This is a genomic window from Paraburkholderia caribensis (assembly GCF_002902945.1).
In the GTDB taxonomy this organism is placed as follows: Bacteria; Pseudomonadota; Gammaproteobacteria; order Burkholderiales; family Burkholderiaceae; genus Paraburkholderia; species Paraburkholderia caribensis.
Window position 1 is genome coordinate 172,487 of record NZ_CP026104.1, and the last position, 57,671, is coordinate 230,157.

The window sequence follows — 57,671 nt, forward strand, 5'->3', positions numbered from 1 at the left end:
GATCAATTTCGCGGATGCAGCGCCAGCAGGGACGGTCCCGTCATGCTCTGGCGCGTCGTGCGGGCTTGTATGTGGCTCGGCATCCCCTACATCGCCGGTTTCGCTGTCGGCGGCCGCCGATACCAGACGCCGGCCGCCGGTGAGCGGCTGGCGGGCTACTATGCCTGGCCGCGTCTCGGTTTCGATGCGCCGATTACCCCGGATGATGCGCAGTTTTTTGGTCACTTGCCGTATCACCCGGAGGGGCTGGCCACCGTCCAGCAGCTCAGCGGGCTGCTCGACAAGGAAGGCGGTCCCGCATTCTGGAAAATGAATGGCACACATCGTGATGTCGGATTTGAGGTTGCAGCCGGTTCGAAAAACGTGCAAATTTTGAGAAAGTATCTGATCGATAAGGGATTTTTAAGGCCGTGACGTCGAATCAGCCCAACGTGAAGATGTTTTGTGGGGACGCGGGGCGCGTTCGGGAAAGCGCTCGACCGGGCGACAGTCAGCCTTGGGGCTGAGCGCGCCACAGATGCCTGAACTCCAGCACGTGATTGACGTGCGGGTCGACGAACGGGTCAAGGGGCTCGAAAGGGCGCGGCATGAAGGTTCGCCCTACTCTTCCGTCAAGTTAATAACCGACTCTTGTCTGAAGAATACCCTGATTAACAAACATCCGATTGCGAAGGTCTTGCGGGCAGGTAGTGGAAGTCTAAGCAACAGAGATCATTTTCGTGTTTCTTATCAGATGCGTAGCCCGGACGGGCAGGTCGTCACAAAGCAGCTCGATCTTCCAGTTTCTGCGCTAACGGGTGCTGCGCTATCATCGCCGCCGGAACTTGACGGTCCGGCTAGCGTTGCCGCAAGCACCCTCGGGGAATCGACCGTCGACGACATGCGGGCAAGAGCGCGGCGCATTGCCGAGTGGGCATTCGGTATTCCTGAGGCGGCGCCGGATAGTAAGCAACATTGATACGCGAAGATGGACGGGGACTTGTCCGTCGAAACAGAACGCCACCACCCGGTGGCGTTTTTCTTTTGTGTAGCGACGACGGAACCGGGCGCCGGCATCGCCGAAACGTAGGCCGTATTAATTCTGTCAACACCTTGGCGCAGCAGCGGCGCGGCCAAGCGCGAGCGCATTGACACTTTTATGTTCCATCGGAACGCAATGAAAGCGTCAACTCGCCTATGTCAGTATTAAATCTGTCAATTTGCATCGCGAAGATCACCTTGCGCGCCACGCTATTGATGCGGCAGGAAAAATCGCCCGTCAGGGGCCGAGCGGTCAGGGAAGGGGAGGCGCGAATCATCTGAAGTCGGTTGCGGCTAAAAAAGCTACTGTCGCGACAATACAGTTATCTTGTCGGCCGTGTTTTCGCGCAACATCTGCGGCGGCCGCGACGCTGAAATGGCCGGTGTCGATGGCTTCGAAAGGCCCAATACGGTAGAGTCGAGATGTGGCGCGGTAGCGGTAGGTTCGGTTTGTCGGGCCTATCCGTCATTTTGTGGGCGAGGCATATCATGAGAGGTAAAAGTCATGGATATGCCAATGAAGAAGAAACGCACGGTGGCGTCTCAGGCAGCGGCCCGAGGGCCGCTGCCTGAACTGCCCAAAGCGCTGCTGGACGAGCTGGTCAAGGGGCCGATGACGCCGACCGAGGTGCAGGATCTGATGCTGGCGTTTAACAAGGCGATTATCGAACGCGCGATGGGTGCGGAGATGAATCTGCATCTGGGGTATCCGCCGGGCGAATCCAAACCCGCTGGCCAGGCCAACGAGCGCAACGGCGCCAGCCGCAAGACGGTCATCACCGATCGTGGCGTCGTCCGGGTCGAGTTGCCGCGCGACCGCGACGGCAGCTTCGAGCCGATCCTGATCCCCAAACACGAACGCCGCTTCACCGGCTTTGACGAGCGCATCATCGCGATGTACGCGCGTGGCATGAGCGTGCGTGAGATCCAGGCCTTTCTGGCCGAGAGCTACGGCACCGAGGTGTCGCCCGATTTCATCAGTTCGGTCACCGACGAGGTGATGGCCGAAACGCTGGCCTGGCAGAACCGTCCGCTCGAGACGATGTATCCGGTGGTCTTCTTCGACGCGTTGCGGGTCAAGATCCGCGATGACGGTGTGGTCAGCAACAAGGCGGTGTATCTGGCTCTGGGCATTCAGGCGGACGGCCAGCGCGATGTGCTGGGCCTGTGGATTGAGCAGACCGAGGGCGCGAAGTTCTGGCTCAAGGTGTTCAACGAACTCAAGAACCGCGGCTGCCAGGACATCCTGATTGCGGTCGTTGACGGCCTGAAGGGGCTGACCGACGCGATCGGCGCAGCTTACCCGAAGACGGCGGTGCAGACCTGCATCGTGCATCTGATCCGCAACAGCCTGGAATACGCTGGCTGGAAGGACCGCAAGGCTGTCGCCCAGGCGCTGCGTCCGATCTACGCAGCTGCCAGCGAAGAGGCAGCGAAGCAGGCTCTGCAGGCCTTTGCTGATGGGCCATGGGGCGCGAAATACCCGACTATCGTGCAGTCCTGGCAGCGCGCCTGGGAGCACGTCACGCCGTTCTTCGTGTTTCCACCCGAGATCCGGCGGGTCGTGTACACCACGAACGCCATTGAGAGTCTGAACATGCAGTTGCGCAAGATCATCAAGACCCGCGGTCACTTCCCCAATGACGAGGCTGCAATCAAGCTACTCTGGCTGGCATTGCGCAACGTCCTGGCCAAAAACGTGCGCTCAGCCTTCGACTGGAAGTCAGCCATGAACCAGTTTGCTATTCTGTTTGGCGATCGATTTACGCAGGCGCGCGGCTAACGATTCCTTTAACCGCCTCGCCCACAAAAATGCGGACAGGCTCGGTTTGTCTGTTGCCGCCCCTTTCGTCTGGCGGTGCCCGAGTAACCTCGCCTTAACCCCGTTTCCACATCCCGCTCATCGAACCGGACATGCAGATCTCCCGCATCCGGCTCTCGGACAAGACATCACGCCTTCGTACACGGCACGTTACACCCAAGGCCCCGTCAGACGCACAAGACCGAAGTGCTTGTAGAGGTGCGGGCGTGGATAGCTCCCGCGCCTGCTTCGCCTGGCTTTGTACTTGTTGCGTAACCACCGACGCAACCGCACAGCGGTGTAGTTGTCGAGCGCCCGATATGCGCGTCTGTCCGTGCCTACATTGAAGTAGTTCGCCCAGCCGCGCAGCGTGCGGTTCAACTTGCCCACCAGCTCCGTGGTCTCCTGCCATACCGTCTTGAGGGCGGTCATCGCATGAATCTTCTCGACCATGCGACGGATACTCTTCTTCGACGGACGCATGCCCATACGGGCCTGGCCAGTCGTTGCCGAGTACAGCCGCCCAAACGTGTACCCCAGGAAGTCGAACTCGCCTTCTGGCACCGTGCAGATTCGTGTCTTCTCCTCGTTGACCGTCAGCTTCAGCTTGCTCATGATCTCGTGCAGTTTCAGCAACGCCTCTTCGGCCTTGCCTCGCTTGCACAGGATCACCAGGTCATCTGCGTAGGTCACAATCCGACTGCCAAGACTGCGCTGAAGTCCGAGCTTCTTCCATGCCAGCACAAACCGGCGCATGTAGATATTCGCCAGTAGTGGTGAGATGGGAGACCCTTGCGGAATGCCACGTCCGCTATCTCTGGCCTCCGTCGTACGTTTCTTCCAGCCTCGGTTATCGGTTTCTTCTGCGGGGCATTCCAGCCACATCCGGATCAGATGCAGCACACGCCGATCAACGATGCGTCGCGCGAGCGACAGCATCAGGTCAGCGTGCGGAATACTCCCCGAAGTAGTCCGCGAGGTCGGCGTCAACCACGTCCGTTTGCCCTCGGTGCAGCCGCTCTTCCACCTCGATCACCGCTTGCTGGGCATTTCGCCCCGGGCGGTAGGCGTACTGCTCTGGCGGAAGATCCGCTTCGAAGATCGGTTCGAGCACGAGCATCGCTGCTGTCATGCACACCCGATCTCGCAAGGTCGAGATGCCCAGTGGCCTCAGCTTGCCATTGGCCTTCGGGATAAACACTCTTCTGATAGGGTCCGGCCGGTAAGTCTCCTGCCTGAGCGCAAGCGCCAGTTCGCCGAGCCACTTCTGCACCCCGTACGCTTCGACCTCCGTGAAGTCCTGCCGATCGACACCCGGTGCGCCCTTGTTCGAGCGACACTGGGCGTACGCATGCGCCAGCACATCCTCGCGATAGATCTTGTCGTACAGAGCGTAGAAGCGGTACCCGGCTTCTGCCTTCGCTTTCGCGTGTAACGCCATCTGCAGCTTCTGAACACGAATCGGAGTTGATAGGTTGCCCAATCTCCACGTCCTCACTACGTATTGCGTCTGTCTTGAACTGAGGCCCCTTCCCTCCACCAGCATTACCCGGCTTCACCGGTACTACGGACCTCTCCGTCATCCCAAGGCGCCCGGCCTGTCCCTCGCGGGCATCCGGTTGGTCATCCCTGACCACGCCAAGGGATTTCCCGTGTTGCGTACGCTTTCCTTGTGTACATGCTGTCGCCACTACCCCGGCGCAGCGACTGGGCGTCCAGCCTGCTCATTCACCCAGCCGTATCAGCCTTCCCCGATAGGGTTGTCGGGTCGGCCTGCGCATCGACCTTTTCGAGGTTTGCTCGACGTTCACTCGCGTTACGGCCTGCACACTCGCGCTGTCACCAATTTGTGACACGCATCACCGAAGGCTTCAGCCATTTCGTTGCCTCCATAGCTGCTCCGGTTGCTTCCGGCTGGAGCGGTTGCCGGGCGGGACTTACACCCGCTGGAAAGCGCCACCTTTTCACGGCGCACACCCGTCACGGTCAGTCGAGGTTCGGCAATCCCGTCGTCCGACTTTCGAAGTGAAGCTGCCACTCAAAGATCTTTCCGACGAACACACTAGTGGGAGCGTGAGGCCGAACGGAGAAAAACTGCTGGGTTGGCGCGTTCTTGTTCGTCTGGGCGAGCCCCCCCACATTGAGTGACGAATGCGGCCGCTCTTTTATAGTCTTGCGTTCCGATCCCAAGGCGGTTCATCGCCAAACGTCCCGGCAAGGTAATCGACGAACCGGCGTACTTTGAGTGGGATGCGCTGCGCGCTCGGATAAACCGCTTGAATCGCCAGATCAGCCACGCGGTAAGCCGGCAGCAGTGCCACAAGTTCGCCCCGCCGTAGATGCTCGCCGAACACGAAGGTCGGACCGTACGTAATACCGGCGCCCGCGAGCGCGGCGGCAAGAAGCATCTGCGTATTGTTGGCTGTCATCCGGCATGGTCCGTCGATCACATGCGCGCGGTTTCTCGCATCGAGCAATGTCCAGTCGCCAGCCGACACGGCTTCGCTGAAGGCAAGCCGCTGCGCGAGTCGTAAGTCTTCGGGTTTGCGCGGCGCTCCATGGCGCTCGAGGTACGCCGGAGACGCACATACGACCATTCGGCAGGGCGCAAGCCGGCGCGTCACCAGTCGTGGGTCCGTCAACCGTCCTATCCGGATTGCCACGTCAACGCCCGCATCCATGAGATCAACATAGCGGTCCCCGAGCAGCACTTCCACGTTGACGTGCGGATGGTCCTCCAGGTAGCGGGCAACAACGTCGCCCAGGTGCATGGCGCCGAACGTGACCGGCGCTGCGACGCGCAGTACGCCATGTGCCGTGCCTTGCGAATCGCTCGCCTCCCGATTCGCCTCGTCGAACGCTTCAAGGATCCGCTTGCAGCGCTCATAGTAAGTCTGGCCGGCATCGGTCAGACTCAACCGCCGCGTCGTGCGCTGAAGCAGTCGCGCATTCAGCTCAGCTTCGATTGCGCTTACATGCTTGCCGGCCATCGCTGCCGATAGCCCGAATCGGCGCGCCGCAGCGGCAAAGCTGCCTTCCTCGACAGCCGCGACGAATACGCCAAGGCTCGTCAGTCGGTCCATTTTTATACACTCCAATTCGATAATCTCATTATCGACTGAATACACCAATCCGGCAATTATCAAACTGGTGACATGAATCTACCATTCAGACATTAACTAATCGGGAGGTGGCACTGAAATGGACATCGACTCAAACGGTACGCGGATTCATGTCACGCAGCGAGGCAGCGGCGAGTTGGCGCTGGTGTTCCTGCACTATTACGGGGGCTCGTCGCGTACGTGGGACGGGGTAGCAAGCGAATTGTCCGACCGGTATCGAATCGTTGCCACCGATCACCGCGGCTGGGGCAATTCCGAGGCGCCCGCCGACGGCTACCGCATTGCCGATCTTGCGGCCGATGCCGAAGGCGTCATCGAGGCGCTGGGCCTGCACCGCTATGTTTTGGTCGGTCATTCGATGGGCGGCAAGGTCGCTCAACTCATCGCATCGCGTCGGCCACGCGGGCTCGAAGGCCTTGTGCTCGTCGCGCCGTCGCCTCCGTCGCCGATGCTCCTCCCGGACGAGCAACGTGCGACGTTGACCGGCGCGTATCAATCGCGTGAATCGGTCGAATTCGTGATCGATCACGTCCTGACCGCAAAATCGCTTGATGCCGCTCGCCGCGAGCAGGTCATCGAAGACAGCCTGAAGGCCGCACCGCAGGCCAAGGCGGCCTGGCCAAACGTTGCCATGCGAGAAGACATTAGTGCGGCGGTGGCATCAATCGATGCGCCGACCATCGTCATCTCGGGTGAGCTCGACCAGGTGGATCGCGTCGCAACGCTGCAGGCGGAACTGATGCCTCGTATTCCGCATGCGGCGATGCATATCCTGCCCGGAATTGGACACCTGTCGCCGCTTGAGGCTCCGATCGAGGTGGCGCGGGTTATTGCACGGTTCGTCGCTGCGATCGAAAACAAGTCCGCCGTGTGCGGCACGCCCGAGCAGGTCCCCATCGCTTTCGACGCGGCGCTAAACGCCTGCGATCTTGATTCCCTGCTCGGTGTGTTTAGCAATAAAGCCACGATGCGGATGACGGACGGCGAGGTGGTGCAAGAAAGCCCCACCGAATTGCGCAACGGCCTGGCTCGGTTGCTGACACTGCGCCCGCGCATCCACAACAAGGTACGTCGAGTGTTGACAAGCAGCGATATAGCGCTCGTCCTGCTCGACTGGACCCTGAACGTGATGCTACCGGACGGCCAGGAGCACGAGGAACGCGGCACCGCTACGCAGGTTATGGAAAAGGGCCGCGACGGTGGGTGGAGGCTGCTGATCTCTAATCCGCTTGGGTTGAACTGAAGGGTACAGGGGGGACGACGCCATGAACAACCGACAGGAAGCACATCATGAATAAACCTACCATCATTACGGTTCCAATCCTGCCGTTCGGCATGGTCCACTCCCACCTCGTCATCGGTGCAACGGGCTGTGTTCTCGTGGACACGGGCACGCCGGGCTCAGAAGACAAGATTGAGCGCGTCCTGAAGAAGCACGGACGAAGCTTTCGCGATGTCACCTTGATCGTGGTCACTCATGCGCACACGGACCATGCCGGTTCGGCTGCGCGGCTGCGCGAACTGACGGGCGCGCCAATCCTTGCTCATGCAGGAGATCTGGACTACTACGTGCGGCGCAAGGAAATGACGTATTGCGTGACGCATTGGTGGGGGCCTCTCTTTTTGCGCTCCGGCGTGCCCGGCGAGCCGTACTTGCCCTTCACACCGGACATCCTGCTTCAGGACGACGCCACCATCGATCTAAGCGGTTATGGAATCGAAGGCGTGGCAAGGCACACGCCAGGCCACACGGCCGGCTCCGTGTCAGTTGAACTGGGCAGTGGAGACGCGTTGGTAGGCGACCTCATCGCCTCGGGTGTCTTTCTAGGCGGATTGATCCGTAAGGGGCGCGCCATGCGCCCGCCGTTCGAGGATGACCCGCAAGCCGTCAGTGTTGAATTGATGGGCATGGTGGAGGCCGGCATGCAACGCTTTCACATGGGTCACGGCGGTCCGCTAGCCGCCAAAGAAGTGCGCCGGCACGCTCTCTCACTGCGGAACCTGAAGCCTGGGCGCAAATATGGGTCGCAGGCCATGGGGTGTGCCTGCTCTGAGCCCAAGTTAGCTGAGCCGGTTAAATAAAGCGTGGCGCGCGGTTCAGGCGTGTTCTTCCCCACGAATCAATTGAAGTCGGCTCGGCTTCGCCAACTTCCAGGAATGGATTGCCATGCCTCTCGTTCATCCGAAATATAAAGTCGCTGTTGTTCAGGCCACTCCAGTCTGGCTCGATCTTGACGCCGGCATCGACAAGACCATTGAGCTGATCAACGAGGCCGCCGGCAACGGCGCCAGCCTGATCTCCTTCCCGGAGACCTGGTTACCCGGCTATCCATGGCATATCTGGATGGGCGCGCACGCGTGGCAGGTAAGCCAGGGCTTCGTACAGAGGTACTTCGACAACTCGCTGGACTACGACGGGCCGGAGGCTTCCCGGCTCAGCACCGCAGTCCGGCAGGCCGGGATCACCGCGGTCGTCGGCGTTTCTGAGCGAAGCGGCAGTAGCCTTTATATGGGGCAGTGGATTATTGGCGCGGACGGCAGGACCATCGCTGCGCGCCGCAAGCTGCGCCCCACTCACGTCGAGCGCGCCGTATTCGGCGAGGGCGATGGTTCGGATCTGGCAGTGCATCAGGTTGAGGGTCTGGGAAGGATAGGGGCGTTGTGCTGCTGGGAGCATCTGCAGCCACTGTCAAAATACGCAATGTATGCGCAGAATGAACAGGTGCACGTCGCATCGTGGCCAAGCTTTTCTAACTATGAGCCTTTTGCCCCGGCGCTCGGAAGCGAAGTCAACAATGCCGCAAGCAGAATTTATGCGGTGGAAGGGTCGTGCTTTGTGCTGGCACCTTGCGCAGTCGTGTCCAAAGCGATGATCGACGAGTTGTGCGACACCCCCGAAAAGCGTGACTTAAACCACGTTGGTGGTGGTCATGCTGTCATCTACGGGCCTGACGGAAGCGCGCTGGTTACGAAGCTGCCGGAGGATAGTGAAGGTATCCTGTACGCGGATATTGATCTTGCCACCATTGTCGTGGCCAAGAACGCCGCCGATCCTGCCGGCCACTACTCCCGCCCCGATGTCACCCGGCTTTTGATCAATAAGACCCGTATGCGACGAGTAGACGCTTTCGCGCTGCCTATCGACAGATCAGAGAATGACGATGTGGCGTACATGGAAGATGTGTAGGCACACAGACGTACCTTCGCCGCGCGAAACGCAACGACCTGCGGCCACTGACGACAACGAAAGTGGAGCGAGCGACTCCTACGTGAGAGAAGCCGGACATTCAAATGTCTGAGCGAATCGCTCGCCGAACGGCGGTTCCTGGCCGACTGTACGCATTCGTCGCCTTCGCCGATCGCGCGCCGACGGCGAACGCAGCAAATCGACCCTGAGCGGTCTTACACACCCCAAAATGTCCGGATGGCCGCTTTCAGAGGTGCAGCGGTCATCCTTACTACCGGGTCGACTCATTACTCGAAGCCACTGCGGACGTAGTCCGCCGATCTTGTTCCACACTTGACGAGCGGTCCGTCCCTGAAGAGCGCCACCGGGAAGAATGGAGGCGGCGGGAATCATCGCCAGTCTCAACTGCCTGTGTCAGCCGAAGCGCCGGACTCCAATCCAAACGCAGTTTTTTAGGCGCGTTTCCTGTTGATATAAAACCCTACGACGGGAGCACGAGCTGGATCAAGACATGTCCTTGAGGACGGCAGTCGTCGTCATCTAGAGTTCGTCTGGTTCGGCCTGCTGGAGCCTTCGATCTAAGGCGGCGAGGTGCATCTCCCAGACATCGCCGTACACTCGGCAGAACAATTCCATCGATTCTAGAACTGCGCCCACCCAGGCGGTGTCCTTGCCTTCGCGGGTAAGGCGTTTAAAGAGTGCGCGTTGCTTTTGTAACGTGGCAACGCTCCGGGCGGCAGCCGACCGGGCGTGTTGTTCCGCCTTCCATGCGTCGAGCAGAGCAGGAAGATGGCGCGTGTGCTCATATAGCCAGTAGTGGCACGTAGAATAATGCGACGCAAACGCCTCTCCACGTTCGCGCAGCGTTCTGACCCATCCCAGAACAACGAGCGGCGGCAACGTATCTCCGCACGGCCCCCACAACGTCGAAACCAGAAACTGGTCGACGTCGTATGGCGATCCGCTTGCGATGACGCTCGGGACATCGACGTCAACACGATGTGGGGTTGCCATCACGACGACCTCCCGATGTTCACGTTGGAAACCATATTCTATTCTTATCTGATATTCCTCGACCTGTGAGCCTGCTAGTCCGACGACATGCGAGGCCTCGCAAAATGAATCAGCTACCGACTTTTCGGTTGGCAAGTCGGTATGCGCGCGGCGTCACACCGGTGTATCGATGAAACACGTCGGTGAAATGCTGCTGAGTTTGAAATCCCGTGCGCGCGGCAACGTCAACTAGGGGGACGGTCTCATCGCGCAATATTGTCTTGGCAAACTTCATCCGTTCGAGTATCACGTACCGATGCGGCGGGCTGCCCGTCGCCGTTTTGAAGGCGCGTGAAAAGTGTGATGCACTCATGTCCACCAGCACTGCGAGTTGCCCGACCAAAATGGTTTCGGTGATGTGCTCATGAACGAAGGCTTCAATGCGAATCAGCATTTGACGCGTAAGAGGCGTATCTGGCATGGCCGCACCAGCCCAGAGCCCGTAGTTAAGAGCGATGTGTACCGAAATGACGTCGGCGAAAGCGTCTGCGCAGGCAGCGTCGATGAGCTTCACAACATGCAAGGCACTCAATGTGTCCGCGACCTCGCGCAGGAACGGATCCCAAAACCTGGACCATTTTGGGACCGCTAAAAACGATTCTCGCGAGGCTTGTCCAAGGACGCACCTTTTTAGTTCGACGACCCATCCCTTGGGATCGTTGTCGCCGATCGTGGCCAACTGCGCGCACGCCGGAATGACCGCGACAGATGGAGCACTTATTAGTATCGACTGGTTCACTCCGAGGTCGTCGCAGCCCGCAGCCTGCACATCAGTGGTACCTGTAGGCATCACGAGCCGAAGTCCCTGAGCTGGATTCTGCCCGCCATTGGTGAATGCGACGTTCAACGTTTTGCAGCGCAACCCGTGATCCGCGTCCAATCCGCTTGCTTGTTTCATGATAGACAGAAGCCTCCTCGTTTCCTCGTCGGAAAATTCAAGCTTATGCCAAGTTCAAGGCTTCCTAACGCGGATTCGTCTTCCGTGCAGAAGCGACCCCGACCTCGTTTGGAATCGCGGCTGAGCTACATCGCTGGGCAATTCAGACGACGCTCGACCAGTAATTTGCCGGGATTCAAACCTACACATCCTTTCGGAAGGCATTCTGCAGGCTGACGCTTATGCCGGGTATGACGCGGCGCGAGCGACGGGACCGCATGCGCGGTCCCATATGTTGGCCGACAACATCGTCATCATCGGCGTCTCACAAGTAGTGAAGTGACTGATGGCCGACACTGACGAACGCCCGGGCCTTTCCAGCCGAAAGGCCGCCAACGGTTACGTTGATCCCGTCGCCCCTTGGAAGCATCCACGTCGCGGTGCTGGCTGCCCATTGCCCGCGAAACGGGACCGTCCGTAAAGACCGACGCACACGACGGTCCGTTGTCTGCGCGGAGCCGCCGTTCGAATGTCCGTGTGACAGCGTGAGCCAATGGCCGGCGTTGGCCGCATCGAGGCAGTGCAACCGGCAATCCGCTCGCCGGAAAGCGGCCATTGAGCGGGAGCAGACTGAACCTCGACTATGCAAAATGGATGGCTACCTCGACCGGCCGGTCATGGCCGCACTCTGCCGGATGACGTCGAGACGAGCCGCTCGCCGGTGACACTTTTATTTCGCTCAGCTCAAGTCTTTGCCCAGCAAGCGTTCGCGGTCCTCGTCGAGTCCGGCCGTCGTGGAGTGACACATTTATTGTCGCAACGTTGACGGTTTTATTGCGGTCTACGGCTATTGCGGCAGCGGGCGTCGCGGCGACACTATGGGCTACGGGGGTGATCTAGAGTGGCAGAGTCGGGTCCGGGGTGGTGGTGCGCCGGCGATCGATGCGGATGACTGACTGCTACTGACGACTAAGACTGGCGGAAGAGCCGACTGGCCGATTGCCGAAGGGCATCAATGGCCTTATCCGCCTCCGCGACGCGCTCATCAGCGGGGCGTCTTAGGGCGTCGATTGCGTTCTCCATGAGGGCGAGTTCTTTCTCGGAGAACAGAAACGCGGAACTACGTTGGACCTTCCAGGCGTCAGTGTTGGCCCGACTCATGGCACGGACTGTCTCTTCGGGGGCGTTGCCACCTGAAAGCGTGAACGTGCTTATGTCCAGATATGCACGTCGAAGCTCGAGGAGGGCGGCGATCATGTCGCGGTACGCCTGTGCAGTCGTCTCCGGTGCCTTCATCCGTCCGTGACGAGAGGACGCATAGACGCTGCCGACATATGCCGCGAGAGCCGCGACGATCACGACCGTGATTGTTTCAGTCATTATTTTCGGTCTCCGAGATCACTTGATACTCTTCGGTCAATCCCGCTCGGCGAAACGTCCAATGGCCTCGATGGAGAAAGGCCCGGCTACAAGGCTCCGCCACTTATCGCGCGTCGCAATCCATTGGCGATGACGGAACTCGGCAGCGTTGACACCGGACTGAAGCTGGGGATCGTCGTCTTGGTATCCGAGGGTGTCCATCACCTCACGGAGGGCGGCCTGCCCGGCTCGCCAGTCAGATGCCGCTCGCTTTTCTACGATTTCTGGGCCGACATAGTAATGAAGGGTGATCGACATCGCCTTTTCGCTCAACTTGGATTTGGTTGTTATGTATGAACGCACGATCTCAACGAATCGATTCGGAATCTGGCTGGGGTCGTCGACATGCTGCACGGATGCGAAGCCTGGAAGGAACGAGGCAACAGTCGCGATATCCACTTGATGATCTGGTGGGACGGTAGCAAACCAGCCTAAGAAATGCTCAAGGGGAGTTTTGGAATCAGCCATGATAGGTTGGGTAGCACTATAACGGTTTGATTTTTCCAGTTCACAATCTTCTCACGTCGGGGGTCAGAGGGAGTCGACAGCTACGTCGAAGAACCCATGACAAAGGGTGCAGCGGAACAAGCGGCGTCTAATCTGCGCGGCAGTTTTGGTGCGCGTGCGCTTGAACCCATGCGGGCGTGCCGCGCCGATCTTGTGGCAACGCGGGCACCAGATATGCGGCGCAGGTGCTTTTAGACCGAGCCGCACCCGGCGCTCGAAATCGCCTGACGGGTCGAGAGCCAGCAACCACTCGCGAAAGCGCTGAACCCACGACTTGATGACCTCCGGCTTTGTGCCAAGCGACTCTGCAGCGTCGCTCAGGGTTCTGTGTTGCGATAGGCGCGGGAGAATTGCGTAGAGCATGTCCTTGCGCAGCATATTCGCCATCGGCGTTTTGGTGGTCCGCGTGAACAACCGGACGCACGCTCTGCACTGGAACTGGGGTAACGTTGGTGCGGTGCGCATCTTCCCGATGAGCCGCGTCTCGGCGCTGCCGCAGTGCGGACAGTCCGGTGGCGCGACACTGGGCGACAGGGCGACGTCGATGTGCTTTTTCAGAAACCGCGTGAGAGCCTTGTCCTCGGTGCTGCGCCGCGCGATCGTGCTGGTGTTGCGCAGCGGCCTGCTGAAGTCGAAGCGCTCTGCCGCCACCGCGGAAAGAGCGGGCTTCGATAACTGATCTGGCGGCAGGTGAGGCTGCAGCTTCATGGACGCAGTGTCGATGCGCGGGAGGTCAGGCGCATCGAGGCCGGCGCGCCGGCGGCGGGCCGCCGCGTTTCGTGCGAGGTCGTCAACGACCATGACCGGCACGCAGTCGCCTGACGAATTCGCCTGCAGCGGCCAGGAGAAGAGACAGGCGGGGCACTTCGCGAGTCGCCGCTGATCGACGCTATACCCGCCGTTGAGCTTGACACCGCGGCGGCCACATCTAGGACACTCGCCAGCTGGCCGGTACTTGATGCCGAGTTTCACCAGCGATGTCCAGTGGCCGTCCGGATCATGCGCTGCGATCAGCTGGCGAAAACGCATTAGCCAGTTCGATACCGCGGCATAGTCAATTTGCAGGCGACGAGAGGCCTCCTCGAGCGGAATCGGTTGCGACAACAGGGGGAAAAACGCGGGCATCTTGCTCACAAATCGAAGGCGCGCGAGCGGACTTCCCGTTAGCCTCGTGAACAGCTTCCTGCACCCGCCACAGCGGAAGTAGGGGACCGAGTGATATTGCGTGGGCCTCTGGTGCAGGCGTGCGCTCGCGGCTCCGCAATGCGGACACAGCGGCGTGGGTCGGACATCGGAAGAGTGCAGCTCCGCCCAAAGGCTGGCCACGAACGACGTGAGCGCAGTGTTCTCTTCATTGCCGTAGTCACGGTCGCTCGTCCGCGTGATAGGCGTCCGGGCGTCGAATACCGCAATGGTGGCGACGCGTTTGTCTTTGCGGGCGTGGCCGGTAGTTTTCAAAGCTTTTCGCATCACTTCGGCGAGTGCCAGGCGCGCCGCGGCGCCGCATGGTCTGGTAGATCGGGGAACAGGTGGTCTTTGCGCCTTTAACGGTCGGCGCAAGCCCGAAGTTTAATGCGTGGCCATGACATGCCCAGCGTCACTCCCTCGGCATAAAAGACCGTACAGATGAAATCGAGCTGGCTGATTGCCGTTCTATCTCCCTCGAACGATCGTTCTATTTAAAACGGTTTCTACGTAGAAATTTTTCCGCACTGTGACTGCGGGTTCGTGGCCTGCTCGCGCGACGCTTTGAAGTTGGCACGCGATAACGTTGGGCTTGCATGCCATCAACCGAGATCTACCAGACCCGGAGGCAGGTCGGTATACGTGGAGGTACAGCACGATGAAGCGACATGCGCGCGTTTCCTGCTTTAGTCTGGCTTCATTGAGGTCAAGCGCGAAAGCGGCGAGGCCGGCCAGCCGCTCAAGCACATTGCACAGGTCTTTGCGCCGACAAAGGGCGGCGCATCATCAATCTGAAACGGTCCCAACGAACGAATCGTCTTGCGGAGCTTTTTTACGTCCGGGGCGCGGAGGGGGCGGGTTGCCGTCCCTGCGCCACAGTGCGTTGGGCGACACCTTGAGCGCACGCCCGAGTTGCTGAAACACTTCGACGGTCCCGGTTCTCTTGTCCGTCTCGATGAGGGCAATGTATGAGCGGCTCACGCCTGATGCGGCGGATAGCTCGTGATGGGTCATTCTCCGAGTATGCCGCCACGCCTTGAGGGGATGCAGCCCCACCACCAGCGCGTCGCGCATTTCGTCAGGTACGGCGTGCGTCAGCTCGGCAGCGTCGGGTAACGCGCACAGGCGTTGCCATAAATCGATCGGCACCACGGCAAAACTGGGTGCGCCGTTGACGCTGATGAATTGGATCTCGTTCATTCTGATTTTGTGCTGAATCGACCACGGCGCACTATACCAATACGCGCAGATGACTCAAGCGGGAAAGTAGCGAGTTGCCGTGGCGACAATTTTTTTCGGGTAAGGGAGTAGGGGACCGCGCCCCTTCGGATCAGCGATGCGCGTTTTCAAGGTGGCGCTTGCTGTTCATCAGAAGGCTTTGCAAAATGTCGGCACACGAATTTCGTTTGACGTTCATTCGCCGCATATACCTGCTTGTCTGCCAACTTTACGATCTCATGATTTAGCGCTCGCGCCAAACGGCTCGCGGGAGCAACACCGACCTTCTTCGCAACTTCGAAGCTATGTGTTGCGAAGAAGGCCAGATGCGGGGTCAACGGCAATGCCATCACGCAATGCCGATCGTTAAGTGCCGGTGTGATTATCAAAGGCCTGTCGCCGGTCAGTAGATCCACGGTAGCGCCGTCAAAACTCTGCGTCCACCAGTACATCTGGAAGATTGTTCGCGCGATGGGTCCATGGTTCATCAAATCGGGCAACATACGAATGCCAAAATCTGCCACGAATCCCGGACGCTCTCTTTCCATAAACTCGTGCAATGTCGCGGGATCGTGCGCTCCGCGCAGAGCGTCATATTCGTCAGGTTGCTCCATCAAACGCTTACGAAGGTCCTCCGCCGCGTCGGCGCGTACGCGCTCGATGACTTCCGGTGTTCGAACCCGCAACGACATCAGGAACCGCGTCCATACGCTGCGCTGTTGTGCTGACAACTGGCAACCGGGACGCACCATCTGCGCATAGACGCGCGCGGCCGGATCGTCGATCAGCGGCCCCATAAATTCACGCTCGACAAACTGAGGATCATGTGGCGCGTGGCGCAACGCGTATAAATGGTCTTGCCCTGCGATGCGCTTGGTGCCCACCTCTCTCACGTCCAAGTTGCCGCGGACCCATTGAAACCGAGTTAAGCGATGGTCTTTCGTCCAGCCACTCAGATAGAACCGTGGCACATAATGGTGATAAACGTGTCCGGCCATCGTAGCTGGGATTTCTCGTTGAAAGGGGAAAGGATAGCCGTTTACGGCTATCGAGCGGGTGAGCTTGATGGTTCGGAGCGATGGTGCTCGCTGTCGCCTACGCGTCGCCGCCGGTCGGGTGTGTCGGCGGGGTGTCAAGGATGGGCTAAACTGCTCAGCTAGATTACCGTGTTTTTTTATGGTCCTAGGTGCGGGTACTTTAATCCAAGCGCGCGAAGGTCAATGAAACCCCCGTTCAAAAAAACTAGTATCAGTGCTGCGACGGAATTGGCCGAGGCAGGCCTGCCCGATCCTTCGAAGTTTTCCGTCGTGATCACAAACATGCCAAAGAGGATCAGGAAGAGCGGACCATTCAAATTACCGAAGATCTCTGAGGAGTACCCATACTTCTCACAACTCCTGAACTGGATCGTTCAAGAAAAGATCCCCGAACTACCGGATTTTTCTAACGACACCAAGATCGCGATCATGTCGGACTTCGGTGGGGAGCATCAGAGCGCGCTGTTTTTTACCTACTCGTTCCTCTTCCTCGCGTACGACAAGATCGGGCCATTCGAAAAGAAGGTGAGGGAGTTGCGAAAGAAGCATGGTCTCCTCGAACGCTACAGCGAGTTCGCATACAAGAAGCTCGCGTCCGGCGCAAAAGCGCGCGCGCTTCCCGAGTACCTCCAGTTGATCGACAGCTTCATTCATGGTGCACTCATCACAATCGCCGTCGACAAGCGTATCCAGACCGTATTTGGCCCGAATAAGAAGCAGGCTCAGCCGATCATGGTGGAGGAACTCCGAGAGAAAGGCCTAGGCGAATGGGCCGGACCCGCAGCGGAAAAGGTGCTTAGGGTAACTAACATCATCGCGGCATTCGCTGCATTGCTGACGCATGAGAACCAAAAACTGCTTTGGTATAGTGACAAAGACCTGATCAACGAGGACGGAAAAAAAAGGGACTTCACGCACACACAGCAGATACTCGGTCACGTCCTGGACATGTATCTGCCGCATAAACTAGCTGCCGTTGGATTTGGCAAGTCGTTCGACAAGGAAACCCATCTGGACGATCTGTTGAGTGTGCCCGATCTCGCAGCAGGGGTCATACAAGACCTGCTGCAGCAGCACGAGACGGAAGAAGATATTCCCGGTGGTGAAGAAAAGGAAAGGGTTATGCGATGGATAGCGACGCCGGCGACGCATCTGTCAAAGATCACTATTCAGATAACGCGACTGGCCAACGGCGAACTCGGCTACGGCCGTGTTGACATGGCGGTAAGAGGTTAGCGCGAATCTAAGCGCGGGAAACGGCGATTTTCGCCATGTCCCGCCTCATCAGCATCTGTCGCTGAAACGAGCTGCAATTGGATAGTTCGTCTCCGCGAATCCCGCCCTTGAAACTGCCCAAAGGGAGTTGGGTGGCCGAACCATCGACTGCGGAACTATGTATTTTACATAATATAATTTATCAACAAAAAATCTGTAGCGGCTCTATCCTAATGTCGTGTTCTGGCTATTTACAGATGTCGTGTTTCTGAACGCTGGCAAGCTGGCACCGTGCTGCAACCATGCGGGAGCCAGCCATGAAGCCGGACACCACACTGGTGAGTCTGAGCATGCGCGAACTGCACAGGCTGAAGGTTATCCAGGCCATCGTTGAGATCGGCCTGAAGCCCGGCCGTGCCGCCGAACGGCTGGGCCTGACCGTGCGCCAGGTCGAACGTCTGGTGACCCGGTATCGGGAGCGTGGGCCGTCCGGCGTGGCCTCCGGCAGACGTGGCCGACCGGGTAACCGCAAGCTCGACGCAGGGCTGGCGGTGCGGGCCCTGACGATCGTCCGCGAGCGCTACGCGGATTTTGGGCCGACGCTGGCGCGCGAGAAGCTCGAGGAATGTCACGGCATCCGGCTGGCCAAGGAGACGGTCAGGCGACTGATGACCGAGGGCGGACTGTGGGTGCCGCGCAAACAGCGTCCGCCGAAGCTCTACCAGCCACGGGCGCGGCGCGCCTGCCTGGGCGAACTGGTGCAGATCGACGGCAGCGATCACCGCTGGTTCGAGGACCGGGCGCCGGCCTGCACGCTGCTGGTGTATGTCGACGATGCCACCAGCCGGCTGATGACGCTGCACTTCACGGCCACCGAGTCGACCTTCAGTTATTTCGAGGCGACGCGCGCGTACATCGAGCGTCACGGCAAGCCGGTCGCGTTCTACAGCGACAGGGCCAGCGTGTTCCGCAGCCCGGCGGCCGGCAGGACGGGCCGCAGCGTGACGCACTTCGGCCGTGCGATGTACGAGCTGAACATCGACACCTTCTGTGCCAACAGCAGCCCGGCCAAGGGACGCGTGGAGCGCGCGCACCTGACGCTGCAGGACCGGCTCGTCAAGGAACTGCGCCTGAAGGGCATCAGCACGGTCGCTCAAGCCAACGCGTACGCGCCCTGCTTCGTGGCGGCCTATAACGCGCGCTTCGCGAAGCCGCCGAAGAGCGCGTTCGACGCCCACCGGCCGCTGCGGGCGGACGAGAATCTGGACCTGCTGATGACCTGGCGCGAGACACGCCGCGTGTCGAAGGCGCTGACCGTGCTGTATGACCGCGTGCTGTACCTGCTCGACGACACGCCGGATAACCGCAGGCTGGTGCACCGGTACATCGACGTCTGGGAGTACCCGGACGGGCGCATCGAGATCCGCGCCGATGGTCAGGTGCTGGCGTGCCGGCGCTACGACAAGCTCGCGGAAGTCGATCAGGGCGCGGTGATCGACCACAAGCGGCTGGCTCACGCGCTACAGGTCGCGCAGGCGCTGCAGGCGCAGCGTGATGACCGGCGCATCTCGGGCTCGCCGTCGCGTACCAACCGGGGCGTGGCACCGCGCGCGAAGGACCGGCTGCCCGGCACGAAGAAACCGCGCGAGTTCACGCGCGACGATCTGGATCAGGCAATCGTGCAGATCGCGCAGCCGTCGAAGGCGCCTTCCACACCTGGCCAGCGGTCCGCACGCACTCACTGAACGGACTGACACGCCCTGCCCGTTCAATCCGCATCCTTCGACACTGCGTGAGATTCAAACCATGAAAGACAGACCCAGACCCAACGTCAGAAACACGACATCTGTAAATAGCCGGCGCTACGACATTTCAATCTGGCTTTGAAATTGGGGTCAGATGCTTTTACGCCTAGGGACCACGGTCCAAGTACCTGCCCCGCAGACCGTCAGGTAGCTTACCCTTCACATGAAAAACAGGATGTCCGACACCAATGCGCGATTGGGTTCGCTCACCTCAAATTGCCGCCCGAGCAGGTTCTCAGCCACCGGTAAAGTATGTCTGCTGTCGGTTGTCGAGACGAACTTGCGCTTCTATCTCGTGCGGACCCGCTTCGCGCATCAGCGCGCGCACCCGGTAGCGACCGATACGCAGCGCCTGCCTGCGCAGCGCATGCATCACCTGACGGTTGCCGTAGGTCGCCCCGCTGGCGGCGAGCGCGGCCTTCACGTGAAACTGTTCGCGATGAGGTTTGGCGCCCGGCTTTGTCCGCCGGTGTGCATAGTAGCCAGAGCGGCTCACCTGCAAGATCCGGCAGGTGTTGAACTCCGGCGCTAGCGAATGGTTCTCAAGTGCAGCGATAGTCGTGAACTATCTATGTCTGCGTGCATTTGTTAATACCAACACTTGTGCTAATCTTGCTGCCATTCTGGACGGGCCAATGGCGGCCGCGCGGCCATAAGGTCCGTGAAGGGGTTCGATTCCTCTCCCGTCCGCCTTTCGGAAGACTAGGATGACTTATCGCCTGCAGCTTCGTTGGAAGATCCTGTCAGAAATTCCTCGTTCCGCCCCGCTAGAAGCCCTCGAATCTGCTCCACCAATCTTTCAAAAGAGGACGGGCAAGTCGCTGCTTCGAGAAATTGGAAGCAACGCGAAGGAAACGTTCGTGCCAACGGTGCTCGAGCCGACGCACGTCTTCTATAACGCCCTGCTGGAAGTGAAGCATAGGCATCAACTCGCCGGGAAGAAGTTTCCCTTTGTAGTTCCTCTTTCCCTCGGATTAGATGTTTCTTTGCCGGTCAGGGTTAACTTCGCAATACGCTTATACGGCAATGTCGCGTGCATCTCTGCCGACAGCGACGACTTCGAAGCACCTGATAACGTTGATTTTGAGCGAGTGACTGAGCTTGAGTCACATGCAAGTTTGCTCGAGGTAGTTCGCTTCATCGTTTCCGTTATCGTGCAAGGCACCAGGCATCCTAAAGCGACTGGCGACGGCCTTCGGATCCTGCCATGCCTGCAGATCGCTTCTGATGATGCGAGCCCGTTGATTGCGAACGAGAAGTTAGCAGCAATAGTCACTGGGCATGCGGATGTGAATTCCAATGTGATGGCGTCTCTAATTTCGCGTAATCGAGACCATCAGATTGACAACACTTCGTTGCTCACCGATAAACAGGGTTTAGTTTTCTATGCTCCTGCAGGGACCAGTGCCCCCTCACTCGCGGGCATGAAGCGGCGTTTCCGGAGCGCTGTCGGGATGCTTGAACTCGCGGCAGCGATTCAATTCATGTTGAAGGGTAAATTTGAAATTCCCCGTCACGACTTACAAACGATTGATCGACTAATCAATGATTCGGAGCTTGTCTTTTCCGATAGCGTGTCGGGACGGAAACTTTGGGAACTAACCAGTGATGCATTTAAGCTGCCAGCGTATTTAAAAGGCAAGAAAGCTATGAATATATCCAATAATGCAATAAAAGTGCTTTGTGTTGCGGCCGCACCTATCGAACTCACAACGATAAAGCGATTCCTCGAAAGCCAACTACGGGAAAGCCACATTGTCAGGATTGGTGACGGGAAAGCTTTTGACCCTGTTCAGCGCTTTATCGATAACCGCTCAGGTGTTCAATGGTACTTGGCCTCGCTGGACGCACAAGGGAACGGATCTGCTTCAACGGATGTTGGACGTTTGACCAGGGGGATCCAGCCCGACCACGTCATCATGGTGGGCATGTGTATGGGAATGCCAGACGCCGGGTTGGAGCCGGGCACGGTCGTCGTTCCAGATGCACTGTTTTCACTAGAACACCAGCGAGCAACCAAAGACGGTACTGAATTCAGACCTCTCGGGGGGCGTGGCAATTCGGGCTTGCGGAGACTAGCAAAACTGGTTTCTACCGAAGCGTTTGACTTCAAGGTTGTTTTCGGAAAGAAGCTCGCGAGCGCGAGCGTCAAGATTGAAGATCCGAAGGCTGAGATCGTCACATACCTACAGCAATTCGCTAAGGACGTGGTTGCGTTTGACATGGAAGGGTGGGGATTTTATGAAGCTGCCGAGGATTTTTCTTGCCTGTGGATAAAGGCAGTCGCAGATACCGGCGAGCCACAAGAAGCATCGAGCAACGGCCGAGAAGGGAAACAGGGAACTCAGGCAGATGTCACGACAAACGCAATACGATTCGCGTTTAGGCTGATTCAGGAAGTGGCGAAATTGCAGCCGGCTGCATAAGGAAGGGCAGCGGCATGTCGACCGTGTCCGCCTTAGCTTGAGCGCCCTTTTCCTCCTCCGCTGACGGCCCCCCACACAATCCGGCGAGCCACTATCCAGCGCTTGATGATCTCGATCCTAGCATTCTCTCAGGGGCTATCCAATGAGCGATCGACAGCGCTTCGGGCGCGGGAGCTAAGTTTCGCTTGATCTTGCATTGCAGCCTTTCAGCAGATTTAGTTCCAGCTGTCGATCACGATGCAATGCCGGGCGGTGTCAGGTTTGTGGACAGACAACGGTAGAATGAAGCGATGAACAAGACGAAATCGCTTTATCACGGCCACCGCTTCCCTGCTGTTGTCATCAGCTGCGCCGTTCGCTGGTATTTCCGGTTCAACCTGAGCCTGCGCGACATTGAGGAGTTGTTGCTTGAGCGTGGCGTCGTGGTCACGTACGAGACGGTCCGCTGCTGGTGCGACAAGTTCGGCGCGGGATTCGCCCGGTGCGCGAAGCTGGTGCGGCGGAAGTCGGGCAGCACCTGGCACCTTGACGAGATGTTCGTGACACTGCGAGGCGAGCCGTATCTGTTGTGGCGTGCGGTCAACGAGCATGGTGCCGAGCTCGACGTGCTGGTACAAAAGCGCCGTGATAAGGCCGCCGCGAAGCGCTTCTTCAGGCGGGTGCTGCGATCAAACCCGGTGCCGCGCAAGATCGTAACCGATCAACTGCGCAGTTATCCGGCGGCGAAGGCTGACATTCCTGAACTCGCTCAGGTAAAGCACGTCTTCGTCAAAGCGGCTGCTCGCTTGAACAACCGCGCCGAGAACAGCCACCAGCCAACCCGCAGGCGCGAACACCAGATGTGCGGCTTTCGTGACGCGCGTCGCACGCAGGCGTTTTTCTCATGCTTCGGCCCGATCCGGCAGCACTTCGCGTTGCCCAGACATCAGATGAACGCGGCATGTCATCGCGCCATACTAAAAGAACGCCTCGCCACATGGCATAAATGGGCTACCGCAACCGCAGTCGAACGAGTTATCTGATAAGGATACCTACGCGGTATACAGACACGTAGCCTACGCACCTCAACTTGACAGTGCCATGCGGCGAACCGGGCGCCGGATCGAGGTCAACCAGCATAGACGCGGTTCTGAGCGCCCGTCGGTACTCATGGTCGTTTTCGATGCGTTGCACGGTCATGGATTGGCATAGGGAAAATATGCTGCCAGTGTATCAGCCAGGAGGCCGTCTGCTGCTCGTTGTACCCTCGGCGTGCCGCAGCCCCGGTCCGCAGAGTGCCAGGCAAACGCGGTATCGGAATCCTGCCGACCGGCGGTGGCCGGTTTGCGATTCACCATGTCGCATCGCGATCGAACTGGAATTCCTCTCGAGCAGCAGCGATCACGCGGGCCGGATCGTCGATAAAAATCTCTGCCGGCGTGCGGCCTTCGAGCAGCGTATGCGGAGAAAACAGCCAGAACGCCCGCCTCGAGCCCGCCCGATGGTCTTCGCTCGGCAGAATGCGAGGAGTATGGCAACGTCCTCCCGTATGGCGCCTGAGCAGGTGAACTGGAAGTCCGGGTAAAGGGAAGCAATGCCGGGGCGCAGACCACACTCCCAGCAGGTCACCATGTGCTTGCGCCCGGATCGCGTACGTTGTGGCTTCACTTTGACCGTAAGCGATCGATAAACGACGCCCCTCGGTCATCAAACGTGTAAGAACGCTCTGATATCCTTCGCCTCTCATTCTGGCTGACGAGGAGTAGTGACATGCGTTGGATAGTGCCTCTCGTACTGGCGACCGTATCTACGTGTTCCGCGCTGGCTGATCCGGCCGCCTTTAACGCAGGGGTAATCCGGCTCACGGGGGTGAACGAAGCTGCCCCTTTCAACACGTTGATCTTTTACCCTACGCGTGAGCGTGAGGTTCCGTGGCAAGCGGGCCCGTTCACTGTTGAGGCGACGCGCGATGCTTCGCCCGTACCAGATGACCGCTTCCCCGTTGTATTGATTTCACATGGACGAGGCGGCGGTCCCCTCAGCCACCGTGAATTGGCCATAACTCTGGCTCGCGCCGGATTTATCGTCGTCTTGCCGACGCACGTTGGGGACGCTTCAGGCTATCCCCGAGCGCCATCCCAGGCCCAGATTCTGATTGATCGCCCCCGGCAGGCAGAGGCTGCGCTCAATGCAGTCCTCGCGGATCCACGGTTTTCAGCGAGCGCCGATGTCGGTCGAATTGGCATGATCGGATACTCAGCCGGTGGCTACACTGCGCTGATTCTGGCGGGAGCGAAACCCGATTTTGCGTATGCCAGTGCGTACTGCGCAGATCACGATGATCCGGGATCGTGTCCGCGTCCAGCAACCAGCAATGGTGCGCACGGCACCCAAGGCAAAGCGGCCGTACCCGCTGACCTGGTAGCCTGGCAACCGCCCGTTGATCGCCGCCTAAAGGCCTTGGTGCTGATGGATCCACTGGCGATGATGTTTGAGGCATCTGGCTTGTCCGCTGTGCGCATACCGACGATGCTCTATCGACCGCAGGACGACAGCTATCTTGGTTCTGCGAGAAACTCTCTTGGCGTTGTGTCAGGCTTGCCCACACCGCCCGCAGTCCACATCGTGCCAGGCAACCACTTCGTTTTCGTTGATCCATGTCCGGCCTCGGTTGCAGCCAGTGCGGCACTGATCTGTCAGGATGCGCCCGGGATCGATCGTGTGGAGATTCATCGCCAGATCGACAATGAGGTCGTGGACTTCCTACGCGCAAATCTATAAGTCATCCAGACTGAGCTGACATGCTCCACGGAAGCAACGCGGCGTAGTCGTCGACGTTCTTTGCTAGAGGTAGTCGCTGGAACAGCAAGGTGAGGTAGCGGTACGGATGGATTCGACAGGCTTTGCAGGTTTCGACGAGAGGGTAAAGACTGGCGCTCGCAGCCGCGCCGTCGACAGTGTCCGCGAAATGCCAGCCGCGGCGCCCGATCACAAACGGACGGATCGAATTCTCACAGGCATTGTTCGATATGGGCCAGTCTCCGTGCTCGACATAAAGGATCAGCTTCGGCCACTGCTCGCGCAGGTAGGTCAGGGCCTTCCGAGCAGGCTGTTGGGCACGACGCCGGGTGATTGTTTCGAGCATCAGATCGTAAATGGCGTCGAGCACACGTGCGCTGTCAGAATCGTAGGGAATCCTGCCCCGACCGGGTTGCAAAAAAATCCACAATCCTAACTTTATGGTGCGAACCTTCACTTTCTGCCTACCAGAATGTCCCGAAACAACGTCGATACGCAATGAAAATAACCGCTCCTCGTGCAGTCCCGCAGCGGCCGGACTGGACCGCTCGACGCCGGATTCGGTGACCGAGTCGGGAAGGCCGCGCAGAAGATCCCCGGCTATAGGGAATGCCACGTCGTGACCGGGGAATTCGACCACTTCATGTTGATTCGCACGCGCGACAGCGACAGCTTCAATTGGCTGCACGCGAAAAAAGCTGCTCTACTGCCCGGCGTGCGGCAGATCTGGACCTTCATCGTGTTACGTGAAATCCTGTCGACGACCGAGTGGCCCGTCTAAGCAGTTGCACTCCGGGCGCGGTGACGCGTCGTGTTATAGCTGCGCGCACAGAAAGTCGAGGAAAATCTGCACGGCTTTCGGCAGTGTGCGGCCGACCAGCGTCTGCACCTCGATGTACCGTTCGCCCAACCCGCGATCGCGGATCGGCACCGCGACCAGTTCGCCGCGCGCGGCGCGATGCCGGATCGTCACTTCGGCCGCGATCGACACGGTGTCCGTCAGCGCCGCGAGATTGTGCAGCGGCTCGGCATAGTTGCTGACGACCACCGGTTCGAAAACGAGTCGCTGCTGGCTGGCAGCAATGTCGAAGAGTTGCCGTATCGTCGTGTTGGTATCGGGCAGCGCAAGCGGGTGCCCGCACAGTTGCGCGAGGCTCACGCGCTCGAAACGGGCGAGCGGATGTCCGCGACGCATCACGGCCATCACCGGCGCGCGGCTGCGATGCGCGACCTTGATGTCGGTGTGCGTGGTACGACTGAAGACGAGGCCGATATCGACATCCCCTTCGCGCACACGCCGCGTGACCTCCGCCGGCGCGCTGACCGCGAGGGTGAAATGGATTCCCGGATAATCGGCACGAAAGGCCGCCATCACGTGTGGCAGAAACTCGATCGCCCCGCCATCCGACGAAGCAAGGCGAACCTTGCCGCGCCGCACCCCTTGCAGCGCCTCGATGTCCTGCACGATGCGGTCCGCTTCGAGTGCGACGCGCGATGCGTATGCCGCCAGCATTTCCCCCGCCGCGGTGGCGATCATGCCGCGCGAGCGGCGCTCGAACAACGCCGTATCAAGCGCGCTTTCGAGGCCCGCGATCTGGCGGCTGATCGCGGAGCCGGCCACGTTCAGCCGCTCCGACGACACGCTCACCGAGCCGGTACGAACGACGTCGAGAAAGTAACGCAGCGCCGTTTCCTGCAGGTGATGCTGTTTCATGTCCGCTCCAGTGGATCGGAAGTGCGCCGCCGGCGCCGCGGCTGAATTGCCGTTTCGGCAACGCAAGGTTATTTATTCGATCATAGTCGCAACAAAATTCCCCGGATACTCTCGACACGAGCCTGCCAAGTTCAACAGTGAAGTCCTGTTTCGGGGAACCTATCCATGAAGCTTCACGCCGGTCGAATCCGGAATGCCGCCCGCCTCTTCGCCTGCTCATCCGTCGCGTCGCTGCTGTGCGCAACCCAGGCATTCGCGGACAAGGCGCACGACACCTTGGTCTATGCATCGGACAGCGAAGTCGAGAATGTGTCCGCATATCAGAACAACCTGCGCGAAGGGGTGATCCTCGCGCATCTGATCTGGGACAACCTGATCTACGAGGACCCCGCGACAGGTCAATTCAAGCCGGAACTGGCCACGGCATGGAAGTGGGAATCGCCGACCTCGCTCCTGCTCGACCTGCGTCACGACGTCAAGTTCCAGAACGGCGACCCGTTCACCGCGGCTGACGTTGCGTTCACGTTCAACTACATGACCGCGCCGGACTCGAAAGTCATCACACGGCAGAACGTGGACTGGATCAGGAGTGCACAGAAAGTCAGTGACTACCAGGTACGCATCGAGCTCAAAGCGCCGTTTCCGGCCGCGCTCCAATACCTCGCTGGGCCGTTGCCGATCTATCCGGAAGCGTATTTCCGCAAGGTCGGTCCGGAAGGCTTCAGCAAGGCGCCGGTCGGCACCGGCCCCTATCGCGTCACGTCGATCCAGCCGGGCAGCGGGGTAACGCTCGTCAAGAATCCGAACTACTTCAGCGGCAGCCCCCTCGGACAACCGAAGATTGGCACGATCCGCTTCGTCGTGATCCGGGACCCGGAAACGCGCGCCGCACAGTTGATGACGGGCGCCGTGGACTGGATCTGGCGCGTGCCGGCCGACCAGGCACAATCGCTGAAAGCGACGCCGAACATGACGGTCACCGGCGGCGAGACGATGCGCATCGGCTTCCTGACGATGGACGACCAGGGCACGTCGGCGCCCAATTCGCCGTTCAAGGACGTGCGCGTTCGGCAGGCCGTCAACTATGCAGTCAATCGTGCGGCGCTCGCCAACGACCTTGTGCGCGGCGGCAGCCAGCCGATCTACGCGCCGTGCTTCCACACGCAGTTCGGCTGCGATACGGGCGTCGCGGTCAAGTATGGGTACGACCCGGCGAAGGCTCGGGAACTGCTGAAGGAAGCCGGCTACCCGAATGGATTCGAGACGGACCTGTACGCATACCGCGAGCGCGACTACGCGGAAGCGATCATCGGCGACCTGCGCAAGGTTGGCATCGTCGCGCACCTGCATTTCCTGCAGTATGCGGCACTGCGCACCGCGTATCGCGCCGGCAAGACGCCTATGTCGTTCCAGGCGTGGGGTTCGTATTCCGTCAACGATGCTTCCGCGTCGCTCGGCGCGTTCTTCAAGGGCGGCCCCGACGACACCGCGAAGGATCCGGCCGTGATGAAGGACATCGGCATCGCGGATACCTCGAACGATCCCGCCGAGCGCAAGGCCCACTATGCAGCCGCGTTGAAACGCATCAGCGAGCAGGCGTACTGGGCGCCGCTGTTCTCGTACTCGACGAACTATGCATTCACGGCGGACCTGAACTTCCAGCCGTGGCCCGACGAGCTGCCGCGTTTTTATCAAGCCAGCTGGAAGTAACCCACGTCTCGGAGCCGAGCATGCTCGCCTATATCGCCCGCCGCCTTGCGCTTGCGCTCGCAGTCGCCTTCACCGTGTCACTCGTCAGTTTCGCGCTGCTGCATCTGTCGGGCGACCTCGCCACCTCGATCGCCGGCCCCGAAGCGTCGGCGCAGCAGGTCGAGGAAATCCGCACGCAGTATGGACTCAACCGGCCGCTGCCGGCACAGTACTTGGATTGGTTGTGGCACGCCGTGCATCTGGACTTCGGCCGCTCGTTTTTCTTCCAGGACACGGTGATGGACCTGATCGGCCAGCGCCTGCCGGTCACGCTGAAGCTAGGTGCGGTATCGCTCGCGCTGGGCGTGGTCATCGCGATTCCGCTCGGCGTGCTGGCTGCGATCTTCCGCGACACGTGGATTGACCGGCTGTCGCTGTTCGTGGCAGTCATCGGCCAGGCGATGCCGAGCTTCTGGTTCGGCCTCGCGCTGATCCTCGTCTTCTCGGTCTGGCTACGCTGGCTGCCGGTGGCGGGCAATGCGCACTGGCAGAACTTCGTGCTGCCCGCGATCGCGCTCGGCTACTACGCGACACCGTCGATGATGCGGCTCACGCGCGCCGGCATGCTCGATGTGCTCGGTGCCGACTACATCCGCACCGCGCGCGCAAAGGGGCTGTCTCCGGCGCGCGTGATCTTCCGCCACGCGTTACGCAACGCGCTGATTCCCGTGGTCGCGCTCACGGCCGTCGAGCTGGGCTTCATGCTCGGCGGCTCGGTCGTGATCGAGTCGGTGTTTTCGCTGCAGGGACTCGGCCAGCTCGCGTGGGACGCGATCGGCCGCAGCGACTTTCCGGTCGTGCAGGCAGTGGTCCTGCTGATCGCGATGTTCTACATCGGCCTGACCTTTCTCGCCGATGTGGCGAACGCCGCGCTCGATCCGCGCCTTCGCGCCGGCTAACCCGAGGACTCGCCATGACGACAGTATTCTCTTCCCCGTGCGGCGACGCCACCTCGCTCGACCCGCTCGTGCCGGCGCCTGCCTGGCATCGTGCGCTGCGGCGAGTGGTCGGCCATCGCGGCCTCGCGATCGGCGCGGTGCTGCTTGGCGCGATCGTACTGGCCGCGCTGCTCGCACCATGGCTCGCGCCCCACGACCCTTATGCGCAGGATCTCGGCAGCCGTCTGATTCCGCCCCTATGGCATGCGAATGGGAGCTGGGATCACCCGCTTGGTACCGACAAGCTGGGGCGCGACTACCTGAGCCGGCTGCTGTACGGTGCACGCGTGTCGCTTCTGATCGGTATCGGCGCGGCCGCACTGTCCGGCCTGATCGGCACGACGCTCGGCGTGCTGGCCGGCTACTTCGGCGGCCGCACGGACAGCGCAATCAGCTACGTGCTGACGACGCGCCTCGCGATGCCCGTGATCCTCGTCGCGCTCGCGCTGTCGGCGCTGATCGGCACCTCGCTGAAAACCGTCATCCTGCTGCTGGGCTTCCTGATCTGGGACCGCTTCGCAGTCGTGTCGCGCTCGGTCACCCAGCAACTGCGCGACGCGGAATTTATGGCCGCAGCAAAGGCCATCGGTGCCTCGACGCCGTACATCCTGCTGCGCGAGCTGCTGCCGAACATAGCGAATGCGCTGATCGTCGTGCTGACGCTGGAAATGGCCCACGCAATCCTGCTCGAAGCCGCGCTGTCGTTTCTCGGACTTGGTGTGCCGCCGCCACTGCCGTCGTGGGGGCTGATGATCTCCGAGGGCAAGACGTACATGTTCTTCCAGCCGTGGGTCATTGTGATTCCGGGTGTCGCGCTCGCGGTGCTCGTGCTCGCGATCAATCTGGTCGGCGATGGCCTGCGCGACCTGAACGCGTCTGACGGCCGTAGCGGAGGGAGCCTGTGATGAGTGCGCTGCTCGAAGTGGAAGATCTGCAGGTGGAATTGCCCACGCCGCACGGCCCGCTGCGCGCCGTGCGCGGCATCGACCTCGAGATCGCACGTGGCGAGATGCTGTGCCTCGTCGGCGAATCCGGCTGTGGCAAATCGATGACGTCGCTCGCGCTGATGGGGCTGCTGCCCCGCCGGGCCAAGCGTACCGCGCAGCGGCTGCGGCTCGACGGCCAAGATCTGTCCGCCCTGAACGACCGCGAGATGGCGAAGCTGCGCGGCAACCGGATCGCGATGATCTTCCAGGAACCGATGACCTCGCTGAACCCGTCGCATACGCTCGGCAGCCAGCTCGTCGAAGCGCTGCGCCAGCATCGCAGCGTGACGCGCGCGCAGGCGCGCGACCGTGCGGTCTATCTACTAGAGCGCACCGGCATGACGAGCGCCGCGCAGCGGCTCGGCCAGTATCCGCACCAGTTGTCGGGTGGCCTGCGGCAGCGCGTGATGATCGCGATGGCACTCATGTGCGAACCCGACCTCATCATCGCCGACGAGCCGACCACCGCGCTCGACGTGACGATCCAGGCGCAGATACTGCGCATGCTGCGCGAGCTGCAGCAGGAGTTCGGCACCGCCGTGTTGTTTATCACGCACGACCTAGGCGTCGTCGCACGCATCGCCGACCGCGTCGCCGTGATGTACGCCGGCAAGCTCGTCGAGACCGCGCCGGTCGGCACGTTGTTCGCGCGCCCCGCGCATCCGTATACGCGCGGACTACTCGACTGCATCCCGGTACGCGGCCGGCAGCGGCCCGGCACACACCTGACCGCCATTCCAGGCGTCGTGCCGTCACTGCTCGGCGAGCCGTCGGGCTGCGCGTTCGCGAACCGCTGCGCGCATGCGAGTGACGCGTGCACGCGCCCACCACCTTACCTCGAAATCGAAGGCGGCCACCGAGTGCGCTGCGTACTCGCGGCCGGCCAGTCAGCCACGCTGGCGGAGGTGCTGTGATGCGCGACGACATCGCCCTCGAACTCATCTCGCTGGCACGCACGTTCACGCTACGGCGCGGGCTGTTCGGCTCCGCCACGCAACTGCGCGCGGTGGACGACGTATCGTTGCGGCTGTACCGCGGCGAGACCCTCGGTCTGGTCGGCGAATCGGGCTGCGGCAAGAGTACGCTCGCAAAGATGCTGCTCGGCCTGCTCGAACCGACCAGTGGCCACGTGCTGATCGGCGGAAGGGAAATCGATCCGCGCGGACGGCGCGCGATGGCGCGCCGCATCCAGCCGATTTTCCAGGACCCATACTCGTCGCTGAATCCGCGCAAGACGGTCGCGCAGATCGTCGCGCTGCCGCTGAAACTGCACGGCGAAGGCAGCGCTGCCAGCCAGCAGACCGAGGTCCGTCGCATGCTGGATCTCGTAGGCATGCCCGCGCGCACGCACGACCAGTATCCAGGGCAGCTCTCCGGCGGCCAGCGTCAGCGCGTGGCGATCGCGCGCGCGCTGATCCTGCGCCCCGAGATCCTCATCTGCGACGAGCCGACCTCCGCGCTCGACGTATCGGTACAGGCGCAGATCCTGAACCTGCTGCTCGACCTGAAGACGGAGTTCAGCCTCAGCTATCTGTTCATCAGCCACAATCTCGGCGTGGTCGAGCACCTTGCCGACCGTGTCGCCGTGATGTACCGCGGACAGATCGTCGAACTCGCCGATCGCGAGACGCTCTTCGAGCGCCCTGCTCACCCATACACGCGCCAGCTGCTGGCATCGGCCCTCACGCCGGAACCCGGCCTCGGGCTTCCCGCGTTGGCACCCCTTCCCTTCACGAACTGAACCGACCACGACCCCACTGAGGACTGACTTCATGAGCCGCGAGCAAGCCATTGCGTACGCCACCGGATATTTCGACGACGGCAGTTTCGGGCAAGTGCTCGGCGAGCGCGTCGCGCACCGCACCGAGAGCCAGGCGAGCGACAACCTGGCCGCTCTGCAGGCCTATCTGGACGGGAACCTGATTCCCGCGTTCGAAGCGCTGGGGTTCACCTGCCGCTGCGTGCCGAACCCCGTGCCGGGGCACGGCCCGTTCCTGCTCGCCGAACGTATCGAGGATCCGGCCATGCTCACGTTGCTGACGTACGGACACGGCGATGTCGTGCACGGCTACGATGCACAGTGGGATACCGGCCTTGCGCCGTGGACGTTGACCGTCGACGGCGACCGCTGGTATGGCCGGGGTACCGCGGACAACAAGGGGCAGCATACTATCAACCTCGCCGCACTCGCGCAGGTGCTGCGCGTGCGCGGCGGCAAGCTCGGCTACAACGTGAAGGCGATCGTCGAGATGGGCGAGGAAGCCGGCTCGCCCGGACTCGCCGACATCTGCGCGGCGAACCGCGACGCGCTGCGCGCCGACCTGTTCATCGCGTCCGACGGGCCGCGTGTGAGCGCCACACGCCCTACGCTCTTCATGGGCTCGCGCGGCAGTGCCAACTTCACGCTGTCGGTGAAGCTGCGTGACGGCGCTCATCACTCCGGCAACTGGGGCGGCCTGCTACGCAGCCCCGGCATCCGGCTCGTGCACGCGCTGGCGTCGATCGTCGACGAGCGCGGGCAGATCCGCGTCGCCGGCCTGCGTCCGCCGGCCATTCCACCAGTCGTGCGCGCCGCGCTCGCGTCGCTGTCGGTCGGCGGTGGCCCGAACGATCCCGCCATCGATACCGACTGGGGCGAAGAGGACCTCACGCCGGTCGAGCGCGTGTTTGGCTGGAACAGCTTCGAAGTTCTGGCTTTCAAGACGGGCAATCCGGAAAGGCCGGCCAACGCGATTCCCGGCCACGCGCACGCGCACTGTCAGATGCGGTTTGTGGTCGGCAGCGACGCGGCGCATTTCCTCGATCATCTGCGCGCACATCTGGAAGCACACGGATTCACCGACGTGCAGGTGTCGCCCTATACGAGCTTCATGGAAGCCACGCGGCTCGACCCGGACGACCCGTGGGTCGATTGGGGCGCACGCTCGATCGCGACGACGCTCGGCAAGGCGCCGGCGCTGCTGCCGAATCTCGGTGGCTCGCTGCCCAATGACGTGTTCGCCGACATTCTCGGGCTGCCGACGCTGTGGGTCCCGCATTCGTATCCGGCCTGCTCGCAGCATGCACCGAACGAACACATGCTCGGTAGCGTCGCCCGGGAAGGCCTGCAGATTATGGCCGGCCTGTTCTGGGATCTCGGCGACGAGGGCGAGCGCATTCGGGCAGCGCGGCAGGTCGGATAAGCGAAGCCCGGTCATTCCGGTCGTCATGCCGTGTCGCGTTCGTCGGTGCGGTCTCGTACCATGCGATCTTGTCCGCGATTGCCGCAAAGCTTGGCCTGCAATTCAGCAATACGTACGAGCACCGCGTGCCGATGCCCAGCGAGCGTCTCGCCCTGAGGACCGTACGTCGAGTCGCCCTCCGCACCTAGTCGCCTGGCTCACCGATATGGCTCCACGTGGACGATGATCGCCGCTTTCGGCACCTGTGCCGCAGGCTCCATCGGTCTCTGGTTCACCGCAGCTGTCCAAGCTTATACATTTGCCGTGGTGCCCATGCTGGCGTTGGGCCTGGCAACCGGCTTCATTTCGCCGGTTGCCACTGCGCTTGGGCTCGAGACGGTTCAGCCACATCGCGCAGGTCTGCCGGCGGCAGCACTCAATTCGGCTCGGCAAGCGGGCGGTCTTGGGAGTAACCATCTTCGGTTCGATGGCCGGCTCGATTTACCCTTTCGAGGCAGGGCTGCGCGCAGCATTGGGTCTGGTTGTGGCCGTATCCCTTGTCGGTTAGATCGGCAATACGCAGTGCAAAGTCAAAGCCCAAGAAGTGGCACAGCGCGAACACGTGATCGGTTAAACCAGTGGTGTTCGTATAGTGCTCCTCGATACGCAGTTCCGACTTGTGATGCTCAGCGATTTTATCAAACGCAACTCGCGGCTTAATCCATTGCTCTCCACTATTGACGACCGACCTCACTTCACCGGCAAGCAAAGTTCGAAGCGTCATCAATGCTTCCGGAGCCCTTGTAGATAGCCTCCTTTGGATACGCGCATAGCGGGCGCGTACATCGTCAAGGCGGCGGATACGGTGCCCAAAGCCGCTCGCACTCCGGACCTGCTGTCAACGCGCTTCATCAACCTCATCGGCAAGCTGTTCCGGCTGAGGCGCGAAGTGCGAAGTGGAGCGCCGCTCGCCGGCTCGATTACGCCGCCGTTATAGCGTACGCGTGCTCGCCATCATCGAGCAACTGTTGATTGAGCATCTTCCTGCCGTCGTGCCTGGGAGCATGCTGGGCAAAGCGCTGCAATTTGTGAATCGGCAGTGGCACAAACTGAGCCGCTACATTGAGAACGGCGATTATCCAATCTCGAACAACGCGTGTGAAAACGAGATCAGGCGTTTGTCGTTGCACGCAAGGGCTTCCTGTTTGCGGATACGGTTGCCGGCGCACACACCAGCGCAAACATCTACTCGCTGGTCCAGTCGGCAAAAGCCAATGGATCGATCCATATCGATACCTCACCTGGCTGCTCCGATGTCTGCCGCTCCCGCAGACCGTCGACGACTTCGCCGCGCTGCTGCCCAGGAACATGCCTGATTCATCCACGCCGGGTCGGTAATGGTGGTGAGCAAACGGGCACTGTCCCGGGAAACAGTCCGATAATGTGTTGACTCTGCCCTTGGGGCCGCCCTCATGCCGGCTGTACCTGGTCAACACAAGGACGATGGACTTATTTGCTCTTCTAATTCGTGGCTGAATGCTTCGGAAGCGGCCAGACGGCTTGGCGTATCGATCAAGGCTTTGCGCCTATACGAGCAGCAGGGATTGATAAATCCTAGGCGCACACTCGGACTCAGCCTGGCTCAAGTTGCGCGCGTACTGGACGGTGACTCCGAAAGCCTAAACGTGGCGTTGTCGACACACAAGCGGTACTCGACCATGAAATCCAGGAGCTTGTCCATAAACCGGACAAGCTTCGAAACTGTCGCGACATGCCTGGCGACGCCTGAGTACGTGAGCGGATAGCGAGGCGCCCCGAACCGGCCTTAGCGCGCGCGCCTTACCTCGCAGTTCGGCCCGCCCGACGGTAGTCTCCCGCGTCTCTATCGACATCTAAGAAGGACGTGGATTACTGACCGCTTACGAAACAACACATCGGCGTGCAACGCCAAAGCACGATGCACTCCGTGGCAAGAACGCTCAAGCGCGGGGGGCACTCGTGAGTGGCGCGATGCATTTGTGCCCCAATCTCTGATACCTGGCATGGGGCTCGGGTTGCCCGGGACTCACGGCATGAAGCCCGTAGTTCAGAGCCATAATTTCCCGGCGCGGCGCTTGTCGGCACGCAAGAGAAGGTTTAGGCGCTTCCTAGCGAACTGCAAGGCGCAACGGAGGACCTGCGGATGATCAATTGCGTACCTAACGGCTGCGGCAAGGCGTTTCTGGTGGACAGCCTCGGTCACGTCGACCCAGCGAAGCGAAGTTTCGAGCGACCGACGCCGACGCGCACAGGCGTCCGCCAATCGCGCGGAAATCGGGTGTGACGCGACGAACCTGGCTGTCGCGTCCATCATACCGACGAGCGACTGTCGATCTGCTGACTTGTCAGTAGACAGTGAACCATCGCGCCGCCGATAGTGATAACCCATAGGCGGATAGACGAGTACTCTCGCATCGTGCTTCACCAACGTGCGCAAAAGAAGATCGAAGTCTTCGGCCCATCGCATGCGCTCGTCGTATCGAACTCCGGATAAGAGTTCAGCCTTGATTACGGGCTTGAGATAGCCTAGCCGAGGCGTTTCCACCAGTTCCACGGCATCGAAAATCCGACGCGTCCGCAGGTCGAGCAGGGAATGCCCGGTGAGCGAGCCGCTCTCTGTGACTATAAGCAAGTCATCTGCCGCAATTGCGACACCGTCCGACTCGGCATTCTTCACCAGTGACTCAAGGCGCTCTTCGGCAAGAAGGTCATCACTGTCGAGAATCGTAATCCAGCGACCGGTTGCCTGGAGCAGTGCGCGATTACGGGCGGCCGAGGGGCCGGCGTTAGACAAGGAGGTGAGAAGAACGACACGCGGATCGTCAGCCGCCGCGGAACGGACAACTTCTACGCTTGCGTCGGTGGATGCATCATCGACAACGATAAGTTCCCAGTCTGTCAGGCGCTGTTCCTTCATGGATTGGATAGCTTTACCAATCCATTTCTCTCCGTTGAAATTCGCCATGACGACGGTGACCAGGGGCGCCGATGATGAAAGCGTTTGCCTTGGGGCCGGCTCCTCAATGCAATCGGAGAGGTCGTGAGGACGCACTAAGGCCGGATTTTCCCCGGTTTGTCGCATGGGTTTCTTTCCCCGGTGAGTGCAGAGCCGTGTACTTGCAGCGTCTCATGCGGAGCGGCCGCATGTGATTGCGGGACTCAAGGATATGCACCGGATCCCGGCAACCGGGCAGGTATGGTCGGTTCTCGCCTCTGAGCCGCAAGGCAAGGATAGCAACTGTACCCGCGTCGGCCTACCCGCAAGTGTCAACGTTTCGCGACATTCTAGCGGCGCCTTGCGCCTGCCCCGACCTATGCTATTGCGGTAAGTTTTCTTATCGTAATGGCTCTGTTTGCAACCCAAAGCCAGCTGTCACCGACGTGTTACCTTCGCTGTCGCCCGCCTAACGTGAAGGCGCCGCTCCGCTCAAGAAAAAATCCTCGAACGGTGGATGAGTGCCTCTTCAAGCTCGCTTTCGGAATACTCGTTCTTCAGGTCAAGGACTCCTGATTCCCGTGTCGGCCGCGTCACGTCGCTGTGGCTTATAGCAGCCGCAGCACGATTCTTTGGAGAAGGCCCAACAGATCGCGTCGAGTGTCAACGACAAGGTGAATGTAAATGGTATCGTCCCTCACCTGATAGATGATCCGATTCTTGCCAGAGAGGGCCTGTCGAAAACTGTCATCGACGAAGCCATCGAGTTCAGCGGGGGTGTGGCCGCTTTCGGGAAACTGACGGATGTGCGCGACAGTTTGCTGGAGCTGCACCGACGTCTGTCTCCATGTCTCCCACCCGAACGTTCGAACTATGTAACTTCTCAGCTCATCGATGCCGATTCGGGCCGTCGGCAGGATGCGGTACTTCAACAGCGGGGCTGACATTAGCGAAGCTTCTCTTGGCGGTCGAGTTCGTTAAGCTCCGCAAAGAATTCGTCGCCATCTATGTGATCGGCGCGGTCGATCTGTTTTTGGCCGATGGCCAGGATCTTCAAGAGTGCGATTGTCTGTTGCGTGGCTTCATACGTCCGCACATCCTGAACAACCAGCTTTGCTTCGCCATTCTGCGTGATGATGAGCGGCTCTCCCGAATCGGTCAGGTCTTTGACGATTTGTGCCGCTTCGCTCTTGAGGTAGCTGATTGGCTTTACGTGATCGGCGATATGCATCCGATACTCCATTGCAGGTCTGATAAGACCAAATATAGACCATTATCGGTCCGACGACAACGCCCCTCCGTTTTACATCCACCCCTACCCGTATGGACGGGCTCCCGCGTGCCGCGTGGATCACGGCAGGAAAAGCGGAACAACCGGCGATACGGAATACAAAGTCAACAGACACGTTCGTTAGCGCCCTTTATTTCGCACGGGTGGGCGCTATGGTGCCTACGATCTGGTGGGCACGCTCGCATGACGCAACCACGAGTCCTTGCCATCTAACCGGAAACTGTATAAATTTACAGTACTGTATTTATATACAGCACTTCGGGAGGCGCAATGGAGCACTTGGTCAGGGTCTATAACGAGAAAGATCGGCAAACGCTCGAATGGCTTCGCAAGCACGTTGGCGATGCCGCAATCGTCAGTGCTGTGGCGCAGTGCGCCGGATCGGGCAAACCTTACCTCTCGACAGTTTGCAGACGCCTTGGCGTGCGAACTCCGGCGTTTTCCGCGCCGCTTCGACAAACCTCGAGTCCGGTGGCCGACTATTCCCTTGCGATCATCCGGAGCATTTTGGCAACCAGAACGGCGACAGCAAAACTGGGCGCGGCGCGGTAGGGATCCGTCCGAGCAGGGCAAGCTCATCGTCTACACGTTGCTGAAGGATAAGCTGGTCTACGGACCATTCCGGCTCGAGGCGGGAATCCGGCAATCCAGCAAAATACCGAGATCTCGCAACAGACTTCACTGTGGAGCCAGATGGGCTCACGCGTCATCCGTGGCCATCTCGTGGTGGTGCCGATCGAGAATTTTATTCTCTACGTCCAACTGCGTTTAGCCGCTCCGTTGTTCGCGCATCGCGTCGATCAATACGGTCGGCAGACGCTCCGAAACCCGATCCAGTATCGCCGGTTTCGCTCTGCACTTCGCCACTCATGAGCAGGCGCGTCGACGGATGTTCTCATTCATGGAAGGCTGGTAAAAAGTACGCCGCCTGCACAGCAGCATCGGTTACTGCTTGCCGCTCGAATTTGAAAACCTGCATGCGCCACATCCACCGACCTCGCATCGCGGGTTGCCCACCGCCGGGCAGCGTCACGGCCGACAGAGGCGCCCCCTGCCCGTCCATGGACAACCCGCCGCTCAACGCTCGATGGAGGCTAAATCACATTCATCTCCGACTGCCGATCTGTCTGCTCAACCGGGTCAACCTCGCCAGCAGCCGATGGCGGTTCTTCATGAGATGGATCTTGAACTCGTCAGCGATCGGAATCTACGATCGGCGTCTGCCGCTTCACTACGCCCTCCATCGTCAGGGCCGTTCGTTCATGTCACGCAGCGAACCACGACTGAGCGTAGCTCACGCTATTGCCGATCTCACGCCTGAGAGCACGAAGCTGGAGGTTTGCCGCGTGCCCCGCTCCTGACTCGCGCAGAACTGGCTCACGCTCTCCCGCAACTCGGATCAGAGATTCGCTGAGAACGCTTCACTCGACCTGTGGAACACACCGCGCCGGATTGTTCTCGCAACAGAGTAGACAGTACCAAGCCGTTCTACGCCAAGTCGCTGCTTCAGCGTTCCACCAAAGCCGCTCAAAAAAGCGTATGCGGCAGCGGTAGAGAATCCATCAAAGTCGAACGTCAGCTCGCGATCAATCGCTTCTTGGATCGCTTTCCAGATCAAAAGGCTAATTGCCCCGCCGGATGCGGTCTGTGAACGGGACGAAAGAAGATAGTACATGTGGTTGCAGTCCCAGACGATGCCTATCACACCGGCCAGCTGTCCGCGCCGACTATATGCACCTAGCAGGCGCCCCGCTTGTCTTTCAACGAAAGCGTTTACAAGTTCACCCATGACAATAGTGCCATAAGCGTTCGTTCGCGAGCGCGCCGCGAGGTTGGCCTCATAGAAATTGAGAAATTCGCTCGGCCGTTCTATTGGCCGTACCGACAGATGAGTGGCTGCATGCCGGATCACGTTCCGCGTCTTGCCACTCATCCTTGCCCATGCCTCGGCTGACGTGCTACCGGGTGCGATATGAAACGTATATCGGGCCGAAACGTCGAACCCGCGGAGCGCAAACGCGAGCGCATCGTTCACGCGATGGTCAAAAACCTGGAAAAAACTGTCGAACCTCGGCAACTGCTCAATAAGGCGGGCTGTCACGTGCATGCGGTGACGAAATTCGGCCGCAGGACCGCCGACTCCGATCGGCTCAATGACTGGCCCGAGGGATCGCGTCAGTGGCGGCAGGCGCGAGACGCGCCACACACCTCTGCGAGCGAAATAGTACGGCATTTCGCCCAGCACCCGCTTGCCTTGCATTACCGCCGCTGTGTGCCAGTGGCCGTCTGTCGCAATGTCGAGCCACCAACGTTCGTGGAAAATCGAATAGGCTGCGGATGCCGCCGCACGCGAGGTAGAAACTATCGCAGGCATCGGGGTGATCGGACTTTCCTCGGAGCCTTCGTTGTGTAGTGTCAGGTAAGGTTCCGTTGCCATAAGATTGCACCTTCAGCGTAAGCAGAGACGATCGCGCATACCTTGCAAGCGGATGATGCAGCGTGCGTCCGACAGGCATGGCTGACCAGGGGACCCTTCGAACGTCGGGAGCATTCACCGCGCCCGCGAGCGCCACCGACACGCAGCGCGCGCCTTCGCGGACCGGAGGGCAGAAGCGGCTACCCGGCCCAGTCCACGTCGCACGCGGGACATCTGACCGAATAGCAACGCAAATTCTCCAAGCCGACCACGAGTAGTGAGCATCACCGTCGGCGTGCTGTGACGCGATCGCCGGGTAACCCAGTAGGTCTTGTACTCGTTGTATAACGGTCGCATATCAAGGTCTCGGCCGTTAGCGTGGGCCCACCTGGCGACGAACTCTGTCAAAAGATTGCCCGCGGAGAACCGGCTATAGGCTTCGTCATAAGTGAAGATCCAATATTCGACAGTGCGCGGCCCGACGAGATTGATCGATGCGCAGATCGGCACACCGTCGAACTTCACAAAGGTGACCAGCGGCACGGTCTCAAGGTCAGTTTTCGCTGCCAGAGCGATAAAGAAGTCCTGGACACGGTCATCCATGAGATAGCTCGCCCTCAAACGCCGTTCGAGCGCCCATTGCCGCTTGTTGGCAAACAGCCAGTGCAGAACCATGGCGGCATCGTCGATATTCGTACACCATCCGAACTCGGCGTTCCCGCCGGCATTCAGCTTGTCTCTGTAACGTCGCAGGTTCCTCCGAAATGATGGCGAGAGCGTGCGCAGGAAGTCTTCCCATTGATTAAATCCTCGCAGGCCCGCAGTAAATCCCGGAAGCACGTTCAGTCGATCAGGCAAGAGATTCTGTATCCATGACTGCGGAGTTGTCTGCAGTGCCTGCCACCATAGGCTGCCAACCTCGACAAATGGAATCTCAAGGACATCAGCTGGCACATGCATGACCGCACGGACAATCTCCATGCACACCGAGGCGGTTGGCCGACCCTTAAACAGTGGCACCCCGTACTCTTCGTTACTCCCGCAGGTCAGTACGCTAGCCACCCGCAACAAGCCTTTTCGCCTGATAGAAAGTGGCCATAACGCCACCAGTGTAGTGGTGTCGTAGACCAGGACGATGGCAACCATCCCACCCTCGGCAATTGTCCATTTTGCCGCTAGTTCGCAGTACTGATAGTCAAGATTCTGGCCATACTCCTCAGATTCGGCTTGCAACTTCTGCCACTGGGCGTGAAAGGGTTCGAGTGACGCCGCACTCTTAAGAAGATTAACGATGTATCGTCCGTTCTCCGCCGTATCCGCCATCGATGCTGTGGTTGAAAGCTGTATATCCATGTCAAGCCACCCTTGGAGGTGGTCGGGCTCTGCGGCTTGTAGAAGAAGGTGCGAGAGAGCCGACCATGTGCCTGCCATTTTCGCGGTCTATGCCGCTTCTTCCATGCAATCATAATAAGAATGAACTGCAGCCGAGCGCCGTTCCTGCCCGCTTGACTCACACGAGTATTTCAAAGCCGAGCAAATCATGTGCCGCGGCGAGACATGCGACGGGTCGCCAACGCGAAGACCCGTTCTGTCGTAAAGCGGACTGGCGCCGCACAGTCGTCAGCTTCTTGCGTCCCATCAAGCCGCCGCGAACGATGTCACGGTCGGGCTCGCCTTGCCGCATACGGACAAGGACTTGGCGGTACTCGAACACTTCGAACCTCCTGTTGGCCATCGACGCTCCGTTCAAATAGAACGGAGCGTACGGACTTGGAAAGTCGAATCGCGCTCTAGCCTTGGTGCTGCTGACGCCTTTATGCCGCCCGCGTCCGCACCGTCGCCAGTCCTCGTCGGCTGTCCGATGTCTTCATGCTTATCTCAGGGAACGGTGTTGCCGATGAGCGCGAGATGCGTGAGTACGCGAACGCCTTGGTGGAATGACCGCGAAGCGTTTCAGCGCGACGCCGACGGGGCTGCGCTTTTCTGATTGCGCGGAGCAGTATCAAAGACGCTCGTGGATCGCGCCACTTATCTGGCGTATTTCGCCAACAACGACCTGATCGCCGGATCGTTCATGTTTTGTGGCGTAACGGTGACCACGTCGACGAAGAGATTGCGGGGTGGCGGATGGCCCTGCAGTGCGTCGACCATGGACGCCAAGGCGAGGTAACCCATACGATAAGGGTCCTGCAATATGGCGGCATGTACGATTCCTTTTTTGAGTCCTTCCAGGAATTCCGGACGCCAGTCGAATAGCACGAGGCGCGGGCGCTGGCCGATTGATGCGGTCTCGATCACCCGCAGAGCGCCGTAGGCAATAGGTTCAGCCGGCGCGAAAACGGCGTCGAGGCGGCCCGGGTAGCTGTTTATCACCTCGGCGATCAGCACTTCGGCATCGCGCGGTCGATACCCTACGTAGGTATCGATTACCACATCCCATTCCTCTTTGCGGGCAACGCTTAAGAATCCGCTTTCTCTCGCGACAGTCGAACTCACGTTGGGCGCGAGCCGCAGCATTGCCACCTTGGCGCCTCTTTTTAGAACCGGTACCAGGCTGAGCGCCGCTTTCCTGCCAGCGCCGAAATTGTCTGTGTAGACGGTTGAGATTCCGTCGTAATCGGAGCTGTATCGATCCACGAGGATCACAGGGACCGGGACTGAAACCCGCGTGTCGCCGGCCAATGGTTCTGGTGCCAATACCACGCCCGAGACTCCCTGCGTCACCATGTATTCGATAATGCGCAGCTGGATATTCGGTGTATTGAGCGACTCGCCATCGGACGGGCTGCGAATCAGCAGATCTACATGATGATCATGGGCTGACTGCTGTATTCCCTTAAGCAATGTTTGATAGAACACTAAGGATGAGCCAGGCAGGACGACACCGATTGTGCTCGCGAGCGCGGTCGGCACCATCACCGCCAATGACCAGAGCAGCACGAAAAATCTCAGAGGTCCAAGCATGGTGTGTCCACTCGAAGTGGCCTAGACCTGACCGCATAGGCTTGCGGAAAGGCATTTTCCCGTTATGAAGATTCTCGCTGGGCAAGCGGAATCTTTGCCCCCACTAATTTTCAACGACCTTTTGGAATAATAAGCCGATGACCGGCGGGCCGCCATTCTCACTTCGTGGGATGGGGCGGCGGACGGGTTCGGCCGAGATGGAATGGGCATCGCCCTCCCTCCGGGCAATTAGGCACGCCATAAATGTAATCAGATCGTCTCGTCCAAACTGCCGATTCGCCATCTCGCCAGTTTGGGTGTCGACCCAGACAGCTGGAACACCCGCTTTGCAATATCGAGTCCGTACGTCGTAGCATCCATCTGGGGCTATATGAGAGCCACTCGTTTGCACAAGATCCGCATGTTCCAACATTGACAGGATGGGTTGCAGCTCTATATCCGGACTTATTGCAGCCGATGCTGCGCTGCGGCGCCCTATGAAATCCGCTGACTCGCACCTCATTCCTCCGGCGATCTCGAAGCTCTGCCCCAAATCCAGGTTTAGCAAGTCTCGGTCCGACCTGTCTTCTCATCACATACGTTGCCTGCGCAACCTTAAGCGTTCACCCTGTGTTAAACGTTACCTTCTGTGCCGCGCTGACCGGTCATGCCGGTTTCGCGCTCACGTATCCTTTCTGGTATGGTCGATCGTGAGCCAGTACTGCCCAGATCGTTCGCGCCATCTTGTTCGCCAACGCGACGATCACCACGTTCCACGGTCGCCGCTTCTTCAGTTGCTCGATCCACGGGCCGGGCTCCTTTGGCATTGGTCAACACGCTGCGCGGACCGTGAGTCAGCAGCGTGCGCAGATACGTATCGCCGAGCTTACTGATTCCGTGCAGGTTTACCTTGCCGCCCGACCCGGTTTGCTTCGGTACCAACCCGACCCACGCGGCGAACTCGCGACCAGATCTAAATGCCTTCACGTCGCCTATCATCGCGACGGCCGCCGTCGCTGTCAGCAATTCCACGCCCGGAATTTCGCTGATCGCCTTCACCGCGCGATCGTCTTTCTTCCATTCCCGCATCCGCCGCTCGATACGGGCAATCTGTCCGTCCAGTTCCGCTACGCGGCTCCACTGCTCGCGCAAGGTATCGATGAGCACCGCGGGCAACCGATCCGCGACCCGTGCAAGTACTTCCGGAATCGCCTTCGTTATCGCAGCCCGTCCCTTGCCCATCACTTCGCCGTATCCGGTCAGCAATCCGCGCAGGCCGTTGATCCGCATCGTGCGGAACGCCACCAGTCGTTCGCGCGTCCGGTGGAGCGCCAGCATCGCCTACTGGATCTCTGTCGTTACCGCGACAGGCTTGCTCGATTGCTGCACCGCTAGCCAGATCGCCCGCGCGTCCGCCGCATCGTTCTTATTGCGAATGTTGAACGCTTTCACAAACTCCACCGGCATCAGCTTCACCTGATGGCCCATCTTCGTGAATTGCCGTGCCCAGTGATGCGCACCGCTGCAAGCTTCCATCCCGATCAGGCACGGCGCGCGATTCGCGAAATACTCGAGGAACTGCGCACGTTTGATCGGCTTGTTCACAACCTCCCCGGTCTCTTCATCCACGTAGTGCATCTGCGTCACGTTCTTTGCAATGTCGATCCCAACGGGCGTAAGCGTCATGAGGGTCCTCCGGACTGGTTTTGGAAAATCTCTATGATCTTCCGTTCTGGGCACTTTGATGTCGTCGCCCCCCGATGAGCCACCTTTCGGGCTTCAACTCCAATCGCTCACGGTGGGAGGCACTCATTCCATTCCTCCGTTCCTCAAGTGGACGTGTCGAAACGCCACTCTGGCACACTGATGCCGATCGGTTCTGGAGGACCTCCGCACATCTGCTGGGCCCTGCGTCCCCGAAGCGAGGGCGGTGTCCATTCCATCTCGGCCATGATCAGCTGTTCGCCCACACTTCCGCACGGACATCCGGATGTCGGGTTTCGAGGAATCGACGGACATTTGCGGGTCAGCGCCTCGCATCTACTCTTTCTTCCTTGGTCTAGGAATCCTGCGTCGTGCAGGATCGACCGAGATATTCCAACGGCCTGTTAGCCGTCGATCGAGTAGGTCATAAAGTGACGATCTTCATTCGAATGAGTTCGCGAAAAACCATACCACGTCCGGAATGAATCGATCGGGCCACAACGATTGCCAGGCATTCACGCGTGCACTCATCGGTCACCGTCAGACACATCAACGGTTGGCCGTTGGCGCACGCATCGAATACGAAGTCGTACGCCCCGACGTGTCGTGCCGCCGTCGCCGGCTGCGGCCGAGGGCGATGACCGATACGCGTCGACGGGGTCGCTTGCGCGGCACCTGCAAGGCAAGACGCCACAGCCGCCAAGCCCGGTCGGTGCTCATCGCGCGGCCTTGCCGCTCCAGAAAGATCTGGATGCGGCGGTAACCATAACGTGGATATTGCCCTGGCAGGATGCTCATCGCTGCCAGCTCCGGCGCGCCCCTCGCGCGAACGAGCGAACTGGACGACAGCACGGCCGCAGGTCAGCCCTTCGCCCGACATCGGGCTTACAGCAGCGAAATCGAGAACGGCATCCGAGCCACATTGATCTGAGCAACAAGGTAGCCTCGTCCCCTATTACGCGCTCACACACACGAAACTCGACGCCGTGTTCGCGTCGCCGCCCGTGTATCTCGGCCACAATGGATATCGACACAGAGGTCGCGACCTTCCCCGCGTTGCCGCATTGAGGTCAGTCATCGTTAGCGTTCCCGGCGCTACCCCATTCTCCACCCATTGATCGAGGGCCGAAAGCGAGTCGATGGCGGGATGAAACGGCCCTGTACCGTGGCCGACGCCTGGCATCAGATAGAAGCGCACGAAACCATCGACCGTACCCTGCCCGAAGCGCTGTACAAGTCCGTTGTAGTAGTCGGTGCTCGAATCCGTGCTGACGATCTCATCGGCGAGGCCATGCGTCATGATGATCTTGCCGCCTTTCGCGCGGTAAGCGCTCAGGTCCGTGCTCGTCGCATCCGTCAGCGCTGATACGGCCTGCACCCTCGATTGATAGGCGCCGGGGTTCAGAGGATCGAATGTCAGCGAATCGAATGTCGGCACGCGCGTAATGAAATACTTGACCCATTGATCGCCCGTCACCCACTGGTTCGCGTCCTTCTTGCCTGCCGGATTCGAAGGCACCGCCGACTGGCCGAGATCGCGCGTCGTGTACGGTCCAGCGAAAACAGAACCCGCGAGGATGTTGTAGCCCGCATACTGCGTCACATCATTGGCGAGCGGATACGGCAACTGCAATGGCGCAGCGATTGTCTGCACGGTTGCAATCTGTGCGTCAGAGAGACAGGTATCACCGGTATCCGCGCCGTTCGCGCAGCGCACCGACGCGAGCACCGTTGCCGATTGCGCCTTGCATGCAGCAACATTCGAAATGATGCCGTCCGCGACGCCATCGAGCGTATCGCATGCGCTCATCACGGCGTTCTGCAGCATCACCGTTTTCGCGACGTCGAGCCAACCCGCTCCGTTGTTCAGATAGAGCGCACGGCCGAGCACCACATTGCTTAGCCGCAATCCAGTGTAGTTGAGCGCAGGACGGTTCACGACGATGCCGTCATAATCGGCAGGCCAGCGCTGCACTTCGCTCAGACCGTCGCGGCCGCCCGTCGAACTGCCGAAAAAATACGTCTTCGATGGCGCGGCAGCGTAGCGCTTGCTGATCAACAGCATCGCGACGTCATGCGTCTTCTTCAGGCTCAGCCCGCCGTAGTTGGCAAGCGACTCATCGTTGGCCGCGAACTTGCCATCCGTAATGCTCGTGCTCTGGTGGCCCGAGTCATCACCGAAGGTTGCGTAGCCGCTGGCCAGTGGCGTCGGCGTGCCGGTCGGCGCCATATCGAGCGGATCGACGCCTGTGATCAGCGTGCCATCGAAGCCGCCACCGCCATAGTGCAGCGCCTTGTGTTTCCAACTGGTCGGCAGATTAACCTGGAAGTTAATCGCGGGCGCGGTGGTATCGACGGGCGAAATCGCACCGTTCACCTGGCAGTATTCGCCGCTGGTTTCGACGAGTGTCGCGCTCGTGACCGTGGCACCGCAGTCGGTTCGGCAATCGCGGACGCGGGAATCGCGAGCCCGCTTAGTGCGCTGCATTGTGCGGCTGCCGTGGGCGTCGATGTCGATGTACTGCCGACGGTGCTCCCGCCGTTGCCACCACCGCTACCATCGTTACCACCGCCACATGCGCTGATGCAAAAACTGAGGGCGAGCGCCCACCCCAACGGTCTGCTGGTCATCGTCGTCTCCTGAACGGATTAATTGGCTGTCGTGCTATCCGGTCGAAGCCGGATTCGCTACTCCGTCGCGCCGGCTTGTGCGATCGCGGCTGCCTCCACGAACCGTGCGCCGGCGCCAAACAACGCGCGCACGCCGACATGCGATACGAACATCGCATCGCCGCTATGCGCAGCGCCTTCCACTTCATACAGTGCGTGCCGCAACTGCGGATGACGGCCGCGCAGATACGTGTAATACGCGCGGCCTCGTGCGAGCCGTTGCGGACCTTGCATCATCGCTGCGCATGATATGTCGAGCGCCGGGTGCGCCGGATCGTTATCGAGTGTGCCAAGCAGATAGGTCACATCGTGATCGACGTAGCGCTGTTCGAGCGTTCGCGCATCCACACCATGCGCGTATCGAGGCAGTTGTTCGGTGCCGTACTTCCAGTCGTTGAAACCGGGACACGCGTGCGGGTCCATCACCTGCACACAGCCGTCGCGCTGCGGCCGCCATGCATCGAAATACACGTACGATGAAGGATTCGCGATCACGTAGCGCAAGTTCACGTCACGCGCGTTGCAACGCGCCGCCGCATCGCTAAGTATTGCGTGACGATGTGCGACCTGTGCTCCGCCGGAATGCCCCGCGACGACGATCTCCTGCAACTGCGGCAGCGCGTCTCTGTAACTGTCGATCAGCGCATCGAGCACATCGAACGAACTGAGTGGTGCAGGACCGACGGCATCGAGGCCGCCCATCCACGATGTCCACTCCCAATGCAGACAGTTGCCCGTCGAGCGATGATGTTCGACATCCGCCGTTGCCAAAAACTGCGGCACGACGAGCATGACCGCGCTCGCATCGACTGACGATGCGGCAAGCGCGCGCTGCGTCGAATGGAGGTAGGCGTCAGCATCGCGTAGCCGTCCATGCAACATAACGACGATCTGCGTAACCGTGGCGGGCGTGCTGCTGCCGCCCGTGAAGAGCGGCATGCTGCCGCTGCCGCGCGACGTCGATACAAACAGCCTTTCCGGGCCCACGCTCACTACCGGCCTTTCGTTGCGCGGCCTCGCGTCGCGCACGACGTCATTCAACGCGATGCTCATACGCCTTCGCCCAGCCACAAATCAGGCTGCCTGCGCAAACGGCGTCCGGAAGCGCTCAGGCCCACTAGCAGCAGCGACACGATGCCCGCGAAAATCAGATACCAGGCCGGCACCAACCGGGACCCGGTGACGTCGATCAACGTCGATACGGTGAGCGGTGCAAGTCCACCGAACAGCGTCACGGCGACGTTGTACGATAGCGCTACACCCGTCGAGCGCGTGGCGGTCGGAAAGAGCTGTGTCAGCATACCGGGATGTGCACCGGACATGAGACTCAGCACGACGGTAGCCATCATCTGCGCGGCGAACACACGCTCCGGCGTCGGTGCGGCGAGCACCCATGCAAACAGCGGATACGCGGCGCACACCCAAACAATCGTCACCGGAAAAAACAGGCGATACGCGCCGAATCGATCGGCCAGGCGTCCCGCAAGCGGATACCCGGCAATGCCGATGAGCCCCGAAACGGCTGTACCGAACAGCGCGTTCTTCAGCGGCAGATGCAGCTGATGCTCGACATAAAGCGGCATATACGAATGCCACAGATAATTCGTCGCCGCCCCGACGATGATCACGCCCATTGCGCACAACGCCGCGTCTCCGCGCTTACGAAAGAATACGCGCAACGACTGACGCGGCGCATGTCCGAGCCGCTCGCGCAGATGCTCGAACTCCGGCGACTCGGCAACCTTATGACGGATATAAAATCCTATGGGTCCGACCAGAGCACCAATGAGGAACGGGACGCGCCAGCCCCATGACAGGAGTGCGTCATGCGACAGATGAGTGGTTAGCAGAAAAGCGCACATCGATGACAGCAATAGCGCAACGGCCTGCGAGGTCATCTGGAAGCTGCCGAAGAACATCTTGCGTCCGGGCGGCGCATATTCCGTCAACATCGCAGCGGCTGTCGCGAACTCGCCGCCCACGGACAGTCCTTGCAGAATGCGTGCAAACAGCACCAGGATGGGCGCGGCAATGCCGAGCGTCGCGTAACCCGGCGTCAGACCCATCATCAACGTGCTGAGCGCCATCAGCAGAATCAACAGCGACAATGTCTTGCGGCGTCCGTAACGGTCCGCACACGCGCCAATCACGATACCTCCGAGCGGCCTCACCACGAAGCCGATCGCGAAGGTGGCAAGCGTCAAGGTCAGCGACCAGAAGCCGTTGCCTACCGGAAAGAAGACCTGCGAAATCGTCTTCGCAAAGTACCCGTAGATCAGAAAATCGAACCATTCCAGGCCATTGCCAATGACGGACGCGAGTACCGCGCGGCGTACCTGCGAGCGGCTCATCGCCCGGACGTTGGCACCGGGCATCACTGCGTGTAGGGCGGATTGCATGTGTCTCCTTGATCGTCTGCTGCTTTTAGATGCAGAGTACGTGCCGACCTCGCCAATGTAAAATACATATCAGATGAGGTTGCCATATTCCATTCATATACCGGAAAGCAGATGGAACTCAGACACTTGCGCTATTTTCTTGCGGTTGCCGAAGAAGGCCAGTTGACGCGCGCCGCCGCACGACTTCATATACAGCAGCCACCACTGTCGTTGCAGATTCAGGAACTCGAGCAGGAGCTCGGCTTCGCGCTGTTCGTGCGGCAGCCGCGCGGCGTCGCGCTGACAATTCCGGGTGAGGCATTCGCTGCCAGCACGCGCGCGTTGATGTTGGATCTCGAACATGCGGTCACGCAGGCGCGCCGTGTCGCCCAGGGACAGGTGGGTACCGTGCGTGTCGCGCTGACGAGTTCGGCTGCGTTTCATCCGCTGACGCCAACAGCAATCCGCAACTTTCGCGAGACTTACCCCGAGATAGCTATCGAGATGACCGAGGTCAACGCCGCTGAGATCATCGAGTTGATGCTGACTGAACGTGCCGACGTCGCCGTGCTTCGCAAGCCAATCGACATGCCTGACGCGTTTCGCTTCGAGCTACTTGCGCAGGAGCCTATGCTGGTGGTGCTGCCAATCGGCCATCCCCTGATCGGCACACGCCCAATTGCGCTGAAGCGTCTCGCGGACCAGCCATTCATCTTCGTACGCCGACCCGGCGCGCCAGGGATGTACGCGGATTTCGTGCGCGCGTGTCAAGCCAAAGGATTTGAACCCCGTGTTGTCGAAGAGGTGCCGCGCATGGTAACCGCCATCAACCTGGTCGCCGCAGGCGGCGGCGTGTCGCTCGTGCCGGCATCAATGCAACGCTACCATCAGGAAAGCGTCCGCTATTGCCGGATCGCGGGCGATCAGGCGTTTTACGCCCCTCTGCATCTCGTGACGCGAATCGACATGAAAAGCCCGGCCGCCGGACGATTTAGAGAAACACTACTAGAGTTTGTCAGCGCAAGTCCGCAGAAATAGTCAAACTGCGTGAGTCGCGGATTTAGTGCGGTGCTGGCAGGAATTGGCTCGCCGCGGCGGACGTCACAAGTATCCTGCCCAAGTCCGAAAGCCTAAACGGACAAAACGCGCTGCCGTGCGCGGTCGATTCGCAACAAGCGTCCCTCCGATAGTCGCGGCAGATCTTTCCCGTCACACCAAGGGAATATAGATATCGGTTTGCCATTGGTCGCGTGGCGTTTCCGGGAAGACGCTCAGGTAGTGAAAGAACAATGGATGATCCCGAAGTTCCTCCCCGCTTGAAGGAAGCCAGTCGCGATAGATCGGGTAGATTGTCTCGCCGACATGGTCGGTCGATCCGGTATGCCGAATCACTGCACATCGACCGCCTGGAATGACAAGTTCACGTATCCCGTAGAGGTTCGGAGCAACTGGCTCGGCGATTTCGCCGCAGATGTCGAAGCGAAATGCATCCGCCGGTGTCGTGTCCGGGTTGTTCCACGGAATGCCAAAAGTTCTGCTCGATGCTACCGGAGATTGCCCGCTTTGCTTCCGCCAGTCGACGAACTTACGCACGCTTTCGTTGACAAGCCCAGCAGGCCCGCAGTGCTCGAGCGCAGCGACGCGCATCTCGGAGAAATCGACAATTTGTACTTGCATGGTGAGTTTCCTCGAAAGATAGGGAACAACAAAAGTCGCACTCCAGGTCTGCCAGTTCGGATGCTGTCGAAAGGTACTCGGCGCTGTGCCGAACGCGCGCTTGAATGCCCGACTGAAGGCTTCAGGGCTGTCAAAGCCTGCATCGAACGCAGCATCGAGCACCGAGCAGGATTCACGCGAAGCCAGGCGGTGCGCGGCCCGCCGCAGTCGCATCAGTTGGACGTAGCGTGCGACTGGCACCCCTACAAAGCCGGCAAACTGCCGATGAAAATGAAACTTCGAGAAGTTCGCAATGCGACTTAGCGCTTCTACCGAGAGCTCGCCCTCAAGGTTCGTTTCGATGTACGCGAGTACGGCGTTGAAGCGCTTCGTATAAGCGCTAGTGGCGTCAACGTGAGCTTGCATGGACTGGATGTTTGAGTTGTGCGACTTGTGCATGGTCGCTCATGGCCGAATTATCGCGCCTAGCCGCTCTTGCTCAATCTCCAGACGGCCAGTCCGATATGGCCTCTGCTTCTGCAGCGCGTCCCGCCATTCGAGCTCACTCTCTCGCCAGCCCGACAAACAGGGATTTCGGTCACGCCGCACTTACGCAGGGCATGATCAAAGCCGGAGTGTCGAACGACCGTTGACAGTCGAACCGGAAGCCAACCGCGAGCGCACCGAGCCGACCTGGCAGTCTGTGGTTCAAGTGGCCGCGGCGCGACCACTGCACGTCGGAGTACGGACGTATCAAAGCTCATGATCGCATCGGCGTGAAGCCGTCGGAACTCCAGTCCTCGCTTCCAACCCCGTGATGAACGAAGATGAACCCCGCTGGGTCGTAGCGGTTCTTGATCGCCTTTAGCCGCGCATAATTCGTTCCCCAGAAGGCTTCGCGCCAATCTTCACGAAAAAAATCGGTTTCCGAAAGATAGGAGCCGCTTTGAGGCGACAACACTTTAAGAATGGCCGCGGCCTTGGCCACCCGATCGGCCTGGCGATGCGCCTCTGTCATGTCGGGCGTGGTGATTGGGAGCCCCGCAAACGGTGGCGGACCGCCCGTCGCCGCAATCATCAACGCGAATGCTTCGGCAACTTTCGGATTCATCGCGCACTGGCGAGCTTGCTCGGCCACCTCCGCAGGGGCGCCGGCGAGTCCTTTGTTGACGTGCAGTGCCACAGCCTGAAATTGGGCGGCCTCCGCGAGCGCCCCGGCAAGCTGACTGCGTCGTGCCGGTTCGAGCAGCGTCGCGGACAGCCATTGCGATTCGTAGCCGTACACGAATAGCGAGGCCTCGTCCCCATCGCCTCGCCACCAGCCACGGTGCGAGGCCGCTTCAGCCCGTGGGTCGCGCACCAATCCCGGGCTGGCGCTGAGATCCCACCAGTGGCGTGCGGCACCAGCGCCGATCCGAGGTTGGTGCTTGAAGGTGAAACCTGCAGGTGAGGAGCGTATCCAATTGATGAAAGGTGCCCAGACCGATTTGGCCCGACCGTTGTCGAGACCCTGACACACCATCGAGACACGGACTTCGTTTTCGTGAAAAACAAGCTGTTCACCCCATTGGGGGTTGAACAGGTGTTCGGCGTAGTGATCGACAAGCCGTTCAACCAGCAGCCGGTAAGCTGCACGCGATGGTGCCCTGACCGTGAATTCGGCCCAACCGAAGTGCTCAGGCAGGTCGTGGGTCTGTAACGTCAAGCTGGTCAGCACACCAAAGCTGCCGCCACCTCCGCCTTTCAGAGCCCAGAAAAGCTCTGGCTCCCGCGATGCGTTGACCGTGCGGACAACGCCGTCAGCGGTGACGATTTCGGCCTGCAGCAGGCTCGCGGCCGCTACTCCATAACGCTTCGAAAACGATCCGAAACCACCGCCCTGGACGAGCCCGGCCACCCCCACGCTCGTACAGCCGCCACCCTGTACGTATCGCCCCGCCCGAGTGGTGACGGCAGTGTAGACGTCGATCCACGTGCAGCCCGCCCCCATAGTCACGGCGGGCGTGGGTGACATCGAAGAGTCCAGCGGAACGAAGGCATCGTGCAAGTCGATGCGGTTCATCGCGCGTGTCCAGATCAACAGGGAATCCGGCGCGTTCGAGCCGCCCAGGTGACTGTGCCCCCCGCCCTTCCCTACCAGACGCAGATTATGTCGGCGGACGAAATTGATTACCGCAACCACGTCCGCCGTAGAACGGGCTGCCACGGCGTAGACGCTTGCGTGGGGTGTCCATCCGTCGAGCCAGCCTGAGATCTGGGTGCCGCCGGGATCGTCGCCGAGCGCGATCGGATTTCGTGCCTCCTTCAGGCGAGCAAGACACTCGGGCATGCCGGGCGATTGTGTACAGGTCTGCCAGATCGTCGTTGGCCGCAACAGGTTCCCACCCACTGCGCGGCTCAGCGCCTCCCATTCCTCCTCCCGGCCACGCAGGATCACCGGGGCGAGCCCGGCTGGCTCCCGCCGCAGCGGGAGTCGCGCCCGCAAAGATCGTGATGGCGGGAAGGAACGGCAAGGCGGCAACACCTTTCAGGACGCGTCGTCTCTTCATGTCGTCTCTTCTTACCGGGATCCAATCGGCTTGGCGACCATCCTCGAGCATTCTACGCGAGGCGGGTCGGCCCCATCGAGTCGATCACCGAATAACCGGAAAGGATCAAAGCGACACTCGACTTTCAGTACGACATCCTGGATGAGCGCCGCAGCGGACGTCGCTTGCGGCATGAGGCGTAGTCGAGTTCGGGACACGCTGTCTCGAGTGGCAAATCGATGCCGCGAGAAAGCCAACTCTTCGAGGCCTCTCCCAACTCGGGCCGCGATGCTCACGCGGTCTGTGAAAATCCCAATGACCTGCTCTCAGAGTCTGGAAAGAAATTGGGAATTACGGAAGTATTCTGAAAGACATCAACCGGGCGGACATAACGCGTCGCGCCGGACGTCGATGTGAACTCCGACGTACCGTTTTCCGCGGCCTGCGCACTCTTGACGAACAGCAGAAAGCCCGCTGCAGTGGTCGGATCCTGACCCAGATCCATCGTGCTCCCGTCCGCCAGTTTGTAATCACCGTCCTTCATCTGATACTTCTGCGCATCCTGTCCAAGCGACTGGAAAAGCGACAGGAAACCGCCAAGCCCATCCGCTTTCTCGCTAATCGCGTCGGATTGGGATGCGGTGAGCGAAGCTCCATCCGCTTCCGACCACTTGGCATAGCCGCTGACTGCGTCATCATGAAACGCCTTAACCGAGGCGACGAGTGAAGCGTTGCCGTTTAGCTTGCCTTCAAGCCACAATATATCGCTCGCACCAAGTGCTTTCGATGTGACCTTGATTGAGCCGTTGCTCGGATGGAAGTCAAAATGGGCATTGGCGAGGTCCGGCCGCTGGGACAGGATTGACTGCATGGTGGAAGTCAAAGCTTTAGCGATGTTTCGCGCGTCGTTTCCCATTTTCAACGGCGCGCCCAAAGCGTCCTGATACTTTGCGACGCGAGCAGCCGTCGCAGCCGGGTCAACGACGGTCACAGTAGCCCGCGCTGGCGACGCTTCCACTGCTGGCACAGACTGGACCAACCCTGGGGAATCCCGCGCGAGCTGGGTCAATGTCACCGCGTTTGAATTTGCCGACGTGATTGATGCGCCCATTCGTTCTTCTCTCTTTGTCCCGTAAGCGGATTTACGGCGATTTTGCGGAAAACCTGAGTCTCTGTTCCGGTACATGAGCGGCAAAGCTATGGCGGAACGTGAGCATGGACACTCGCTTGTCGATTCCCGCGGCCTCGGCGCCCGCATGGAGTGGAAGATCTGTTCCGGCAAAGCCATGCGATCCAGCAGTCTTACGGCATGGGCATCGAGCGGCGCGGAAGCCAGATCATGATCAGAATGGGCGCCTCGCCGAAGCACTGCGCAAGCTCACGACTGAGCCCTGTGGCGCAGTGCGCATCGGGTCGCTTTGAGCTGAGAAAGCGTTATTTTACGAAGGCAGCCAGCGTTATCGCTGGCGACAGAAAAAGGGGCAGTGCTGGTCTGGACGCCGTCCCGCGTGCTTTGCCCAGTCGGGGGCGAGCCGCTTGCCACTTTTAAGTTTTACGTAGAAATCCACAATAGCACGCTCGTTCTAAAACCTCATGTCAACTTAGATCTCTAGTGACGCCGTGGCATTTGCCTTGCATCGAAACGGCCCACGACAGTGAAAAACCGGGCACGTTCGAGCAGTTGTTTAACGCGTTTCGCACAACGCTTGAGAAGGAGTTTACGCTTCACCGCTGAAGATCAGATCCCCGGGCGACGGACACCTTATTTCAAGCGCGTTGCAACGCAGTTCGCTCCGTGTCATCGGATGAGTTTGGCCCTATGCATTGAGAGCAATTTCAGTTACCCGGATCTTTTGACGTTGGAATCGACTCTGAAAAGTCTTCAACTTTTTCGAATGTTGAGAGCACGGAATGACGACGAAAACCTGTCAGATCCCGAAATGTGTCATGCCACGTCATCTCAGAGGATTTCAGTGCATGTTTCATGGCATTCCCTGACATACTGACACATATGGGCCCAACTTGAACTTCTATTTTCCGCTGCTTTGCTCGGTGATTAACTAAAGATTCCTTATTAAATCATGAAATCCCGGCCCGCCCGCCGTATCACGGCACTGTCTTGATGCTGCCTTGCGTGGTTGCGAGCGCCACGGACTTTCAAATCAACAGGTTACAATCAGCAAAAGGTGAGCTACAATGTGGTGCGTTTTTCACCACGGAATCGCTCACCATGCAAATGGAAAGCTGGGTAGGAGCAATCGAGCGCGAATGGCATCAGTTGCGCCGTGCTGACCCCGCATTGGATGTCGAAAAGTTTTCCCGTCACGTCATTGCGGCAAACAAGACTGGATTCCTGTCACCGGAGTCACTCGCCGCAATCGCAAACGCCCTTCTCACCAGCACGTTAAGTCACGCACCCTATCTGGGCCGCGGATTACTGGAACGCATTGGCGCGAACCGCCATCCGGCATGGCGGACGGCAATGGCCATTTCTCTGGTCACACCGACAGGAGGAGAGGCGGACTTTGAGCGAGGTAACGCGATTCTCGAAGACGTGATGAACGATGAAACCGCAGAGGATCGTCTGCGCGGCTTGGCCGCGGCGGCGCTGGCCGACAGCGCACGGCTTGGGCGGGGCATGCAGGCGGATGTCAGCCGTGCGCGCTCGCTCTACGAGCAGGCCGTCGAACTGGGACACAAAGCCTCAGCACATAATCTCGGACTTTTCTGGGAGGGCGTGTGGGGTGCAGAAGACAGGAGCGTTGTCCCAGACCGCACAAAGGCCATGCAGAGCTATCGACGCGGTGGAGATGACAAACGTTGCCAACGCCGTCTGGAAGCACTGCGCTGAGGCACTACCGTCTGCGAGTCGGGCAGGTGGAAGCGCCTGAGAGGCACCCGACGAATTGCTCTCATCAAGGGATTAAGGCAAGGTGACGGAGACTCTCCGTCCTCCGTGATGGCGGCGTACCGCCCCGCCCGCAAGTCGCTCCAGTGCGACAAGCCGGCGTCCAAGCAACGTACCAAGTTCTTCCCGATCGGCAATGTGATCGGCGAACTCCTTGCTCAGAATCAATGTTGCAAATTCGTGGGCGCTCAACACGGAATGCTCCAGATGCGAAGAGACAAACGCTGGTCGTCAGGTTTCCCGTGACGGGGCGTTCGATGGAGGACCCACAACGGTGGATCTAATGCTGAGGGCGAAAAGTTTAACGTCGAAATGTGACAGCATGGGGATGGCCGTTATAACGCTGGACGCCCGGCGAAGACGCACTAGGTAGCGACTGACGCATCAGATAACAGCATTGCCTCGCCTATAATCGCGATATCCAGAATATCAATGTCGCATGGAGCCCTACTTTATGAGTCAAGCCCGCGGGCGATATGCGGGATCCCGGCGCAACGGCCAACGCCAACCTCACCACGAGAAAAAATCTCCGCCCCAACGGCAGGGACCACCGTATGTGAAGGCGCCTCCCCGCGACTCCGCCCAGACTGCGTCCATCTTCAAAACACGATCGTTTCAGTTTCTCGTCGATGCGGTAGGCGCAGAGAATATCGCCATAGCACTTGAATCGAACATGACACGCGTGGCGGAACTCATGAAAGGCGAAAGGTTCACGCCCGAGACCGCCTTTCACATGGAAACCACGCTCGGGTTACCGCATGGCTTTTTTGACCAGCCCAATCCTGCGCTCGCGGACGAGACCATCGCTCGTCTGAAGTCACCGCTCGACTTCATTCAGATCGATGAAGGATTCGACGCAGAGTCCGAAGCACTTGGGCCGGCTCCTGCCAGGACCATCGACCAGCAACCAGTTCCTGAAGATAGTTTGTCCGAGGAAGCGCAAATGCGAAAGAAAGTAGCCGTCGGCTCGCCGGGAGCCGTCAAGAACCGTCAAGTCGATATGCC

Annotated in this window: 45 protein-coding genes and 9 pseudogenes (1 of these 54 cut by a window edge); 25 read left to right on the forward strand and 29 right to left on the reverse strand. The window is 59.9% G+C overall.

Annotation, left to right across the window (positions count from 1 at the left end; all coding sequences use genetic code 11):
* The first annotated feature begins 42 nt into the window (after positions 1 to 42).
* From C2L66_RS39390 to C2L66_RS39395, 3 genes are all read left to right on the forward strand, one after another.
* A complete protein-coding gene (locus C2L66_RS39390; protein ID WP_060611015.1) occupies positions 43 to 414 on the forward strand; it encodes a hypothetical protein in 372 nt (123 codons plus the stop codon).
* A gap of 103 nt (positions 415 to 517) precedes the next feature.
* Positions 518 to 958: a hypothetical protein gene (locus tag C2L66_RS41110; RefSeq protein WP_148654674.1), complete on the forward strand. Its 441-nt coding sequence runs from the start codon at positions 518 to 520 to the stop codon at positions 956 to 958.
* A gap of 573 nt (positions 959 to 1,531) precedes the next feature.
* Entirely contained in the window at positions 1,532 to 2,803 is a 1,272-nt protein-coding gene (locus C2L66_RS39395; protein WP_409372571.1) for an IS256 family transposase, read from the forward strand.
* A gap of 189 nt (positions 2,804 to 2,992) precedes the next feature.
* On the opposite strand, the gene C2L66_RS42245 is transcribed toward C2L66_RS39395, so the two are convergent.
* The 3 genes from C2L66_RS42245 to C2L66_RS39415 all read right to left on the reverse strand — a co-directional run bounded on the left by C2L66_RS42245 (position 2,993) and on the right by C2L66_RS39415 (position 5,904).
* The gene (locus C2L66_RS42245) at positions 2,993 to 3,760 is read right to left on the reverse strand and encodes a reverse transcriptase domain-containing protein (protein ID WP_267894177.1); all 768 of its coding nucleotides are present in this window, start codon (positions 3,758 to 3,760) and stop codon (positions 2,993 to 2,995) included.
* A 4-nt stretch (positions 3,761 to 3,764) separates the two neighbouring features.
* A complete protein-coding gene (locus C2L66_RS42250; protein WP_267894178.1) occupies positions 3,765 to 4,262 on the reverse strand; it encodes a reverse transcriptase domain-containing protein in 498 nt (165 codons plus the stop codon).
* Between the two features lie 724 nt (positions 4,263 to 4,986).
* Positions 4,987 to 5,904 (reverse strand): LysR family transcriptional regulator, encoded by a 918-nt coding sequence (locus C2L66_RS39415; RefSeq protein ID WP_060611017.1) that lies wholly within the window; start codon positions 5,902 to 5,904, stop codon positions 4,987 to 4,989.
* A 118-nt stretch (positions 5,905 to 6,022) separates the two neighbouring features.
* Here C2L66_RS39415 and C2L66_RS39420 point away from each other — a divergent pair, with 118 nt between their 5' ends.
* The 3 genes from C2L66_RS39420 (at position 6,023) to C2L66_RS39430 (ending at position 9,130) form a co-directional block, all read left to right on the forward strand.
* A complete protein-coding gene (locus tag C2L66_RS39420; RefSeq protein ID WP_060611019.1) occupies positions 6,023 to 7,186 on the forward strand; it encodes an alpha/beta fold hydrolase in 1,164 nt (387 codons plus the stop codon).
* A 47-nt stretch (positions 7,187 to 7,233) separates the two neighbouring features.
* On the forward strand, positions 7,234 to 8,025 hold the full coding sequence (locus tag C2L66_RS39425; protein WP_060611021.1) for an MBL fold metallo-hydrolase: 792 nt from the start codon (positions 7,234 to 7,236) through the stop codon (positions 8,023 to 8,025).
* 85 nt (positions 8,026 to 8,110) lie between these two features.
* Positions 8,111 to 9,130 (forward strand): carbon-nitrogen hydrolase family protein, encoded by a 1,020-nt coding sequence (locus C2L66_RS39430; protein ID WP_060611023.1) that lies wholly within the window; start codon positions 8,111 to 8,113, stop codon positions 9,128 to 9,130.
* Between the two features lie 540 nt (positions 9,131 to 9,670).
* Here C2L66_RS39430 and C2L66_RS39435 read toward each other — a convergent pair.
* The 7 genes from C2L66_RS39435 to C2L66_RS39465 form a co-directional block, all read right to left on the reverse strand.
* Positions 9,671 to 10,279, reverse strand: a complete 609-nt coding sequence (locus tag C2L66_RS39435; protein ID WP_148654675.1) for a hypothetical protein — start codon at positions 10,277 to 10,279, stop codon at positions 9,671 to 9,673.
* Positions 10,254 to 11,081: a helix-turn-helix domain-containing protein gene (locus C2L66_RS39440; RefSeq protein WP_060611027.1), complete on the reverse strand. Its 828-nt coding sequence runs from the start codon at positions 11,079 to 11,081 to the stop codon at positions 10,254 to 10,256. Before C2L66_RS39440 ends, C2L66_RS39435 begins: the two co-directional genes overlap by 26 nt.
* Positions 11,082 to 12,029: 948 nt before the next feature.
* Entirely contained in the window at positions 12,030 to 12,440 is a 411-nt protein-coding gene (locus tag C2L66_RS39445) for a hypothetical protein (RefSeq protein ID WP_060611029.1), read from the reverse strand.
* A gap of 36 nt (positions 12,441 to 12,476) precedes the next feature.
* Complete coding sequence (locus tag C2L66_RS39450; protein WP_060611031.1) at positions 12,477 to 12,947, reverse strand: hypothetical protein; 471 nt, start codon at positions 12,945 to 12,947, stop codon at positions 12,477 to 12,479.
* A 63-nt stretch (positions 12,948 to 13,010) separates the two neighbouring features.
* On the reverse strand, positions 13,011 to 14,444 hold the full coding sequence (locus tag C2L66_RS39455; RefSeq protein WP_158512209.1) for a DUF746 domain-containing protein: 1,434 nt from the start codon (positions 14,442 to 14,444) through the stop codon (positions 13,011 to 13,013).
* Between the two features lie 513 nt (positions 14,445 to 14,957).
* Entirely contained in the window at positions 14,958 to 15,371 is a 414-nt protein-coding gene (locus tag C2L66_RS39460; protein WP_060611035.1) for a helix-turn-helix domain-containing protein, read from the reverse strand.
* Positions 15,372 to 15,517: 146 nt separating this feature from the next.
* Positions 15,518 to 16,387 (reverse strand): DUF4238 domain-containing protein, encoded by an 870-nt coding sequence (locus C2L66_RS39465; RefSeq protein ID WP_060611037.1) that lies wholly within the window; start codon positions 16,385 to 16,387, stop codon positions 15,518 to 15,520.
* 222 nt (positions 16,388 to 16,609) lie between these two features.
* Here C2L66_RS39465 and C2L66_RS39470 point away from each other — a divergent pair, with 222 nt between their 5' ends.
* Together C2L66_RS39470 and C2L66_RS39475 are read left to right on the forward strand one after the other, a co-directional pair.
* On the forward strand, positions 16,610 to 17,662 hold the full coding sequence (locus C2L66_RS39470; protein ID WP_060611039.1) for a hypothetical protein: 1,053 nt from the start codon (positions 16,610 to 16,612) through the stop codon (positions 17,660 to 17,662).
* A gap of 296 nt (positions 17,663 to 17,958) precedes the next feature.
* Complete coding sequence (locus C2L66_RS39475; protein ID WP_060611041.1) at positions 17,959 to 19,386, forward strand: ISNCY family transposase; 1,428 nt, start codon at positions 17,959 to 17,961, stop codon at positions 19,384 to 19,386.
* A gap of 295 nt (positions 19,387 to 19,681) precedes the next feature.
* Here C2L66_RS39475 and C2L66_RS41115 read toward each other — a convergent pair whose 3' ends face one another.
* Positions 19,682 to 19,870, reverse strand: a complete 189-nt coding sequence (locus C2L66_RS41115; protein ID WP_158512210.1) for an IS3 family transposase — start codon at positions 19,868 to 19,870, stop codon at positions 19,682 to 19,684.
* 283 nt (positions 19,871 to 20,153) lie between these two features.
* On the opposite strand from C2L66_RS41115, the gene C2L66_RS39485 reads away from it, so the two are divergent.
* The 3 genes from C2L66_RS39485 (at position 20,154) to C2L66_RS39500 (ending at position 24,632) form a co-directional block, all read left to right on the forward strand.
* Positions 20,154 to 21,872 carry a phosphorylase family protein gene (locus C2L66_RS39485; protein ID WP_060611044.1) on the forward strand — a complete coding sequence of 573 codons (1,719 nt, stop codon included), beginning with the start codon at positions 20,154 to 20,156 and terminating at the stop codon, positions 21,870 to 21,872.
* 290 nt (positions 21,873 to 22,162) lie between these two features.
* A complete protein-coding gene (locus tag C2L66_RS39490; RefSeq protein WP_060611046.1) occupies positions 22,163 to 22,894 on the forward strand; it encodes an IS6 family transposase in 732 nt (243 codons plus the stop codon).
* A 727-nt stretch (positions 22,895 to 23,621) separates the two neighbouring features.
* Complete coding sequence (locus C2L66_RS39500; RefSeq protein ID WP_060611048.1) at positions 23,622 to 24,632, forward strand: alpha/beta hydrolase family protein; 1,011 nt, start codon at positions 23,622 to 23,624, stop codon at positions 24,630 to 24,632.
* 1 nt (position 24,633) lies between these two features.
* On the opposite strand, the gene C2L66_RS39505 is transcribed toward C2L66_RS39500, so the two are convergent.
* Positions 24,634 to 25,107: an IS66 family transposase gene (locus C2L66_RS39505; RefSeq protein ID WP_063803421.1), complete on the reverse strand. Its 474-nt coding sequence runs from the start codon at positions 25,105 to 25,107 to the stop codon at positions 24,634 to 24,636.
* A gap of 82 nt (positions 25,108 to 25,189) precedes the next feature.
* Between C2L66_RS39505 and C2L66_RS39510 the strand changes: the two are divergent.
* Positions 25,190 to 25,431: pseudogene (locus tag C2L66_RS39510) on the forward strand (Lrp/AsnC family transcriptional regulator); the annotation flags it as partial.
* A gap of 33 nt (positions 25,432 to 25,464) precedes the next feature.
* On the opposite strand, the gene C2L66_RS39515 reads toward C2L66_RS39510, so the two are convergent.
* A complete protein-coding gene (locus C2L66_RS39515; RefSeq protein ID WP_060611051.1) occupies positions 25,465 to 26,364 on the reverse strand; it encodes a LysR family transcriptional regulator in 900 nt (299 codons plus the stop codon).
* A 165-nt stretch (positions 26,365 to 26,529) separates the two neighbouring features.
* Between C2L66_RS39515 and C2L66_RS39520 the strand changes: the two genes are divergently transcribed.
* From C2L66_RS39520 to C2L66_RS39545, 6 genes are read left to right on the forward strand one after another with little or no spacing between them, the layout of a single operon-like run.
* Positions 26,530 to 28,074 carry an ABC transporter substrate-binding protein gene (locus tag C2L66_RS39520; RefSeq protein ID WP_060611052.1) on the forward strand — a complete coding sequence of 515 codons (1,545 nt, stop codon included), beginning with the start codon at positions 26,530 to 26,532 and terminating at the stop codon, positions 28,072 to 28,074.
* Positions 28,075 to 28,094: 20 nt separating this feature from the next.
* Positions 28,095 to 29,012, forward strand: coding sequence for an ABC transporter permease (locus tag C2L66_RS39525; protein ID WP_060611054.1), 918 nt, complete (start codon positions 28,095 to 28,097; stop codon positions 29,010 to 29,012).
* 14 nt (positions 29,013 to 29,026) lie between these two features.
* Positions 29,027 to 29,956, forward strand: a complete 930-nt coding sequence (locus C2L66_RS39530) for an ABC transporter permease (RefSeq protein ID WP_060611056.1) — start codon at positions 29,027 to 29,029, stop codon at positions 29,954 to 29,956.
* Positions 29,956 to 30,951, forward strand: coding sequence for an ABC transporter ATP-binding protein (locus C2L66_RS39535; RefSeq protein ID WP_060611058.1), 996 nt, complete (start codon positions 29,956 to 29,958; stop codon positions 30,949 to 30,951). Before C2L66_RS39530 ends, C2L66_RS39535 begins: the two co-directional genes overlap by 1 nt.
* Positions 30,951 to 31,778 (forward strand): ATP-binding cassette domain-containing protein, encoded by an 828-nt coding sequence (locus C2L66_RS39540; protein WP_060611060.1) that lies wholly within the window; start codon positions 30,951 to 30,953, stop codon positions 31,776 to 31,778. Before C2L66_RS39535 ends, C2L66_RS39540 begins: the two co-directional genes overlap by 1 nt.
* 31 nt (positions 31,779 to 31,809) lie before the next feature.
* The gene (locus C2L66_RS39545) at positions 31,810 to 33,219 is read left to right on the forward strand and encodes a M20 family metallopeptidase (RefSeq protein WP_060611062.1); all 1,410 of its coding nucleotides are present in this window, start codon (positions 31,810 to 31,812) and stop codon (positions 33,217 to 33,219) included.
* Between the two features lie 538 nt (positions 33,220 to 33,757).
* On the opposite strand, the pseudogene C2L66_RS42095 reads toward C2L66_RS39545, so the two are convergent.
* Positions 33,758 to 33,883 (reverse strand): annotated as a pseudogene (locus tag C2L66_RS42095) (Tn3 family transposase); the annotation flags it as partial.
* Positions 33,884 to 34,045: 162 nt separating this feature from the next.
* Here C2L66_RS42095 and C2L66_RS39555 point away from each other — a divergent pair.
* Together C2L66_RS39555 and C2L66_RS39560 are read left to right on the forward strand one after the other, a co-directional pair.
* Positions 34,046 to 34,596, forward strand: a pseudogene (locus C2L66_RS39555) (IS66 family transposase); the annotation flags it as partial.
* Positions 34,597 to 34,670: 74 nt separating this feature from the next.
* Positions 34,671 to 34,966 (forward strand): annotated as a pseudogene (locus tag C2L66_RS39560) (MerR family transcriptional regulator); the annotation flags it as partial.
* Positions 34,967 to 35,284: 318 nt separating this feature from the next.
* Here the strand turns inward: C2L66_RS39560 and C2L66_RS39565 are convergent.
* The 3 genes from C2L66_RS39565 to C2L66_RS39575 form a co-directional block, all read right to left on the reverse strand.
* Positions 35,285 to 36,319 (reverse strand): glycosyltransferase family 2 protein, encoded by a 1,035-nt coding sequence (locus C2L66_RS39565; RefSeq protein ID WP_233445146.1) that lies wholly within the window; start codon positions 36,317 to 36,319, stop codon positions 35,285 to 35,287.
* Positions 36,320 to 36,780: 461 nt separating this feature from the next.
* Entirely contained in the window at positions 36,781 to 37,119 is a 339-nt protein-coding gene (locus tag C2L66_RS39570; RefSeq protein WP_082670596.1) for a type II toxin-antitoxin system RelE/ParE family toxin, read from the reverse strand.
* On the reverse strand, positions 37,119 to 37,403 hold the full coding sequence (locus C2L66_RS39575) for a type II toxin-antitoxin system Phd/YefM family antitoxin (protein WP_060611340.1): 285 nt from the start codon (positions 37,401 to 37,403) through the stop codon (positions 37,119 to 37,121). Before C2L66_RS39575 ends, C2L66_RS39570 begins: the two co-directional genes overlap by 1 nt.
* A gap of 330 nt (positions 37,404 to 37,733) precedes the next feature.
* On the opposite strand from C2L66_RS39575, the gene C2L66_RS39580 reads away from it, so the two are divergent.
* Both C2L66_RS39580 and C2L66_RS42100 read left to right on the forward strand, forming a co-directional pair.
* The gene (locus tag C2L66_RS39580) at positions 37,734 to 38,015 is read left to right on the forward strand and encodes a hypothetical protein (protein WP_082670597.1); all 282 of its coding nucleotides are present in this window, start codon (positions 37,734 to 37,736) and stop codon (positions 38,013 to 38,015) included.
* Between the two features lies 1 nt (position 38,016).
* A pseudogene (locus C2L66_RS42100) lies at positions 38,017 to 38,222 on the forward strand (UPF0182 family protein); the annotation flags it as partial.
* A gap of 640 nt (positions 38,223 to 38,862) precedes the next feature.
* Here C2L66_RS42100 and C2L66_RS39590 read toward each other — a convergent pair.
* The 9 genes and pseudogenes from C2L66_RS39590 to C2L66_RS39635 form a co-directional block, all read right to left on the reverse strand.
* Positions 38,863 to 39,900 (reverse strand): GNAT family N-acetyltransferase, encoded by a 1,038-nt coding sequence (locus tag C2L66_RS39590; RefSeq protein WP_233445147.1) that lies wholly within the window; start codon positions 39,898 to 39,900, stop codon positions 38,863 to 38,865.
* A 114-nt stretch (positions 39,901 to 40,014) separates the two neighbouring features.
* Complete coding sequence (locus C2L66_RS39595; protein WP_060611342.1) at positions 40,015 to 41,232, reverse strand: GNAT family N-acetyltransferase; 1,218 nt, start codon at positions 41,230 to 41,232, stop codon at positions 40,015 to 40,017.
* A 675-nt stretch (positions 41,233 to 41,907) separates the two neighbouring features.
* The gene (locus tag C2L66_RS39605; protein ID WP_060611071.1) at positions 41,908 to 42,843 is read right to left on the reverse strand and encodes a substrate-binding domain-containing protein; all 936 of its coding nucleotides are present in this window, start codon (positions 42,841 to 42,843) and stop codon (positions 41,908 to 41,910) included.
* A gap of 235 nt (positions 42,844 to 43,078) precedes the next feature.
* Positions 43,079 to 43,203: pseudogene (locus C2L66_RS42520) on the reverse strand (IS110 family transposase); the annotation flags it as partial.
* 284 nt (positions 43,204 to 43,487) lie between these two features.
* Positions 43,488 to 44,508: pseudogene (locus C2L66_RS39615) on the reverse strand (IS110 family RNA-guided transposase).
* Positions 44,509 to 44,998: 490 nt separating this feature from the next.
* A pseudogene (locus tag C2L66_RS39620) lies at positions 44,999 to 45,348 on the reverse strand (IS3 family transposase); the annotation flags it as partial.
* A 133-nt stretch (positions 45,349 to 45,481) separates the two neighbouring features.
* Positions 45,482 to 47,157 (reverse strand): annotated as a pseudogene (locus C2L66_RS39625) (tannase/feruloyl esterase family alpha/beta hydrolase).
* A gap of 57 nt (positions 47,158 to 47,214) precedes the next feature.
* Positions 47,215 to 48,249 (reverse strand): hypothetical protein, encoded by a 1,035-nt coding sequence (locus C2L66_RS39630; protein WP_060611073.1) that lies wholly within the window; start codon positions 48,247 to 48,249, stop codon positions 47,215 to 47,217.
* Positions 48,246 to 49,595, reverse strand: a complete 1,350-nt coding sequence (locus tag C2L66_RS39635) for an MFS transporter (protein ID WP_060611076.1) — start codon at positions 49,593 to 49,595, stop codon at positions 48,246 to 48,248. The genes C2L66_RS39630 and C2L66_RS39635 overlap by 4 nt, the downstream gene beginning before the upstream one ends.
* Positions 49,596 to 49,706: 111 nt before the next feature.
* On the opposite strand from C2L66_RS39635, the gene C2L66_RS39640 reads away from it, so the two are divergent.
* Positions 49,707 to 50,612, forward strand: a complete 906-nt coding sequence (locus tag C2L66_RS39640) for a LysR family transcriptional regulator (protein WP_060611078.1) — start codon at positions 49,707 to 49,709, stop codon at positions 50,610 to 50,612.
* Positions 50,613 to 50,783: 171 nt separating this feature from the next.
* On the opposite strand, the gene C2L66_RS39645 is transcribed toward C2L66_RS39640, so the two are convergent.
* From C2L66_RS39645 to C2L66_RS39655, 3 genes are all read right to left on the reverse strand, one after another.
* The gene (locus C2L66_RS39645) at positions 50,784 to 51,656 is read right to left on the reverse strand and encodes an AraC family transcriptional regulator (RefSeq protein ID WP_060611343.1); all 873 of its coding nucleotides are present in this window, start codon (positions 51,654 to 51,656) and stop codon (positions 50,784 to 50,786) included.
* 334 nt (positions 51,657 to 51,990) lie between these two features.
* Entirely contained in the window at positions 51,991 to 53,667 is a 1,677-nt protein-coding gene (locus tag C2L66_RS39650) for an FAD-dependent oxidoreductase (protein ID WP_148654676.1), read from the reverse strand.
* A gap of 383 nt (positions 53,668 to 54,050) precedes the next feature.
* Positions 54,051 to 54,869: a hypothetical protein gene (locus C2L66_RS39655; protein WP_148654677.1), complete on the reverse strand. Its 819-nt coding sequence runs from the start codon at positions 54,867 to 54,869 to the stop codon at positions 54,051 to 54,053.
* Positions 54,870 to 55,988: 1,119 nt separating this feature from the next.
* Between C2L66_RS39655 and C2L66_RS39660 the strand changes: the two genes are divergently transcribed.
* Together C2L66_RS39660 and C2L66_RS39665 are read left to right on the forward strand one after the other, a co-directional pair.
* The gene (locus C2L66_RS39660) at positions 55,989 to 56,609 is read left to right on the forward strand and encodes an SEL1-like repeat protein (RefSeq protein WP_060611344.1); all 621 of its coding nucleotides are present in this window, start codon (positions 55,989 to 55,991) and stop codon (positions 56,607 to 56,609) included.
* Positions 56,610 to 57,120: 511 nt separating this feature from the next.
* Positions 57,121 to 57,671: the beginning of a hypothetical protein gene (locus tag C2L66_RS39665; RefSeq protein ID WP_060611345.1), read on the forward strand. Its footprint extends 838 nt past the window's final position; the window shows 551 of its 1,389 coding nt (coding positions 1-551); the start codon lies at positions 57,121 to 57,123; its stop codon lies off the right edge, out of view.

Bases quoted from the DNA above. Each gene is read 5' to 3' on its own strand.
- C2L66_RS39390 (WP_060611015.1), top strand. From the start codon at position 43: ATGCTCTGGCGCGTCGTGCGGGCTTGTATGTGGCTCGGCATCCCCTAC.
- C2L66_RS39440 (WP_060611027.1), bottom strand. From the start codon at position 11,081: ATGAAACAAGCAAGCGGATTGGACGCGGATCACGGGTTGCGCTGCAAA.
- C2L66_RS39540 (WP_060611060.1), top strand. From the start codon at position 30,951: ATGCGCGACGACATCGCCCTCGAACTCATCTCGCTGGCACGCACGTTC.
- C2L66_RS39565 (WP_233445146.1), bottom strand. From the start codon at position 36,319: ATGCGACAAACCGGGGAAAATCCGGCCTTAGTGCGTCCTCACGACCTC.
- C2L66_RS39535 (WP_060611058.1), top strand. From the start codon at position 29,956: ATGAGTGCGCTGCTCGAAGTGGAAGATCTGCAGGTGGAATTGCCCACG.
- C2L66_RS39465 (WP_060611037.1), bottom strand. From the start codon at position 16,387: ATGGCCGGACACGTTTATCACCATTATGTGCCACGGTTCTATCTGAGT.
- C2L66_RS39485 (WP_060611044.1), top strand. From the start codon at position 20,154: ATGACTTATCGCCTGCAGCTTCGTTGGAAGATCCTGTCAGAAATTCCT.
- C2L66_RS39460 (WP_060611035.1), bottom strand. From the start codon at position 15,371: ATGAACGAGATCCAATTCATCAGCGTCAACGGCGCACCCAGTTTTGCC.
- C2L66_RS39640 (WP_060611078.1), top strand. From the start codon at position 49,707: ATGGAACTCAGACACTTGCGCTATTTTCTTGCGGTTGCCGAAGAAGGC.
- C2L66_RS39570 (WP_082670596.1), bottom strand. From the start codon at position 37,119: ATGTCAGCCCCGCTGTTGAAGTACCGCATCCTGCCGACGGCCCGAATC.
- C2L66_RS39500 (WP_060611048.1), top strand. From the start codon at position 23,622: ATGCGTTGGATAGTGCCTCTCGTACTGGCGACCGTATCTACGTGTTCC.
- C2L66_RS39425 (WP_060611021.1), top strand. From the start codon at position 7,234: ATGAATAAACCTACCATCATTACGGTTCCAATCCTGCCGTTCGGCATG.
- C2L66_RS41110 (WP_148654674.1), top strand. From the start codon at position 518: ATGCCTGAACTCCAGCACGTGATTGACGTGCGGGTCGACGAACGGGTC.
- C2L66_RS39590 (WP_233445147.1), bottom strand. From the start codon at position 39,900: ATGGCAACGGAACCTTACCTGACACTACACAACGAAGGCTCCGAGGAA.
- C2L66_RS39420 (WP_060611019.1), top strand. From the start codon at position 6,023: ATGGACATCGACTCAAACGGTACGCGGATTCATGTCACGCAGCGAGGC.
- C2L66_RS39575 (WP_060611340.1), bottom strand. From the start codon at position 37,403: ATGCATATCGCCGATCACGTAAAGCCAATCAGCTACCTCAAGAGCGAA.
- C2L66_RS39630 (WP_060611073.1), bottom strand. From the start codon at position 48,249: ATGAGCATCGCGTTGAATGACGTCGTGCGCGACGCGAGGCCGCGCAAC.
- C2L66_RS39530 (WP_060611056.1), top strand. From the start codon at position 29,027: ATGACGACAGTATTCTCTTCCCCGTGCGGCGACGCCACCTCGCTCGAC.
- C2L66_RS39415 (WP_060611017.1), bottom strand. From the start codon at position 5,904: ATGGACCGACTGACGAGCCTTGGCGTATTCGTCGCGGCTGTCGAGGAA.
- C2L66_RS39520 (WP_060611052.1), top strand. From the start codon at position 26,530: ATGAAGCTTCACGCCGGTCGAATCCGGAATGCCGCCCGCCTCTTCGCC.
- C2L66_RS39655 (WP_148654677.1), bottom strand. From the start codon at position 54,869: ATGGGCGCATCAATCACGTCGGCAAATTCAAACGCGGTGACATTGACC.
- C2L66_RS42250 (WP_267894178.1), bottom strand. From the start codon at position 4,262: ATGGCGTTACACGCGAAAGCGAAGGCAGAAGCCGGGTACCGCTTCTAC.
- C2L66_RS39645 (WP_060611343.1), bottom strand. From the start codon at position 51,656: ATGCAAGCTCACGTTGACGCCACTAGCGCTTATACGAAGCGCTTCAAC.
- C2L66_RS39475 (WP_060611041.1), top strand. From the start codon at position 17,959: ATGAAGCCGGACACCACACTGGTGAGTCTGAGCATGCGCGAACTGCAC.
- C2L66_RS39430 (WP_060611023.1), top strand. From the start codon at position 8,111: ATGCCTCTCGTTCATCCGAAATATAAAGTCGCTGTTGTTCAGGCCACT.
- C2L66_RS39545 (WP_060611062.1), top strand. From the start codon at position 31,810: ATGAGCCGCGAGCAAGCCATTGCGTACGCCACCGGATATTTCGACGAC.
- C2L66_RS39605 (WP_060611071.1), bottom strand. From the start codon at position 42,843: ATGCTTGGACCTCTGAGATTTTTCGTGCTGCTCTGGTCATTGGCGGTG.
- C2L66_RS42245 (WP_267894177.1), bottom strand. From the start codon at position 3,760: ATGCTGTCGCTCGCGCGACGCATCGTTGATCGGCGTGTGCTGCATCTG.
- C2L66_RS39470 (WP_060611039.1), top strand. From the start codon at position 16,610: ATGAAACCCCCGTTCAAAAAAACTAGTATCAGTGCTGCGACGGAATTG.
- C2L66_RS39580 (WP_082670597.1), top strand. From the start codon at position 37,734: ATGGAGCACTTGGTCAGGGTCTATAACGAGAAAGATCGGCAAACGCTC.
- C2L66_RS39515 (WP_060611051.1), bottom strand. From the start codon at position 26,364: ATGAAACAGCATCACCTGCAGGAAACGGCGCTGCGTTACTTTCTCGAC.
- C2L66_RS39660 (WP_060611344.1), top strand. From the start codon at position 55,989: ATGCAAATGGAAAGCTGGGTAGGAGCAATCGAGCGCGAATGGCATCAG.
- C2L66_RS39395 (WP_409372571.1), top strand. From the start codon at position 1,532: ATGCCAATGAAGAAGAAACGCACGGTGGCGTCTCAGGCAGCGGCCCGA.
- C2L66_RS39450 (WP_060611031.1), bottom strand. From the start codon at position 12,947: ATGGCTGATTCCAAAACTCCCCTTGAGCATTTCTTAGGCTGGTTTGCT.
- C2L66_RS39525 (WP_060611054.1), top strand. From the start codon at position 28,095: ATGCTCGCCTATATCGCCCGCCGCCTTGCGCTTGCGCTCGCAGTCGCC.
- C2L66_RS39490 (WP_060611046.1), top strand. From the start codon at position 22,163: ATGAACAAGACGAAATCGCTTTATCACGGCCACCGCTTCCCTGCTGTT.
- C2L66_RS39445 (WP_060611029.1), bottom strand. From the start codon at position 12,440: ATGACTGAAACAATCACGGTCGTGATCGTCGCGGCTCTCGCGGCATAT.
- C2L66_RS39635 (WP_060611076.1), bottom strand. From the start codon at position 49,595: ATGCAATCCGCCCTACACGCAGTGATGCCCGGTGCCAACGTCCGGGCG.
- C2L66_RS39595 (WP_060611342.1), bottom strand. From the start codon at position 41,232: ATGGATATACAGCTTTCAACCACAGCATCGATGGCGGATACGGCGGAG.